The sequence below is a fragment of the Streptomyces sp. NBC_01450 genome (assembly GCF_036227505.1).
Classification (GTDB): domain Bacteria; phylum Actinomycetota; class Actinomycetes; order Streptomycetales; family Streptomycetaceae; genus Streptomyces.
In genome coordinates this window covers 568,559-624,168 of sequence record NZ_CP109481.1, presented here as the reverse complement: position 1 = coordinate 624,168, position 55,610 = coordinate 568,559, and the positions used below count along the sequence as shown (strand labels likewise).

53 protein-coding genes and 12 pseudogenes (2 of these 65 running past the window's edge) are annotated in these 55,610 nt (G+C 67.5%); 33 read left to right on the top strand and 32 right to left on the bottom strand.

Annotated features, from left to right (window positions below; genetic code table 11):
• Window positions 1-140, bottom strand: a pseudogene (locus tag OG568_RS51235) (phosphotransferase) (its annotated part extends 441 nt beyond the left edge of the window); the annotation flags it as partial.
• A gap of 411 nt (window positions 141-551) precedes the next feature.
• On the opposite strand from OG568_RS51235, the gene OG568_RS51230 reads away from it, so the two are divergent.
• The 7 genes and pseudogenes from OG568_RS51230 to OG568_RS51200 all read left to right on the top strand — a co-directional run bounded on the left by OG568_RS51230 (window position 552) and on the right by OG568_RS51200 (window position 4,581).
• Window positions 552-1,007 (top strand): hypothetical protein, encoded by a 456-nt coding sequence (locus tag OG568_RS51230; RefSeq protein ID WP_329536982.1) that lies wholly within the window; start codon window positions 552-554, stop codon window positions 1,005-1,007.
• 162 nt (window positions 1,008-1,169) lie between these two features.
• A pseudogene (locus OG568_RS51225) lies at window positions 1,170-1,610 on the top strand (IS6 family transposase); the annotation flags it as partial.
• Window positions 1,611-1,815: 205 nt separating this feature from the next.
• Window positions 1,816-2,091, top strand: a complete 276-nt coding sequence (locus OG568_RS51220) for a hypothetical protein (protein WP_329536981.1) — start codon at window positions 1,816-1,818, stop codon at window positions 2,089-2,091.
• A complete protein-coding gene (locus tag OG568_RS51215) occupies window positions 2,091-2,489 on the top strand; it encodes a hypothetical protein (protein WP_329536980.1) in 399 nt (132 codons plus the stop codon). The genes OG568_RS51220 and OG568_RS51215 overlap by 1 nt, the downstream gene beginning before the upstream one ends.
• A 414-nt stretch (window positions 2,490-2,903) precedes the next feature.
• Window positions 2,904-3,224 (top strand): annotated as a pseudogene (locus OG568_RS51210) (transposase); the annotation flags it as partial.
• Window positions 3,225-3,550: 326 nt separating this feature from the next.
• The gene (locus tag OG568_RS51205) at window positions 3,551-4,390 is read left to right on the top strand and encodes an IS5 family transposase (RefSeq protein WP_329536979.1); all 840 of its coding nucleotides are present in this window, start codon (window positions 3,551-3,553) and stop codon (window positions 4,388-4,390) included.
• 62 nt (window positions 4,391-4,452) lie between these two features.
• The gene (locus OG568_RS51200; protein ID WP_329536978.1) at window positions 4,453-4,581 is read left to right on the top strand and encodes a hypothetical protein; all 129 of its coding nucleotides are present in this window, start codon (window positions 4,453-4,455) and stop codon (window positions 4,579-4,581) included.
• 162 nt (window positions 4,582-4,743) lie between these two features.
• Here the strand turns inward: OG568_RS51200 and OG568_RS51195 are convergent, their stop codons facing one another.
• From OG568_RS51195 to OG568_RS51170, 6 genes are read right to left on the bottom strand one after another with little or no spacing between them, the layout of a single operon-like run.
• On the bottom strand, window positions 4,744-5,688 hold the full coding sequence (locus OG568_RS51195; protein WP_329536977.1) for an aldo/keto reductase: 945 nt from the start codon (window positions 5,686-5,688) through the stop codon (window positions 4,744-4,746).
• Window positions 5,664-6,473 carry a ribonuclease activity regulator RraA gene (locus tag OG568_RS51190; RefSeq protein ID WP_329536976.1) on the bottom strand — a complete coding sequence of 270 codons (810 nt, stop codon included), beginning with the start codon at window positions 6,471-6,473 and terminating at the stop codon, window positions 5,664-5,666. The genes OG568_RS51195 and OG568_RS51190 overlap by 25 nt, the downstream gene beginning before the upstream one ends.
• Window positions 6,473-8,479, bottom strand: a complete 2,007-nt coding sequence (locus OG568_RS51185) for a hypothetical protein (protein WP_443077927.1) — start codon at window positions 8,477-8,479, stop codon at window positions 6,473-6,475. Before OG568_RS51185 ends, OG568_RS51190 begins: the two co-directional genes overlap by 1 nt.
• A 1-nt stretch (window position 8,480) precedes the next feature.
• Window positions 8,481-9,431: a carbohydrate ABC transporter permease gene (locus tag OG568_RS51180; protein WP_329536974.1), complete on the bottom strand. Its 951-nt coding sequence runs from the start codon at window positions 9,429-9,431 to the stop codon at window positions 8,481-8,483.
• Between the two features lie 2 nt (window positions 9,432-9,433).
• The gene (locus tag OG568_RS51175; protein ID WP_329536973.1) at window positions 9,434-10,366 is read right to left on the bottom strand and encodes a carbohydrate ABC transporter permease; all 933 of its coding nucleotides are present in this window, start codon (window positions 10,364-10,366) and stop codon (window positions 9,434-9,436) included.
• On the bottom strand, window positions 10,363-11,637 hold the full coding sequence (locus OG568_RS51170; RefSeq protein ID WP_329536972.1) for an ABC transporter substrate-binding protein: 1,275 nt from the start codon (window positions 11,635-11,637) through the stop codon (window positions 10,363-10,365). Before OG568_RS51170 ends, OG568_RS51175 begins: the two co-directional genes overlap by 4 nt.
• Window positions 11,638-11,778: 141 nt before the next feature.
• Between OG568_RS51170 and OG568_RS51165 the strand changes: the two genes are divergently transcribed.
• From OG568_RS51165 to OG568_RS51150, 4 genes are all read left to right on the top strand, one after another.
• Window positions 11,779-12,435 (top strand): GntR family transcriptional regulator, encoded by a 657-nt coding sequence (locus OG568_RS51165; protein ID WP_329536971.1) that lies wholly within the window; start codon window positions 11,779-11,781, stop codon window positions 12,433-12,435.
• 529 nt (window positions 12,436-12,964) lie between these two features.
• Complete coding sequence (locus tag OG568_RS51160) at window positions 12,965-15,319, top strand: carbohydrate-binding protein (protein ID WP_329536970.1); 2,355 nt, start codon at window positions 12,965-12,967, stop codon at window positions 15,317-15,319.
• Between the two features lie 686 nt (window positions 15,320-16,005).
• Complete coding sequence (locus OG568_RS51155) at window positions 16,006-20,601, top strand: DNRLRE domain-containing protein (protein ID WP_329536969.1); 4,596 nt, start codon at window positions 16,006-16,008, stop codon at window positions 20,599-20,601.
• A 5-nt stretch (window positions 20,602-20,606) separates the two neighbouring features.
• Window positions 20,607-21,107 carry a hypothetical protein gene (locus OG568_RS51150; RefSeq protein WP_329536968.1) on the top strand — a complete coding sequence of 167 codons (501 nt, stop codon included), beginning with the start codon at window positions 20,607-20,609 and terminating at the stop codon, window positions 21,105-21,107.
• Window positions 21,108-21,180: 73 nt separating this feature from the next.
• Here OG568_RS51150 and OG568_RS51145 read toward each other — a convergent pair whose 3' ends face one another.
• The 4 genes from OG568_RS51145 to OG568_RS51130 all read right to left on the bottom strand — a co-directional run bounded on the left by OG568_RS51145 (window position 21,181) and on the right by OG568_RS51130 (window position 25,148).
• The gene (locus OG568_RS51145) at window positions 21,181-22,833 is read right to left on the bottom strand and encodes an IS1182 family transposase (protein ID WP_329534780.1); all 1,653 of its coding nucleotides are present in this window, start codon (window positions 22,831-22,833) and stop codon (window positions 21,181-21,183) included.
• A gap of 666 nt (window positions 22,834-23,499) precedes the next feature.
• Window positions 23,500-23,811: a hypothetical protein gene (locus tag OG568_RS51140; RefSeq protein WP_329536967.1), complete on the bottom strand. Its 312-nt coding sequence runs from the start codon at window positions 23,809-23,811 to the stop codon at window positions 23,500-23,502.
• Between the two features lie 240 nt (window positions 23,812-24,051).
• Window positions 24,052-24,450, bottom strand: a complete 399-nt coding sequence (locus OG568_RS51135; protein ID WP_329536966.1) for a YunG family protein — start codon at window positions 24,448-24,450, stop codon at window positions 24,052-24,054.
• A 257-nt stretch (window positions 24,451-24,707) separates the two neighbouring features.
• Window positions 24,708-25,148, bottom strand: coding sequence for an Lrp/AsnC family transcriptional regulator (locus OG568_RS51130; protein WP_329536965.1), 441 nt, complete (start codon window positions 25,146-25,148; stop codon window positions 24,708-24,710).
• 123 nt (window positions 25,149-25,271) lie between these two features.
• Between OG568_RS51130 and OG568_RS51125 the strand changes: the two genes are divergently transcribed.
• Together OG568_RS51125 and OG568_RS51120 are read left to right on the top strand one after the other, a co-directional pair.
• Window positions 25,272-26,195 (top strand): SMP-30/gluconolactonase/LRE family protein, encoded by a 924-nt coding sequence (locus OG568_RS51125; RefSeq protein ID WP_329536964.1) that lies wholly within the window; start codon window positions 25,272-25,274, stop codon window positions 26,193-26,195.
• 35 nt (window positions 26,196-26,230) lie between these two features.
• On the top strand, window positions 26,231-27,214 hold the full coding sequence (locus OG568_RS51120; RefSeq protein ID WP_329536963.1) for an aldo/keto reductase: 984 nt from the start codon (window positions 26,231-26,233) through the stop codon (window positions 27,212-27,214).
• 81 nt (window positions 27,215-27,295) lie between these two features.
• Here OG568_RS51120 and OG568_RS51115 read toward each other — a convergent pair.
• A pseudogene (locus tag OG568_RS51115) lies at window positions 27,296-27,697 on the bottom strand (transposase domain-containing protein); the annotation flags it as partial.
• A gap of 210 nt (window positions 27,698-27,907) precedes the next feature.
• On the opposite strand from OG568_RS51115, the pseudogene OG568_RS51110 reads away from it, so the two are divergent.
• A pseudogene (locus tag OG568_RS51110) lies at window positions 27,908-29,140 on the top strand (IS3 family transposase).
• A 37-nt stretch (window positions 29,141-29,177) separates the two neighbouring features.
• On the opposite strand, the pseudogene OG568_RS51105 reads toward OG568_RS51110, so the two are convergent.
• The 5 genes and pseudogenes from OG568_RS51105 to OG568_RS51085 all read right to left on the bottom strand — a co-directional run.
• Window positions 29,178-29,282, bottom strand: a pseudogene (locus tag OG568_RS51105) (helix-turn-helix domain-containing protein); the annotation flags it as partial.
• 142 nt (window positions 29,283-29,424) lie between these two features.
• The gene (locus OG568_RS51100) at window positions 29,425-30,150 is read right to left on the bottom strand and encodes a CDGSH iron-sulfur domain-containing protein (protein WP_329536962.1); all 726 of its coding nucleotides are present in this window, start codon (window positions 30,148-30,150) and stop codon (window positions 29,425-29,427) included.
• Window positions 30,147-31,217, bottom strand: a complete 1,071-nt coding sequence (locus OG568_RS51095; RefSeq protein ID WP_329536961.1) for a ferritin-like domain-containing protein — start codon at window positions 31,215-31,217, stop codon at window positions 30,147-30,149. Before OG568_RS51095 ends, OG568_RS51100 begins: the two co-directional genes overlap by 4 nt.
• 393 nt (window positions 31,218-31,610) lie before the next feature.
• A complete protein-coding gene (locus OG568_RS51090; protein ID WP_329536960.1) occupies window positions 31,611-31,985 on the bottom strand; it encodes a hypothetical protein in 375 nt (124 codons plus the stop codon).
• Window positions 31,986-32,334: 349 nt separating this feature from the next.
• Window positions 32,335-32,730 carry a hypothetical protein gene (locus tag OG568_RS51085; RefSeq protein WP_329536959.1) on the bottom strand — a complete coding sequence of 132 codons (396 nt, stop codon included), beginning with the start codon at window positions 32,728-32,730 and terminating at the stop codon, window positions 32,335-32,337.
• Window positions 32,731-33,056: 326 nt separating this feature from the next.
• On the opposite strand from OG568_RS51085, the gene OG568_RS51080 reads away from it, so the two are divergent.
• From OG568_RS51080 to OG568_RS51060, 5 genes are all read left to right on the top strand, one after another.
• A complete protein-coding gene (locus tag OG568_RS51080) occupies window positions 33,057-33,536 on the top strand; it encodes a hypothetical protein (protein ID WP_329536958.1) in 480 nt (159 codons plus the stop codon).
• Window positions 33,537-33,757: 221 nt separating this feature from the next.
• On the top strand, window positions 33,758-34,420 hold the full coding sequence (locus tag OG568_RS51075) for a hypothetical protein (RefSeq protein WP_329536957.1): 663 nt from the start codon (window positions 33,758-33,760) through the stop codon (window positions 34,418-34,420).
• Entirely contained in the window at window positions 34,404-34,565 is a 162-nt protein-coding gene (locus OG568_RS51070; protein WP_329536956.1) for a hypothetical protein, read from the top strand. Before OG568_RS51075 ends, OG568_RS51070 begins: the two co-directional genes overlap by 17 nt.
• Window positions 34,562-34,774 carry a hypothetical protein gene (locus OG568_RS51065; protein ID WP_329536955.1) on the top strand — a complete coding sequence of 71 codons (213 nt, stop codon included), beginning with the start codon at window positions 34,562-34,564 and terminating at the stop codon, window positions 34,772-34,774. The genes OG568_RS51070 and OG568_RS51065 overlap by 4 nt, the downstream gene beginning before the upstream one ends.
• 63 nt (window positions 34,775-34,837) lie before the next feature.
• Window positions 34,838-35,137 (top strand): hypothetical protein, encoded by a 300-nt coding sequence (locus OG568_RS51060; protein WP_329536954.1) that lies wholly within the window; start codon window positions 34,838-34,840, stop codon window positions 35,135-35,137.
• Between the two features lie 162 nt (window positions 35,138-35,299).
• Here the strand turns inward: OG568_RS51060 and OG568_RS51055 are convergent, their stop codons facing one another.
• Window positions 35,300-35,740: a hypothetical protein gene (locus OG568_RS51055; protein WP_329536953.1), complete on the bottom strand. Its 441-nt coding sequence runs from the start codon at window positions 35,738-35,740 to the stop codon at window positions 35,300-35,302.
• Window positions 35,741-35,766: 26 nt separating this feature from the next.
• On the opposite strand from OG568_RS51055, the gene OG568_RS51050 reads away from it, so the two are divergent.
• Window positions 35,767-35,988 (top strand): hypothetical protein, encoded by a 222-nt coding sequence (locus OG568_RS51050; protein WP_329536952.1) that lies wholly within the window; start codon window positions 35,767-35,769, stop codon window positions 35,986-35,988.
• On the opposite strand, the gene OG568_RS51045 is transcribed toward OG568_RS51050, so the two are convergent.
• From OG568_RS51045 to OG568_RS51015, 7 genes and pseudogenes are all read right to left on the bottom strand, one after another.
• Entirely contained in the window at window positions 35,953-36,810 is an 858-nt protein-coding gene (locus OG568_RS51045; RefSeq protein ID WP_329536951.1) for a class I SAM-dependent methyltransferase, read from the bottom strand. The two genes, OG568_RS51050 and OG568_RS51045, sit on opposite strands and share 36 nt — an antisense overlap.
• A 21-nt stretch (window positions 36,811-36,831) precedes the next feature.
• The gene (locus OG568_RS51040; RefSeq protein ID WP_329536950.1) at window positions 36,832-37,176 is read right to left on the bottom strand and encodes a VOC family protein; all 345 of its coding nucleotides are present in this window, start codon (window positions 37,174-37,176) and stop codon (window positions 36,832-36,834) included.
• Window position 37,177: 1 nt separating this feature from the next.
• A complete protein-coding gene (locus tag OG568_RS51035; RefSeq protein ID WP_329536949.1) occupies window positions 37,178-37,357 on the bottom strand; it encodes a CopG family transcriptional regulator in 180 nt (59 codons plus the stop codon).
• A 64-nt stretch (window positions 37,358-37,421) separates the two neighbouring features.
• Window positions 37,422-37,676 (bottom strand): annotated as a pseudogene (locus tag OG568_RS51030) (transposase); the annotation flags it as partial.
• Between the two features lie 475 nt (window positions 37,677-38,151).
• Window positions 38,152-38,277, bottom strand: a pseudogene (locus tag OG568_RS51025) (IS481 family transposase); the annotation flags it as partial.
• Window positions 38,274-38,498 carry a hypothetical protein gene (locus tag OG568_RS51020; protein WP_329536948.1) on the bottom strand — a complete coding sequence of 75 codons (225 nt, stop codon included), beginning with the start codon at window positions 38,496-38,498 and terminating at the stop codon, window positions 38,274-38,276. The pseudogene OG568_RS51025 and the gene OG568_RS51020, both read right to left, overlap by 4 nt.
• Before the next feature lie 7 nt (window positions 38,499-38,505).
• Window positions 38,506-38,643 (bottom strand): hypothetical protein, encoded by a 138-nt coding sequence (locus OG568_RS51015; protein WP_329536947.1) that lies wholly within the window; start codon window positions 38,641-38,643, stop codon window positions 38,506-38,508.
• Between the two features lie 92 nt (window positions 38,644-38,735).
• Between OG568_RS51015 and OG568_RS51010 the strand changes: the two genes are divergently transcribed.
• Window positions 38,736-38,972: a hypothetical protein gene (locus OG568_RS51010; protein ID WP_443077926.1), complete on the top strand. Its 237-nt coding sequence runs from the start codon at window positions 38,736-38,738 to the stop codon at window positions 38,970-38,972.
• 105 nt (window positions 38,973-39,077) lie between these two features.
• Here OG568_RS51010 and OG568_RS51005 read toward each other — a convergent pair whose 3' ends face one another.
• On the bottom strand, window positions 39,078-39,518 hold the full coding sequence (locus tag OG568_RS51005; protein WP_329536946.1) for a VOC family protein: 441 nt from the start codon (window positions 39,516-39,518) through the stop codon (window positions 39,078-39,080).
• Window positions 39,519-40,077: 559 nt separating this feature from the next.
• Here OG568_RS51005 and OG568_RS51000 point away from each other — a divergent pair.
• From OG568_RS51000 to OG568_RS50980, 5 genes are all read left to right on the top strand, one after another.
• Window positions 40,078-40,449: an ArsR/SmtB family transcription factor gene (locus OG568_RS51000; RefSeq protein WP_443077925.1), complete on the top strand. Its 372-nt coding sequence runs from the start codon at window positions 40,078-40,080 to the stop codon at window positions 40,447-40,449.
• Between the two features lie 120 nt (window positions 40,450-40,569).
• Window positions 40,570-41,580, top strand: a complete 1,011-nt coding sequence (locus OG568_RS50995) for a zinc-dependent alcohol dehydrogenase family protein (protein ID WP_329536944.1) — start codon at window positions 40,570-40,572, stop codon at window positions 41,578-41,580.
• 49 nt (window positions 41,581-41,629) lie between these two features.
• Window positions 41,630-42,268 (top strand): MBL fold metallo-hydrolase, encoded by a 639-nt coding sequence (locus tag OG568_RS50990; protein WP_329536943.1) that lies wholly within the window; start codon window positions 41,630-41,632, stop codon window positions 42,266-42,268.
• Between the two features lie 390 nt (window positions 42,269-42,658).
• Window positions 42,659-43,672, top strand: a complete 1,014-nt coding sequence (locus OG568_RS50985) for a zinc-dependent alcohol dehydrogenase family protein (RefSeq protein ID WP_329536942.1) — start codon at window positions 42,659-42,661, stop codon at window positions 43,670-43,672.
• Between the two features lie 313 nt (window positions 43,673-43,985).
• Window positions 43,986-44,249 carry a hypothetical protein gene (locus OG568_RS50980; RefSeq protein ID WP_329536941.1) on the top strand — a complete coding sequence of 88 codons (264 nt, stop codon included), beginning with the start codon at window positions 43,986-43,988 and terminating at the stop codon, window positions 44,247-44,249.
• Window positions 44,250-44,489: 240 nt separating this feature from the next.
• On the opposite strand, the gene OG568_RS50975 is transcribed toward OG568_RS50980, so the two are convergent.
• Window positions 44,490-45,098: a YdeI/OmpD-associated family protein gene (locus tag OG568_RS50975; RefSeq protein ID WP_329536940.1), complete on the bottom strand. Its 609-nt coding sequence runs from the start codon at window positions 45,096-45,098 to the stop codon at window positions 44,490-44,492.
• Between the two features lie 89 nt (window positions 45,099-45,187).
• Between OG568_RS50975 and OG568_RS61800 the strand changes: the two are divergent.
• The 3 genes and pseudogenes from OG568_RS61800 to OG568_RS50965 all read left to right on the top strand — a co-directional run.
• Window positions 45,188-45,619 (top strand): annotated as a pseudogene (locus OG568_RS61800) (transposase family protein); the annotation flags it as partial.
• Between the two features lie 16 nt (window positions 45,620-45,635).
• The gene (locus tag OG568_RS50970) at window positions 45,636-45,878 is read left to right on the top strand and encodes a DoxX family protein (RefSeq protein WP_329538252.1); all 243 of its coding nucleotides are present in this window, start codon (window positions 45,636-45,638) and stop codon (window positions 45,876-45,878) included.
• A 143-nt stretch (window positions 45,879-46,021) separates the two neighbouring features.
• Window positions 46,022-46,660 carry an FMN-dependent NADH-azoreductase gene (locus OG568_RS50965; protein WP_329536939.1) on the top strand — a complete coding sequence of 213 codons (639 nt, stop codon included), beginning with the start codon at window positions 46,022-46,024 and terminating at the stop codon, window positions 46,658-46,660.
• A 143-nt stretch (window positions 46,661-46,803) separates the two neighbouring features.
• Here OG568_RS50965 and OG568_RS50960 read toward each other — a convergent pair.
• Window positions 46,804-47,024, bottom strand: a pseudogene (locus OG568_RS50960) (transposase); the annotation flags it as partial.
• On the opposite strand from OG568_RS50960, the pseudogene OG568_RS50955 reads away from it, so the two are divergent.
• Window positions 47,023-47,604, top strand: a pseudogene (locus OG568_RS50955) (transposase); the annotation flags it as partial. The pseudogenes OG568_RS50960 and OG568_RS50955 overlap by 2 nt on opposite strands.
• A gap of 282 nt (window positions 47,605-47,886) precedes the next feature.
• Window positions 47,887-48,486 (top strand): ferredoxin, encoded by a 600-nt coding sequence (locus OG568_RS50950; RefSeq protein WP_329536938.1) that lies wholly within the window; start codon window positions 47,887-47,889, stop codon window positions 48,484-48,486.
• 215 nt (window positions 48,487-48,701) lie between these two features.
• On the opposite strand, the gene OG568_RS50945 is transcribed toward OG568_RS50950, so the two are convergent.
• Window positions 48,702-48,959, bottom strand: coding sequence for an IS3 family transposase (locus OG568_RS50945; protein WP_443077971.1), 258 nt, complete (start codon window positions 48,957-48,959; stop codon window positions 48,702-48,704).
• A gap of 534 nt (window positions 48,960-49,493) precedes the next feature.
• Here OG568_RS50945 and ltrA point away from each other — a divergent pair.
• Window positions 49,494-50,771: a group II intron reverse transcriptase/maturase gene (gene ltrA, locus OG568_RS50940; protein ID WP_329536937.1), complete on the top strand. Its 1,278-nt coding sequence runs from the start codon at window positions 49,494-49,496 to the stop codon at window positions 50,769-50,771.
• Here ltrA and OG568_RS50935 read toward each other — a convergent pair.
• Window positions 50,720-51,319, bottom strand: a pseudogene (locus tag OG568_RS50935) (IS3 family transposase); the annotation flags it as partial. The gene ltrA and the pseudogene OG568_RS50935 sit on opposite strands and share 52 nt — an antisense overlap.
• Window positions 51,320-51,426: 107 nt before the next feature.
• Between OG568_RS50935 and OG568_RS50930 the strand changes: the two are divergent.
• Entirely contained in the window at window positions 51,427-51,795 is a 369-nt protein-coding gene (locus OG568_RS50930; protein ID WP_329536936.1) for a hypothetical protein, read from the top strand.
• On the opposite strand, the gene OG568_RS50925 is transcribed toward OG568_RS50930, so the two are convergent.
• Together OG568_RS50925 and OG568_RS50920 are read right to left on the bottom strand one after the other, a co-directional pair.
• On the bottom strand, window positions 51,755-53,953 hold the full coding sequence (locus OG568_RS50925) for an FUSC family protein (RefSeq protein ID WP_329536935.1): 2,199 nt from the start codon (window positions 53,951-53,953) through the stop codon (window positions 51,755-51,757). The two genes, OG568_RS50930 and OG568_RS50925, sit on opposite strands and share 41 nt — an antisense overlap.
• 314 nt (window positions 53,954-54,267) lie before the next feature.
• On the bottom strand, window positions 54,268-55,610 hold the 3' portion of the coding sequence (locus tag OG568_RS50920) for a glutamate decarboxylase (protein WP_329536934.1). It continues 22 nt past the right edge of the window; 1,343 of the gene's 1,365 nt are visible here — the last part of the coding sequence; its start codon lies off the right edge, out of view; its stop codon occupies window positions 54,268-54,270.

Genomic DNA, 55,610 nt, shown 5'->3' with positions numbered 1-55,610 from the left:
AACTCGTCCCCGAGGCGCCACATTTGGTTGCCCCAGACGCCCGCCACCTCCCGGATGGCCAGCCCTGCAAGGTCTGGATGTTGCTCCTGCAGCAGGTCGCGGACCAGGTCTGCGGTGATCTCGATCTCGGCGTCGGTCATGCGAAGTCACGGTACTGAGGCGGCAGGCCGAGCGGCTCTCGCTCTCCGGGACGCTCGCTGTGATCCCTCTGTCAGCATCACCAATTCGGTTTCAGAGAGCTACAGATCAGAGGCTTTGGGACGGAACGGCCCCAAAGTTCAGAGAAGGCCTCAACGTCAGCCTCGCCGGCGCCGAAGCCAAGCTCGCCCAGATCGACGAACGCACCGTCCACCTCGGCATGCCCGACCTCAGCCGGATCGCCGGCCGAACGACTACCACGATCGGGACACCGGCATCGACCAAGCGGCGGGGTAATCGATGGGAGGCCCGACTGGCCTGACCGGTCGCCGTCGGGCGGCATAGGGGAAAGCCAGTGGCAGACAGCGTTACCACCAGGCGATAGTCGCTGCATGGATCGAGCGGACGAGCCCATGGACAGCCTCGCGCCAAGCGCAGAGGAGTACGACGCAGTGCAGGCCGCCGTCACCGCGGTCGCACCCACTTGGGCAGGCGGACAACGGGTCACCCTCAATGCGCTGTTCGATCGTTGGAAGGACATGACCGACGAGGTGGAGGAGGGCTACTCGTGGTGCGCTCCCGAGCTCAGCAACGACATCTGGTGCCGCGGCGTCCTGGCGAAGATCTGGCCGATGCTCCCAGCACGCGTCCAGGAGATCAGACGGCTGGAGCTTGACGGCATCGACGAGCGGTATCGCCGCGCCACGATTCCGTGGCCCGGGCATGCTGAGGACGACGCCGAATGGTGGATCTGGCGGGTTCCCCGGCGTCTGGAGGTCGAGGCGTCGGAGCAACGTGGAGAAGGCTGGCCGCTGGGTTGGGAAATGATGCCGTTCCCCAGGCCGGATTCCGTGGAGGTCATCTCTTGAGATTGATCCAGCCTGTCCAGAACCCCACCAACTTGAGTAGTTCAGAGAAGCTTGTATCCGTTGCCCGGTCCTCCATCTGGACCCCCGACAGCGACCCCGTCTCATCGAGATCATCCAGAACCTCCGCGAACGCATCCGCGAAGCCCGCGGCAACGGCTGGCTCGGTACCCGTGGCGCGCGGTCGACCAGGACGGCAACGTGCTGGACGTCCTTGTCCAGAGCAGGCGCGACGCCAAGGCCGCCAGGCGGTTCATGGCCAAGCTGATGAAGAAGCAGCGCAGGGTGCCGCGGGCGCTGGTCACCGACAAGCTCCGCGGCTACGGCGTCGCCCACCGCGAGCTGATGCGCTCCGTCGAGCACCGGCAGTCCACGTACCTGAACAACCGCGCGGAGAACTCCCACCAGCCGACCCGCCGGCGCGAACGCGCCATGAAGGGCTTCCGCTCACCCGCCGGCGCCCAGAAATTCCTCTCGGTGTCCAGCGCCGTCTCGCCACACTTCCGGCCCCGCCGCCCCCTTCTGACCGCCCCCGACCACCGCGCCGAGATGACCCTCCGCTTCACGATCTGGAACAAGATCACAGGCGTACCCGCGGCACCCTGACCACAGCACCGGCCGACGGCTCCCTTCGCCCCGTCAAGCCCCAACACACTTCGAACCCCACCAAGTTGACAAGACCACCAGAAGATCATCCCACCCGGTCGGCCAACGTGACAGCGCCCCTCATCGGCCCCTGGCGAGATACCCGCCTTGCGGGCAATGACCGCAGTCCTCTACCGATAGTAGAGGACTGCGGTAGAGTAGGGATATGGCAACGGATGAGACGAGCATCAAGGTGAGCGCGGCTGCGCGTGACCGGCTGGCGGTGCTGGCGGCCGAGCACGGAAAGACCATCCGCAGCCTGGTCGAAGAGCTCGCGCAGGGCACCCCGACTCAGGCCGAGTATGCCGAGCGGGCCGAGCTGGCCCGAGCGGAGCTTGCCTCTGCTCTCGGCAGCGTGCCCAGCCCGGAGGCCGAGGCGAAGGCCCGGGTCCTGTTGGAAAGCCTGGGCGCGGCGCAGCATGGCTCGCAGGCGGCCGCGTAGTGGGGGCAATTGCGGTTGTCCTGGACCACACGGCCGCTACGGCGTTGTACGACCCGAAGGATCCGTTCAACGAGGCGGTCGCGGCGTTCTATGTGCAGGCGTCCGGGGGGCTGGGGACGTTGTATGCGCCGGTGCTGTCGCTGACGGCCGGCGACGGCGAACGGCCCGGGCTGCTGAGCTACATCAAGGGGCTGCGGTTCATCCGGATCGAGGCGTTCGACACCGACGCCGCGGTCACTGCCACCGAGCTGCTGCGCTTCGGGCACTCCTGGGCCGCCGTGCACTCCATCCACGCCGCCAGGCCATCAGCCGCCTTCCCTTTGGGGCGTTTTCTGCTCACCCTGACGCCGAAGGCGTACGCGGGGACCGGTATCCAGGCCGTCCACCCTGGACAGTAGCCGCCTTCCCGACAGTTCCCGGCCGAACGCCGCGGTGTCCGGGACTTCCCGGCAAGACCCCGCTTGTGGCTATGTTCGCGAGACATTCTCGTGAACATAGCCACGCTTGGGATTGCCAGGGCGCAGCCTCAAGGATGATCAGGCTCATCACCGCCCCTCGGTCATCATCACGATGGTCACGGTCGCCGCCTCGGCTACGTGCGGAGCTTCTCGGCGCCCTCGGTGCCGCACCTGTGATCGCTGGGCTGACGTGGCTCGTCCGCTGGGTCGCGGGTGCCATTCCCGAAAATCTCATCCTGTGCCGTTCGGAAACTCATCGCTGCTGCTCATAGTGGTTCTGGCGCGCCGCGACAGCTTGCTCAAGGAGTCCGCCGGGAAGAAGAAGGGCCGGGGCAACACCGGACATGGGCCTTAATCGAGCCGATGCTCACGGTCTGGAGAAAAGCCCGGCTCGACCGCAGGCCCACCGGGCAGTCGGCCAAGGTCGACCTGCGGGACGTATTCAACGCACTCCTCTACATCAACCGCACCGGAATCCCCTGGAAGTACCTCCCGCACGACTTCCCAAACCACGGCACTGTCTACGCCTACTACGCAGCCCGGCGCGACGAGGGAATCCTCGCCCAGCTCAACCACGACCTGACCGGCCTGGCCCGCGTGAAAGAGGGTCGCAAGCCCGAACCGACCGCTTCCGTGATCGACACCCAGAGCGTGAAGACCTCCATCAACGTGCCCCAGCTCGATGAACGCGAGGGTGTGCGTATGAGGCGAATACCTCAAGCATGACGGTCGCGAAAGTTACTTACTGGCACAGAGCTTCTCTAAATGCCCACTGAGTGGGGATTTAGGTATGACTTGCGGTGCTACGTCGCTCTTGCGGCTTGGTCTTTTTTGAAGTGATTTGCTTCCTATGTGCAGCTTCACGGCCTTCCAGGCTCCGGCTTCGGCGCCCATTTGCTCCGTGTCTCGCACCCAGATTCCGTCTGTTCTATGGACGTCATAGAAACGCCCAGCTGGTCAAGTAACGCCGTCAGTGGCGCTGTTGGTGTGGGAGCCATTTCGTGAGCCAGCGGAAGCCGTACCCCAGCGACCTGTCCGACGCCCGATGGGCATTGATCGAACCGACCTTATCCGCCTGGAGGAAAGCCCGACTCGATCGCAGACCCACCGGCCAGCCGGCCCAGGTCGAACTGCGCGATGTCTTTAACGCAATCCTGTACATCAGCCGCACGGGAATCCCGTGGAAATACCTCCCGCACGACTTCCCGAACCATGGCACCGTCTACGCCTACTACGCCGCTTGGCGCGATGAAGGAATCCTCGCCCAACTCAACTACGACCTGACCGGCCTGGCCCGCGTCAAGGAAGGGCGCAAGCCCGAACCGACAGCCTCCGTGATCGACACACAGAGCGTGAAGACCTCCACCAATGTGCCCCTGACCAGCCAGGGGACGGATGCCGGAAAGAAGATCGTCGGCCGGAAAAGGGGCATCATCACAGACACGCTCGGCCTGCTCCTCGCCGTGACCGTCACCGCCGCAAGCCTGTCGGAAAACGCCGTCGGAATACGACTACTCGACCAGGCAAAAAAGACCTACCCCACCATTTCCAAGAGCTGGGTCGACACCGGATTCAAGAACGCCGTGGTCGAGCACGGCGCCAACCTCGGAATCGACGTCGAAGTCGTCAACAGAAACCCCGACATCCGCGGCTTCCACGTCGTCAAAAGGCGCTGGGTCGTCGAGCGAAGTCTGGGATGGATCATGCTCCGCCGACGCCTGGCCCGCGACTACGAGACCCTCCCCGCCAGCTCCGAAGCCATGATCCACATCGCCTCGATCGACAACCTCGCCAAGCGCATAACGGACGAGGCCACACCTACCTGGCGAGGCACCTACTAGGGCATACGGGGCGATCTGCCTAAATCAAATGCCCTCTGAGAACTACCGGCAGGAGGAGCCGCGTGATCGTCACCAGCCTGCCCCAGCCGACGCTGCCTGCGCAGCCAGAAGAACCGCTGGCAGAGGACGTGATGGTGGAGGTGGAAACCCATAAGGACGTGCATGTCGCGGGCTGCCCCGCGCAGTGGTGAGCCGGGCAACTGCCCGCAATGATGGGGAGGTTGCTCGTGGGTGATGTCACCGATCAGCTCGCGACATGGGTGACCTGGCAGCGCAGGTCCTTTCCGACGCCAACCCGCTCCTGCTGCAAAGGCGCCGACCCGTATGCGCCCGGCCCGTACCTCTACTTCCGCTCAGGGCACAGGTGCCAGGGGATCGAGTAGCCCGGCTGTCCGGAGATCCGCCCACATCTCGGTGGGAACCGGGTGCCGGGCCAGGTCGAGGTTGTCCGCGATTTCCTCCGGAGTGGCGGCGCCCACCAGGACGGAGACGACAGCCGGGTGGCCGAGCGGGAACCGCAGAGCCGCCGCACGTAGCGGCACGCCGTACCGGACGCAGACGTCCCGGATCGCCAGCGCCCGCTCCAGAACGGCATCGGGCACGGGATGGTAGTTGTACGGCGCGTCCGGTCGAGGGTTGGCCAGCAGGCCGGAGTTGAAGACGCCGGCGGCGATGACACCGACACCCCGCTCTGCACACAACGGCAGCAGATCGGCCAGGGCCGGCTGTTCCAGCAGGGTGTAGCGGCCGGCCACGAGGACCACGTCGAGGTCGGTGCGCCGGACCAGTTCGGCGAGCGGCACGTGGTTGTTCATCCCGGCGCCGATGGCGCCCACCACGCCCTCTTCCCGCAGGCGGATCAGTGCTGGAAGGGTGTGCCGTGCGGTCTCGTCGAGATGGTCGTCCGGGTCATGCACGTGGACCAAGTCGAAGTGGTCGACGCCCAGGCGCCGCATACTGGACTCGAGGCTGCGCAGCACGTCGTCCCGGCCGAAGGCGGGCGACGGCCCGTTCCCCTCACCGACGAGCCAGCCCACCTTCGTCGAGATCTGCACGCGCTCCCGGTCGACCGAGGCCAGGGCGTCCCCGACGCGTCGCTCGGACAGCCCGTCGCCGTACTTGGGAGCGGTGTCCAGCAGGGTCGCCCCCTTTGCGATGGCGGCGTGGACGGTGGCCACGGCGGTCCCCGGGTCCACGGACCCGTACAGATCGCCGATCGGCGCGCAGCCGAGTCCGAAGCGGGGAAGGGGCCACGGCGCGGGGGTGGTGGTCCTCAGCTCTTCCGGGCGGCTCGCCACTGCTCGAACTCCCCCCTGCTGTCCGGGGTGAGCGGGTAGTAGTCCGACAGCCGCGCGCCCTGGTCTATCCGCATGCGGCTGAACTCCTCCCACTGCTCGTGGTCCGAGGCGCTCTCGACGACTTGCTCGGCCTTCGAGACGGGAACGACCACGGCGCCGTCGTCGTCCGCCACGACCAGGTCGCCGGGGAGGGTGAGCACACCGCCGGCCGCTACGGGCACGTCGTAGGCCCAGGGGAAGAGCTCGGACTGGGACGCGTAGTGCGGGGTCGTGCCGGTGCACCAGATGGGCACGCCGAGCTGCCGTACGCGGGGCGCGTCCCGGATCCGGCCGTCGACCACGATGCCGGCGCCGCCCTTGCGCTTGAAGTAGCGCACCAGCATGTCGCCGAGGCACCCCGTGAACACGCTGCCGTACGCCTGCACGACCAGGACGTCACCGGGCTGGACTGCTTCGAGCACCGCCCACAGCGCTGTGCTGCGCTCGACGTACTCCTGGGCCAGGCCGCTTGCCACGTCCTCCCGTTGGGGCATGAACTGCAGGGTGCGGGCCGGCCCGGTGATCTTGGTGCCGGCCTCCAGCGCGGCGGGTCCGTCCATGTAGGTGCGGCGGATGCCCAGTTCGTGGAGTTTGGCGCACGCGGTCGCGGAACTCACCCGGTTCAGCTTCTTGACCAGTGCGTCGTCGGGACGGTTCCAGGGGCCGCCGTGAACCGGCAGGTCCCAAACGGGCGGGGCGTCCTGGCCGTCATCGTTGTCGGAGGAGGCGTGGTGAAGGGCGGCCATCAGGGTCTCCGGGAGGTTGTGGGGGAGGTGTGGTGAGCGAACTGCCGGGCGTTGAGACGCATGTCCAGACGGATCCGGATCCGGCGCCCCGGAGGAAGGGTGAGGTGGATGGTGTTGTCCTGCACGGGGGCGGACCGGGCGACTTCGTCGCCTGCGGGCAGATGGTGGTCGCGGGAGTCGCCCGGGTACGCGCCCCCTGCTGCGTTCCAGTGCACGGTGGTGATCAGGTGTTCGCCGAAGCCGCCGGCGAGCAGTCGGAGCCGCCGGGTGCGCGAGGAGCCGAGGTTGACCAGCTCCACCGTCGTACCGTTCGCGTCCAGGTGTTCGACGAGGGCGGCGACGTCCGGGGGCAGACCCGGCCGGGCGGCGTCGAGGTCGTCGTAGCGCACGCGGGCCAGGGGCAGGCCGCCGTTGTAGAGGGTCTGCGGTGCGCCCGTGGTGAGCTGGGTGAGCACCTCGGTCACCACCGGGTTGAGCCGCTGCCACTTGTGCAGGTCGAGGCCGTCGTCGGCCCCCGTTTCGTGGGTCCTCTTTCCATCGGCCCCCTTTTCGTCCGCCGCCATGAGGGCCGTCCGGTGGGCTACCTGCGCCAAGGCCATGCGCAGGGCCTGCTCGGGATAGTCGGGATTGACGCCGTCGAGGTAGGCGAGCCACGGAGGTTCGTGTCCCGCCTCCTCCTTGTCCCGGAAGGCGTGCACCACGGTCCAGTCGTAGCCGGAGTGGTCGCGCAGCGCCTCCAGGCGTGCGCGGTCCTCCTGCCGCATCCCGAACCACCACAGCCACGTCCAGTAGGCCACCTGGGCAGGCTGGTGGTCGAACCAGCCGTCGAGTCCCAGGCGCGTGGGCAGCGTGTTGACCGGCGGCCCGTCACCCGGACCGAGCGTGTGCGCCCAGCCGGGCCGGCGGGTGGCCTCGGGGTCGGACGGCAGTCCCGTCCGCCGCTGCTCCCACACCTGGTCCAACGGACGCCGGGCGAGGTCGAGCCGGTCGGCGTCGCCTTCGACGATGCCGGCGCTGATCGCACCGACCAGCGCGGCCGCGCCGACCGAGTGCACCCCGTGCGGCCAGGTCCATCCGTAGTGGCCGCCGAACCACCTGCCGTCGTGGTACTCGCCCACCGTGCCGGAGAGTCCGACGTTGTCGGGCATGGCGCCCGCGGCGTGGGACCTTTCGCGCCATGCATCGACATATTCCCGTACCCAGGACGCCAGACGCGGGTCGTGGTCGTACAACCAGGCGTTCACGACCAGGGCGGTGACCGCGAGGTTGACCGCGGTGTCGCCCCGGCCCAGGCGGTCCCGCATGTGATGTCCCATGCGGACGGCGAGTTCCTCGTCGGCCAGGTCATTCCACTCTGCCACGCCGGGGACGTCGTGCAGGGGCAGACCGTAGGGGCGCATGGTCGACTGTTCGCCGCCGAACCGGTCGTCCCACTGCGGGCCGAGGCCCGGCCGAGGGCCGTCCGAGCCGTTGTGCGGCGCGCGGATGGCCTTGATCCGGGGGGCGTAGTTGCCGGTCGGGCTTTGCGGAAGGTACTGCTCGGCGAAGCGGATCGCTCGCTCCCGGAAGCGCTGGTCCGCGGGATCGGCGGCGCAGATCCCGTAGAACATGAGCAGCGCCTCGCCCTGGTGGAACCAGTCGTATCCGCGCTCGAACTCGTGGTGGAACAGGCCCAGTTCCGTCAGCTGCCGGGTGACTGCCTCCCAGTGGAGCTTGACCGCGGGAAGGAGGTCGTCGGCGCCGCCCAGCCGGTACAGGGCCGGCCAGTTGAAGAAGGCCTCGTAGAAGTCGTCCGCTCCGTCGCGGTCGTCGATGGTGCCGCGGAAGCGGAGCCGGCCGTCGGGCTCGGTGTAGCGGTCACGGAAGGTCCGCCAGGCGCCGTCGAGTTCGTCGAACAGGCGGCGTTGCAGCACGGCCCAGGCGGGCGGTGGTCCGGTGGGTACGGAGGCGGTGATCTCGGGAACGGTCACCGCGGGATCTGTGGGGCCCAAGTCGTGCGCAGGCATGTCATCCCTTCAGGGCGCCGGTGGTCAGGCCGCTGATGATGTGCCGCTGCATGATCGCGAAGAAGGCGAGTGCTGGCGCCACGGCCAGGAGCAGGTTGGGGAAGACCACCGCATAGTTGGTCGAGTACTTGCCGACCGCCGCGTACACCCCGGTGGTCACGGTGTATAGACCGCTCCCGGGACCGAGGATGATCTGGGGGTTGGCGAAGTCGTTCCAGACGCTGAGGCTGTGCAGGATGACCGCCGTGGCCACGATCGGCCGCATCAGCGGCAGGATGATCAGCCGAAAGGTACGCAGGCGCCCGATGCCGTCCACGGCGGCGGCCTGGTCGAGCTCCTTCGGGATGGTCCGGATGTAGGCGCTGTACAGGAACACTGACACCGGGAGGGTCAGGGCGGTCTCGAAGAGGACGAAGCCGGTGATCGTGCCCATCAGACCGAGGTACTTCAGGACGTAGACCACGGGGATCAGCAGCACCTGGCTCGGCACGAAGGTGCCGGCCACGAACAGCAGCAGCAGCGCGGTGTGCCAGCGGGTGGTGCCCCGCGCGATCACGAAGGACACGGGCGCCGACACCGCCAGCGACAAGGCGTTGACGAGCACCACGAACAGCAGGGTGATGCCGTAGGCCCGCAGGACGTCGAAGTCGGGATCGGCGAGAGCGTTCCGCAGGGGCTCCAGGGTCAGGCGGGTCAGCGGCAGGTTGAACGGCGAGGCGCGGATGTCCTGTTCGGTCTTGAAGGCGTTGACCACCAGCAGCCACAGCGGGATCACCATGACGGACGCGCACACCAGGAGCACCGGCACCCGCCACGCTGCCGCGTGCCGCAGGACGCCCGGCGTACGCGGACGCCGTGGCGCCGGAGCGGGGACCTGCGGCGGTGGAGCGGGCGGTGCGGACGCGAAGCCGCGGGGCGCCTGGGGCAGGCTGGTGGTGGGTTCGGCTGCCATGGCTATGCCTCCGCTCTCTCGTCGGCGCGGCGCCGTAGGAACGTGATCGCCAGCGCCGCGATGCCGGTCACCACGGTCAGGATCATGGACTGGGCGGAGCCGTACCCCAGGGCGTTGTTCTGGAACGACTGGGCGAGGATGAGGTAGGCCGCGGTCTGCGTGGTGCCCGCGGGGCCGCCGCCGGTCAGCGAGAGCACCAGGTCGTAGGAGCGCAACAGCGTCACCAGCGTCAGGACGACGTTGACGGTGACCACGGGCGCGATCATCGGCAGGGTGACACTGCGCAGCGTCCTGAAGCGGCCGGCGCCGTCGATGCGGGCAGCCTCCAGCAGGGACTCGGGCACCGTGTGCAGTCCCGCGATGTACAGCACCAGGGTGAAGCCGAATCCCGACCAGACGACGACCGCGATCAGGCTGGCCAGCGCCCATCCCGGCTGGGACAGGAACGGCAGGCCCGCGTGTCCGGCGGAGCGCAGCAGTGTGTTGACGGCGCCGTTGGTCGACAGCAGAGCCGACCAGAGGAAGCCGATGATCAGCGCGCTGATGACGTACGGGTAGAAGAAGAGGGTCCGCAGTACGGTGTTCAGACGGCTCGGCGCCGAGATGGCCAGGGCGAGAGCGAGTCCGATGGCGTTGATCGCGAGGGTGCCGACCACCGCCAGGACGGCGGTGATCCAGGCGGCCTGGCGCACCTCCGGGTCCGTGAGAAGGGTCCGGTAGTGTGCCAGGCCCACCAGGCCCGGATGGGCGGTGTAGCCGTCCCAGTCGGTCAGGCTCAGATAGCCCGACAGCATCAGGGGCACGAGCATCATGAGGGCGAAGAGCACGACCGCGGGTGCGGTCATGAGCACTCCGGTCAGGCGGTCCCGTCCGCGAGCGGTGCCGAACAGCTCCCGCAGGGCCGTCACCGGCCGGCGCGTCGAGGCAGCGGTCATTTCGTCTGCGCCTTCAGCCAGCTGTCCAGGTTCTTCAGTCCGGAGACCGGCTTACCGCCCGTGTACAGGCTCTGCACTTCTTTGTCCTGCTCGTTCTCGAACCCGGCCGGCATCTGGTACTCACCGCCGCCGACGATGGCCTGGTGGCCGGCGGAGGAGTCGAGCAGCTTCTGCACGTCGTCGGCGAGCGGCGAGAGGTCGTAGGGGTAGCCGGTCCGGAAGGAGGAGTCCTGCTTGAGCTGGCCGGCCACGGCGGTGTGGTCGGTGGTCAGGAACCGGACCAGCTTCTCCGACGCCGTCTGGTGCTTGCCCGACTTGAAGATGCGGTAGTTCGCCCCGGGGGTGACCGACAGCCGGGGCGTGCCGGCCTCGTTCAGCAGGGGCGAGGGGAAGACCCCCACCTCGAAGTCCTTCTTCGCCTGCGCCTCCGCGGCCACGAACCAGCACCCCATGGGGTACATCGCCGCCTTGCCGGCCAGGAAGTCCGTCTCCCCCTCGGCGTACTTCGTGCCGAGGGCCTGCTTGTCGAGATATCCCTTGTCCAGCCACGACTTGTAGAGGTTCATCGACGGGCCGAGGTCGGCGCTCAGGGAACGCTTGCCGTCGGCCGCCTGCTTGAACCAGTCCGGCTGCGCGGTGGTCAGCGTGGGCGCGAACATCATCATGACCTGTGCCTGGGTGACCCACTCGCCGGCCGTCTGCATCGGCAGGTACCCGGCCGCCTTGAGCTTCTTCATGTCCGCCGTGAGCTCCTGCATCGTGGCAGGGGGCTTGCTGATGCCCGCCTTCGCGAACGCCTTCTTGTTGTAGAAGACCAGCGACTGCACCTGCTGCCCGATCGCCACGTCGTACAGCCGGCCGTCCAGGCGCTGCGCGTCGGACATGGGTGCTTCGGCGGCCCAGGAGAGATCCGAGAGGTCTCTGAGGTACGGGATGACCTTGTCGTTGTGGGAGCCCTCGACGACGTCGGGCGGATTCCCGGCGGCCAGCAGCTGCTGGAGCGTGCTGTCCACGGAACCGTCCGCGGCCGAGGGCGAGTCGATCTGGACCTTGATACCGGGGTTCTTCTTCTCGAAGGGAGCGACCAGATCCCTCCAGTAGGCCTTGGTCAGGTTGGGCGTGATGTTCACGAGCATGCGCACGGTGCCCTTGTCGCCCGAGTCCTGGCCGCCGCCGGAGTTGTCCTGGAAGCCGCCTCCCCCGCAGCCGACCGTCAGGCTCAGGCCCAGAAGGATGCCTACCGCTGCGCCGATGGATCTTGTCCGGGCCACGTGAGCCCTCCTATCGATTGTCTACTATCGATAGCCGGTATGATCGTCGACGTAACGCGGTTGTCAAGAGCTGCTCACCAAACACACGCGATCATCGATAGAATGCGACAACGTCCAAGGTCTGAAACAGAGGGGGCTGTCATGGCGGGCATCGGTGAACCGCTGACGCGGGTACTGCTCTCCGACCAGGTGTACGCGCGGGTCCGCGGCTTGATCGTCAGCGGGGACCTCAAGGCCGGCGATCGTCTGGTGGAGGCGGAGATCGCCCGGGACCTCGGCGTCAGTCAGGCGCCCGTGCGGGAGGCGGTGAAACGTCTGGTGCACGAGGGCCTCGCCGACTACGTCCCACGGCGCGGCAGCTTCGTCGCCGATGTCTCCTCGCAGGACGCCGACGCGGCGCGGGCCGTGCGCGTCATCATCGAGGAGTTCGCCGCACGGGCGGTCGCCGAGCACCCGTCGGCCAAGTCGCTGCAAGCACTCGGTGCGCAGGTGCGGGCCATGCGGGAAGCCGCCGCCGCCGGGGACGTCGGCGCGTTCAGGGACGCGGACATCGGGTTCCATCGCGTCCTGTGCGAAGCGAGCGGCAATCCCTTCCTCTCACGGATCTGGAGTCTCATGGAGCCCAGTCTGCGAGCATTGCGCGTCGTCTCGGACCCCCTGTTCACCGGTGACTGGCGCGAGATGGCCGATCACCACGGCACGCTGCTGGCCGTCCTGGAGTCTGCGGACCCGGACCGCGCCGCGGCCGAGTTCGCCGCGCACGCCCGCGGAGACGACGGCATCCTCGACCGCCGCTGAGGCACCGCTGCCCGTAGGGGGCAACGACGCGTTCCCGGCGCCCGATCGGCGGGCTCGGCGGCTCGGTCTCGGAGCGCACCACGGTCCGGCTGGACACGGTCCGACGCGGCGGCGCGGCCCGTGACGCGGATGTCCGGCCCGGGCCCAAGGGCCGGCGTCAGGGAGGTTCGGGCAGGCTTCTTCGTCGCACTGCCGAGCCACCTGTGACGCGGACAGCGTGCCCGCCCGCAGACTGCCCGGGTCGACCAACGACTTCGTGACCTGGGCCATCCCGGTGGCGCCCTTCTCCGGGGCGCGCAGCCACCACACCACGCCTTCTGCGGGACGCAGAGGAACTTCAGGACCGCGGATCCAGGCCGCCCCTTGCGCCTGTCGGCACCGCGGACCCGGACGGCCGGGCGGAGCCGCCCGCTCCGGCGGCAGTCGGCACCCACCCGTGTTGGTTGCCTCCAGCTCCTTACGTGATCCCCCTCGGCAGCGGCCTATAGTGACCGCCGATTCGCGATAATCGATAGGCGATGGGAGCAGGATGGACTGGAAACGTCGTGTGCTCACCCTCGGCACCGCAGCGACGGCCATGGCCGCGCTGCTGATCTCCACCCCGGCATCGGCCCACACGGCAGGCACCACTCGCTACGTGAGCACGGCCGGTTCCGACACGAACCCCGGCACCGCCAGGTCCCCGTTCCGCACGGTGCAGAAGTGTGCGACGACCGCGGTCGCCGGCGATACCTGTTTGATCGCGTCCGGCACCTACCGGGAGACCGTCACTCCCGCCCGCAGTGGAACTGCCTCTGCCCGGATCACCTATCGGGCCGCGCCGGGAGCGCACGTCGTCATCGACGGGAGCGATCCGGTCACCGGATGGTCGGCGGTGACCGCGTCGGACCTGTCCGAGCTCCAGGCCGCGGACCCGACGCTGGCCGGCTCGGACTTCTCCGCGGCCGCCTCCGCGGGCAAGATCTACCGGACCGGCATCGCGCTGAACCCGGAGCTTCCGGGCAACCAGCTGTTCGTCGACGGCGACATGCTAGGTGAGGCCCAGTGGCCCTACCCCGGCACCGACCCCACGCGCCCGATCTACAACTCCGCCGACTCGGGCACGACCGACACGCTGTACGACTCCGCCCTGACCCAGCCCGCCGGGTACTGGACAGGGGCAAGGCTGACCTCGCACAACTGGTTCGTCAGCGAGACCGGCACCGTCACCGGCTCCGGCGTCGGCTCCGTGACGGCGTCGGGACTGCCCGCCTGCGTCGGCCTCAGCCCCAACCAGCAGAACCTCTACTCCCTCACCGGAAAGCTGCAGGCCTTCAGCCACCCCGGCCAGTGGTTCTACGACGACGCCACGCACCGGCTGTACATCTGGACGGCCGACAGCGGCAGCCCGACCACGCACGTGATCGCGGCCAAGCAGCGCAACGTCGCCATCGACCTGTCGGGACGCTCCTACATCTCGGTCGTCGGCATCGGCATCCGCGCGGCCACGGCCCAGACCTCCGCGTCGTCGACCCACGACGTGCTGGACGACATCGACGCCCGGTACGTCTCCCACTACCTGGACCTGAAGGTCGATCCGGGCAAGGTCACGGCGAGCGACCCGTGCGACGTGCTGACGGCTGGTGAGACCACCAGCGGCATCCTGCTGCGGGGTACCGCGAACACCCTGCGCAACAGCAGGATCGACTACAGCGCCGGCAACGGGGTCCTGGTGTCCGGTTCCGGCAACGTGGTGACCAACAACCTCATCACGCGTGTCGACTACCGCGGCAGCTACGCCGCCGGGATCAACGTGCTCGGCAGCGACCAGACCATCACGCACAACACCGTCACCAACAGTGGCCGCAGCGACATCAACATCGACAACAAGGTCGCCGGCACCACGTCCTCGGGCAACGAGATCGCCTACAACGACCTGTCGGACTACGGGAACCTCGTCGTCGACGTCGGCGCGATCTACATCTGCTGCCATGTCGACCTCGCGGGGACGGAGATCCACCACAACCACCTGCACGACGCGGCACTCTTCGCGGCCAGCGCACCGGCACCGGGCGTGTACCTGGACCTGTCCACCTACAACGCGACCGTGTACGACAACGTGGCGTGGAACCGCACCACCTACGGCGTCGTGCTGATCAATCCCAACGGAGGCACCACCTCGGGCAACCGCGTCTACAACAACACCAGCGGCACCGACCGCAAGTCCGTCAGCCTTTTCGGAGGCACGTACTCGGACACGGAGGTGGCCAACAACATCGGTGACGCCGACACCATGGACGGAGTGTCCTCGACCGACAACCTCCCCCAGGCATCCGGCCCGCAGTTCACGAACCCGGCAGAGTACGACTTCACCCTCGAGCCGACATCACCCGCCCGCAACTACGCACTGGTACGTCCGCCGGCCACCGACGGGTACACCGACCCGGCGCCCAGCGCAGGCGCCTACCAGTACGGAGCGACCACGTGGAAGGCCGGAGTGGCGACCAAGAGGACGAAGGTGCAGGCGGAGTCGTACGCCGACAGCAGTGGCGTCGCCACCCACAGCGCCGGCACCGGCACCGTCCTGGGCAGTTTCGACGGCGGTGACTGGGCCAGGTACGACGACGTGGACTTCGGCAGCGGGCGCGACCAGTTCACCGCCGACATAGGCAGTGAACTTCCCTACTCGGGCGGCCGGTTCGAGATCCGCATCGACTCCTCCACCGGTCCCGTGATCGGGGCCGTGACCGTGGAGAACACCGGCGCATGGGACACGTACCTGAGCCAGACAGTGCCCATCACCACGACCAGAGGCGTGCATGACGTGTACCTCAAGGCCGTGGGAACCAGCCCAGGAATCGCCAACATCGACTCCTTCTCCGTGTTCAGGATGATTCCCCAGTAGGAACCGGCAAGGGCCCACAGCCCTTCGAACGCGGCGATCTCCGCGTGCGGATCGAGCGCGGAGGTCGGCTCGTCGACGAGGAGGAACGGCGCGCCCCGATGCAGGCTGCGGGCGGCGCCGAGCGTCTGCCACTGCCCGTCCGAGAGCTGGTCGCCGCGCTCATCCGGCGTGGGTGTCCGCTTCCTGTCCAGACGTACAACAGGGGAATCTCAGATGCGCACCGGTGCGCCGCCGGGCTCGGTGCGGTGGTGCGCGGGCCGTCCCCCTGCAGCGGCTCTACATTCCGCCCGTCCGTGGGACAGACCCCAGCACAGACGGCCGCCCAGGCGGCACACGATCATCGCATGGCCTTGAACCACCGTTCGAAACATGTCCCAGGAGGCCAACGGGTGATCATCACAAATTCATCACATTCGGCGCCCGAATCTGCGCATCCGGTTGGGCCAGCCGCAAGCCTTCCGGAATTCGGGCAGACGTTATTCCAAGGGTGATTCTCCGAGTACATTCCGGATGGACTGGGCATGTCGTCCAGCCCTGTTGAAGTGAGCCATGTTGGCGTGGAATCGCCGCTCGCCACATGCGTCGCATATGCGTGATTCGTCAACTGCCCCCGCTGACCAGGGCTTTTGCGACACTTCCCCGAACGGCTGGTCCAACTCCGGTCGGCCACAGGGGAGGAGTCGCCGATGCGACACAGATACAGAGACGAGCACGGGCAGCGGCGCCGGTACAGACCGGCGGCCATCGCGGCCCTTCTGGTACTGGCGCTGACCGCCACCACCTTCGGCGCTCTCGGGCAGGCCTCGGCCGACGACACCGCGTACTCGGCCGACAGCGCCACGGAGGCCACCGGGCAGCGCGACCTCGGCCCTGCCGAGGCCGATGACGAGGCCACGGCCCGAATGCTGGCTCAGTCGCAGAGCCGCCGTATCGAGATACTCTCGGACCGCACCGAGGACAGCTCCACCTACGCCAACCCCGACGGCACCCTTACGGCGGAGGCTTTCGCCGCGCAGGTCCGGGTGAAGAAGGGCGGAGTGTGGGAGGACATCGACACCACACTGTCCGACACCGGTGCCGACCTCACGCCTGAGACCGCCGCCGCGCGGATCGCGGTTTCCGACGGCGGGGACACCGACCTCGCCTCGGTATCGGAGGACGGCAAGACCTTCGGCCTGGGCTGGGAGGACCGGCTGCCCGCCCCTACGGTGGACGGCGACACGGCCTCGTACGCCCTCGGCGATGGCGAGACGCTCGCCGTCACCGCGCTTCCCCAGGGCTTCTCGCAGAACGTCCTGCTGGACAAGGCACCGGACGGCCCGGTGTCGTATCGGATCCCGCTTCAGCTGCACGGGCTGACCCTGTCGCAGGCGGACTCCGGGCACCTGTTGCTGAAGGACTCCTCCGGCGACCTGGTGGCCGAGGCGCCCGCGCCGATGATGTGGGACTCCACCAAGAACGAGCGGTCCGGTGAGCCGGAGCACCAGGCCCGTGTGGACGCGGACATCGAGACCGCCGACGACGGCTCGCAGACCCTGGTCCTCACCCCGGACGAGGATTTCCTCGCCACGGCGACCTACCCGGTGACGGTGGACCCGACCTCCACCTTGGCCGTGACCACGGACACGTGGGTGGCTACCAACTACACCGACTCACAGATCTCCTCTGCGGAGCTGAAGTCGGGCACCTACAACGCGGGCTCGACCACGGCCCGTTCGTACCTGAAGTTCGACGTCTCGGACTTCGTGGGCAAGCACATCACCGACACCAATCTGGCGCTCTACTCGTACTGGTCCTCATCTTGCTCGACCTCGGGCGCCGGTACGCAGGTGCGGCGGATCACGTCCTCCTGGTCGTCGTCGACGGTGACCTGGGGCGAGCAGCCGTCGACCACCACTACGGGTGCGATCACGAACACGGCGGCCAAGGGCTACTCCGACGATTGCCCGGCCGGCACGATGAACTTCGACATCGACGACATCGTGCAGGCTTGGGCCGACGGGTCCACGAATTACGGCATCCAGGTGCGTGGCGCGAGCGAGACCGACTCGCTGACCTGGCGTCGCTTCCGTTCGGCGAACTACGTCTCCGGTGACTCGGCCACCGAGCCGCATCTGACCGTCACCTACAACTCGTACCCGAGCACGGCCGCGCAGGTCCTTCCGCTCAGCGGAATCGTTACTGCTGACGCCACCCCCACCCTGTGGGCCAGGGCCACGGACCCCGACGCCGACCAGCTCCGCTACACCTTCGAAGTCTGGGACAGCGGCCTGACGACCCGGAAGACCACGGGCACCTCCAAGTACGTGCTGTCCGGACGGATGGCCACCTGGACCTCAGGAACGCTGCCTGCGGGGACATACAAGTGGCGGGCCAAGGCGTACGACACCACCGACCTGTCGAAATCCTGGTCGGCCTGGCGGACCCTGACCGTCGACCCCACGGCGCCCGCCGCACCCGGCATCACCAGCAGCAGCCACTCCTCGTCCACCGGCTGGTACGCCGCGGACGACTTCGCCGGCACCCTCAGTGCTGAGGACACCAGTGGCATCGACGGGTACGCCGTGAAGATCGACCACAGCCCAGCCACCAGCGCCGGCACCACTGTGACCCAGACCTCTACGGCGGTCTCGGCCACCGACCGGGCCGACGGCACCTGGTACGTCCACGCGGCGGCCAGAAACGCGGCGGGCCTGTGGTCGGCCACCCAGCACTTCCCGTTCAACGTTGACACCACGGCGCCGAGCGTCCCGGTGGTGGCCTCCTCCACGCACCCGCTCAGCGCGTCCACGTACGCGAGCCGGACGGCCTCCTTCACCTGGTCCGCCCCGAGCGACACCTCCGGCGTTGCCGCCTACGCGGTGGTCGTCGACCAGAACAACTCGACGCTGCCCGCCAGCAGCGGCACCACCCAGAGCGCCGCCTCCTACGCCACCACGGTGAGTACCGACGGCACCTGGTACCTGCACGTACGGGCCAAGGACAAGGCCGGCAACTGGTCCGCATCCGCCGCCCACTACGCCTTCACCGTGGACTCGACTCTGGCCTTGCTGCCGACGGTCGCGTCCTCCACCCACCCCAACCAGGCCGCCGCCTACAAGGCGACCGGCTTCAAGGCCACATGGACGACCTCCGCCACCGCGGCCGGTTACAGCTACATCGTGGACGACGACGCCACCACCGTCCCGGACTCCACGTCCGACGGCACCACCGCCAGCTACAGCGGCACCCTCGCCGAGGGCACCTGGTACCTGCACGTGCGCGCGGTGAACGCCGCCGGCACCTGGGGGCCTACGGCCCACTACCGCTTCACCGTCGACACCACCGCGCCCGCCGCACCCACCGTGTGCTCGCCGGACTTCCCCGACGACTCCTGGGCCGGTGACGTGGGCGACACCGGGATGTTCACACTGACCTCCGTCGACAAGGGCCTCGCCTCGTTCGCCTACTCCCTCGACGGCGCCACGGCCACCACCGTCGACGCCTCCGCAGCGGCCAAGACGATCGAACTGACCCCGGCGAGCGACGGCAGCCACAAGCTGACCGTCACCGCCACCGACAAGGCGGGCAATACCTCCACCACCACCGTCTACACCTTCCACGTCGGCACCGCGGGCCTCACTGCCCCGCTCAATGGCGAGGAGATCGGCCACTCGGTCACCCTGACCGCGGCCGGCCCCGCCGACCTGACGGGTGCCACCTTCCAGTACCGGCGCACCAACACCGACGGCTGGTCCGACATCCCCGCATCCGCCATCACCCCGAGCTCGGACGGCTCCGCCGTCACCTGGCCGGTCGCGGTCACCGGTGGCGTCACGCCGCAACTCACCTGGGACACCGGCGCCCTCGCCGACGACGGCGACCTCCAGTTGCGCGTGACCTTCACGGGCACCAACTTGCCGGCGCCCTCGGATTCCGTCGCCGTCCTGCTGAACCGGGTCGACGTCACCAAGGAGGGAACCGACCTCGACAGCCTGGCCGAACCGACGACCGTGGAGTCGTACGCCCTGGAGGCAGCCGAGGACCGGGCTGAGGTGTCTCCCGATGCCCTCGCCCCGCCTTACCTCGACCAGGGCACCGGCAAGATTGTCGCCCCCGTCACCGACACCGCGGCGAAGGCCGACGCCACGGCGACCATCTCCCTGACGGATGTGCCAGTCGACCAGGGCGGCGCCAACGGCAGCACGGAGGACACGGCGGAGGCCGCCGACGGCACCACCACGACCGAGGACGACGTGGCCGACACGGTCACCACGACCGACGCCACGGTGGTTCCGACCACCAAGGTGGTCGTCCACAGCCAGGCTGAACTCGACTCCGTCGCCGACGAGATCCTGCTCCTCGACGAGGACGACGTCCCTGGTGCCTCCGCCCTCGCCACGGCCGAGGTGGATGCCGAGACCAACAAGGTCGTAGTGGAGGTAGCCGCCGAGGACGCGGCGCTCGCGGACCGCCTCGGACAGCGGTACGGCACCGACACGGTTACGGTCCGGGTGAATCCCGGGGTCACAGAACTCCAGGAGACCGCGGACCGGTGGAGCGACAAGAACCCCTACAAGGGGGGAGCCGCCTACGAGGCCCACTGGCCAGCCGGTGACGCGTCGAACAAGTTCAGCCAGTGCACTACCGGCTTCGCCTGGACCTACAAGAGCAACCCGTACATCGTCAGTGCCGGGCACTGTACATACGCCGACGGGTACATGGACAGCTGGGACAACAGCGGCACCGACAACTCGGTCACCGTGGGGTTCGTCGATGTCGACAACTGGGCGAACAACAAGGGTTCCACCAAGCTCTCGGGGCAGAACTACTATTCGGGTGACCTGTCACTGATCAAGGTCATCGAGAACAAGTACAACGTGTCCGCACGCATCTACAAGGTCGACAGCAAGCTGCGGCGGGTCCAGAACCGATGGACCACACGATCTAAGAAGGGCGAGCAGTTCTGCACCGGAGGCGCCCGGACCGGAGAAGTGTGCGGCTGGAAGGTCACCCAGACCAAGAAACGGGTCAAATACTCGGGCGGAACGGTCGGGGAGAACATGACGGTGGCTGAGAAGAACTCCGGGAAGTGCCTGCTTCACGGGGACTCCGGTGGTCCCGTCTACACCGTGAAGTCCAACGGCTACGTATACGCGAAGGGGATCATCTCGGGCTCGGGATGCGCGTCCGTGACCGACGACGGCGAGTGCAGCGACGCCTGGGACGGAAAGTGCAAGGTGATCTTCACGGACATCGCGCTGGCGGAGAAGGCGCTTCCCGGAGGAGTCAAGAAATGGTGAGACGGATGATTCGACTGTTCGTGCTCGTCGGCGTGGCCGCCCTGCTCACGACCGTGTCCGCCTGCACGTCGCCGTCGCAGCCGTGCGCTGGGGTCGGCGTCACGTCCGGCGTGAGCGTGATGTTCCTGCGGGACGGATACAGCGACCTCGCCGGCGCCTCCTACGAGTTGTGTGCGCGGGGCAAGTGCGCGAAGGGCGAGCTGCAGCAGGAGGACATCACGCGCGTGAACCTGGGGCTCCCGGACGACGTGGACCCGGACCACGGCACGGTGCGCTTGCGGGTCACCCCGAAGGGGAGCACCAGCCCTGAGATCGACGCGTCCACCGACGTGAAGCTCACCCGCCAGTCCGACGGATGCGACGGCGGTGCCTACAGCCGGGGGCTCGCGTTCACCAAGAAGGGAGGCCTGACCACGAAGATCCCGCCGAGCGTGACGGCGGCGTGGCGCCAGCACTTGAAGGAGCTCGCCGCGCCGTCCACCGGAGCGGCGACCGCGTCGCCCTGAGCCACCTGCGGCAGTCCCCGCCCCCGTACGGGATGCTGTTGGTTAATTCGGGCCTGGTTGCTTCGCCCCGTCGTTATGCGGCGGGGCGGAGTGCTGTCAGGGGGCTGGTGCGGGTGCGGGCTCTTGGTGTGCCGGTGAGCCAGGCATTGATGCGGATGAGGTTGACGGCGGCGCCGGTGAGCTGGTGCTGGAGACTGGTCTTCGCCAGGCCGCGGTAGCGGGTTCTGCGCAGGCCGCAGGCGTTCACTGCTTGGGAGATGGTGCCTTCAACGCCGGCACGGATCTTATAGCGGTCCTTCCACCCGTCGGTCGCCTGGAGCTTTCGCGCCTGCTGGAGTGCTTCATATTCGTCGCGGGGTCGGAGGTTGATCTCCCGCCGCCGAGGCTTGGCGGAGTTGACGCATTCCCGCAGCTGGGGACAGGTGCCGCAGTCGGCCGGAGAGAACCGGACCCGGATGGTCGGCAGTCCCTCCTCGGAGTTGCGCTGGGCCCATTGCGTACTGACAACGCCGTTCGGGCAGGTCACGTGCTGGTTGTCCCAGTCGATGGTGAACGCGTCCTGGCCGAAGGCGGCATCGCCGCGGGCGTGCGGCACGGTCACCGCTTTCAGCGGTCCGTGCAGGTCGACCCGATGGTCACGGCCGGCCGTCACCAAGGCGCCACCGTTGGCATAGCCGGTATCCACCCAGTGCTCGCCCGGCAGCAGATCCCGCCGGGCGAGTTCTGCGTGGACCGGGGCGGCCATCCGGTCGTCAGAGACACTGCCCAGGGTGGTCACCACGCCCGTGACCAGATGCGGGGTGTCGTCCTCACACGTCTCGGTGAGGTGGACCTTGTAACCGTCCCAGTTGATGTCGCGCTTTCCGCCGGTGCGAACTTCCAGGTCATAGGGGGTCACCAGGCGCATCAGGCCCGGTGGCCGGTCTTTTGGGTCCCGGCGGGCCACCTCCCCGTCAACCAGGTGGAAGTACTGCACCCACACCTGCCGCAGCACCTCGACTTCCGGCAGTTCCCGCAGGCCCGGTGGCGCGTCCTGGGCCCAGACGTTCCGCAGCAGGTGCATGCCGTCGTCGCCGACCCGCCGATACGTCTGGTCCCGGCGAGACCGGTCCTTGGGGAAACGGGAGTCCTCGGCCCGGGTGGCGTAGTGCTTGAACCATTCCGGCCGGGCGCACGCGCTCAGCCGGCCCGGCTCGGCCAGAGCTACGGCATTCAGCGCGGAGCGCAGGGTTTCCGCGACCAGTTCCAGCTGGTTCAGCTCGCGCACCGCGGACAGCACGTGGGTGGAGTCGGTCCGTGCCCGGCCCCGGGCGGTGATCAGTCCCTGTCGCCGGGCGGCCGCCAGGACCGTGTCCAGGATCTCCCGGCCGCCGTCGGCTCCGACGAGCCGGTCCCGGAACTCCGAGAGCACCGAGTAGTCGAATCCGGCATCGGCCAACTCCAGCCCGAGCGCGTACTTCCAGTCGATACGAGCCCTCACCGCCTCCGCGGCCTGCCGGTCGGTCAGCGCCTCCACGAACTGCAACACCAGCACCATCGCCAGTCGCCCCGGTGACCAAGCCGGTTTCCCCCGCGCAGGAAACAGGCCGGCGAACTGCTCGTCGCTGAACAACGACCCCAGTTCGTCCCGCACCCGGATCGCCAGGCTCCCTTTTGGGAACGCGGCCCGCGCCACCCGCACCGTCTCCGCCGGGATCTCCCCAGACCCCTTCGGCTGCATCGACATCCGCACCCACCCCATACGACAACGTCGGCCTTCAAGACCACAACCGGGTCTTGAAGGCCGACGTCACGCACAGGCCCGAATTAACCAACAGCATCCCGTACGGGGGCGGGGCTCCGCTCTCGCAGAGAGCACGTCCGCCAGACGAAGTTCCCCGGCGGGCGGTCGCTGTACGACCCGCATCCCGGTGAGCCGCGCGCCCGGCCCCGGCGTGAGCTGCTGCTTCTACTGCTCCGGCGACAGTCCCTGACTGCCGCGGCGTGCTCGCCGAGCGGGCCTGCCCGGGCCAGGCTGGGGCTGGGCCGAGTCCGGCTTCGAAGAAATCTGGAGCGGGATCGGGTGACCCGAGAGGGGGTTGCTCAGCCCGGTGGAGTGCGAACTCCACACCCCGTCAGTAGCCTGAAACCAAACAACTCGACTCCGTCCAACTCAGGACAGTCCGGAGCCTCCACCGATCCCGGAGCGCTTCACCGCACATGTCTGGTTCACCCCCGATTGAGTGGGGGGTGCTGTGGCGGCGGCCACAGCAAGGGACGCGGATTCGGTTCCGGCCTGTTGACTCGTTCATTAAGACTCCACCGACCACGCGCTTGGCAATTGGCCGCCCGCTGGGTAGACGCCACAGATTGAGGGGGCGCCTCTACGGGATCTGTCGAGTGGCGCCAACTCTCAGGCGCCCCATTTCTTCGCGTGCTCCCGTAGGTAACTGGCGAGTTCGGGCGGTTGGAGTTCGAGCGCTGTCAGGGTTGACGCGTTCAACTCGACTCGGACTGACGAGAAGTCGCCTATGCTGGGGTCGTCGACCTCGGGGCCGCTGCGGCGGCTTTGATCCATGTCCAGCACGTCGGCGCGGAAGAAGTGCTGTACGACGGTGACCTTTTCGCCCGGTTCGGTCAAGGTCAGGAATTCGGTGGCAGGGCCGATCGTGGCGCCGATCTCTTCCTCGAGCAGAACCGCACGAACATTGTGGCGGACCTTCATATGCCTGACGATAGTGCGCCCGCCCCGGAGACGAGGCCCGAACCGAGCAGGTGGGCGAAGGCCACGCCGCAGCTCGGCTTGCGGAACAGGTGCCCGTACGGCGTTTCGGAGTTTCCGGGCTCGCGGAGTTCGATGACGCTTAGCCTCGCGCCTGACCGAGGGTTCGTCGCTGCGGCTGACCCAGGCCACCAGCGGTCAAGGCGTCGTCCCACTGAACCAGCCGGGCTGATCCCGGCCTCCTCAGACGGGCTCCGGAAGCGGACCAAGGTGCTTGATCACACGCTCACGCAGAAGGAGGTACTCCTCCCAGCGGCGGGCCAGCGGGCCCGGCGGCCGCGCGACGACACGAGCAGCTGTGACGGTCTGCCCGCGCTGGAACTGTTCGCGGGTGAGGTCGAGTTCCGCCCCGCTGGGCAGCCGATTCCACCAGTGGAAACCGTCCTGGGTCCCGTCAAGGTGCACCTCGCCGACCACGAGATCGCCGCCGAAGACGTCGTTGACGATCAAGGCCGTGATGTCACAGTGCCCCCTGGCCGGATTGCCCGGCTGCCAGTCGGCCTGGTTGTCGGGCGAACAGGTGTCGGCGGCCCAGCCGGCACGCAGGGCCTTGTCGAGATCAAGCAGGCTCCAGGGGATCATGCCGCCAGCATCGCAGCCACCACTGACATCACAGACGGCGCAGGCACCACGGCTCGGCCGTCTCGAACTGCACAAATGCAGCCGGACAGAGGACGAATAGTCATACCGGGCAGGGAGATCACCTGTCCGTCAGCAAGGACTTGAGTGGCTCTGCCAAGATTTCCGTGAACGGGCAGATGCCTCTGTGCGCCGGTGACGCTCCGTCACCCGGGTCGCGATACTCGCTCTTGCTGGCCTGATAGCGGTACATGGGTGCTTCAGACTCCCGTCGACACCGGCCTTTCGAAGAACGTCTCCAGGGCCACCGTCGCCTGGGTGCCGCTGACGCCTTCGACCTCGTACAACCGCCGCAGCACGTCCTGGAGTTGTTCGGTCGTCCCGGTCCTGACCTTGACCAGGACCGATGCGCTGCCCGCGATGATGTGGGCCTCCTGCAGCTCGGGGATTGCTGCGAAGGACTCGCCGGCGTCGCCCATCCATGCGGATGAGTCGACCATGACGAAGGCCAGCACGCCGCCGCCGACCGCGGCGGGGTCCACTTCGACCGCCGTACGGCGGATCACCCCCGACTCGCGCAGCTTGCGCACTCGTTCGTGGGCCGCGCCCGCGGAGAGTCCGACGGCCTTACCCAGGGCGGCGTACGCCTGGGTGGCGTCCTCTTGCAGCAGGTTCAGCAGCTTCCGGTCCACATCGTCCATGAGACTCTCCTCTAAACCAATTCCATCTAATGCCCTGCATTGACCATATGGCATCCTCAATACTCAGCTCCAGCAGGATGCTGTTCAGCGCTTGGAACGCAGAACGACTGAAGGAGAACAGACATGGCCACCGGCCGCCCCGCGCCTTACGAAGTACTCGACGACAGGTTCCGTACGGAGAAGTGCGCCGCGGGTGATCTGCAACTGGAGACGCTCCACGTGGGCTCCCGCTGGGCGGAGGGGCCGCTGTACATACCGGCCTGGCGCCAGCTGATCTGGAGCGACATCCCCAACGACCGGATGCTGCGCTGGGATGAGGCGACCGGAGCGGTCAGCCTCTTCCGCTCGCCCGCGGGGCACTCCAACGGCAACACCCTGGACCGCGAGGGCCGTCTGATCACCTGCGAGCAGGGCAATCGCCGGGTCACCCGCACCGAGCACGACGGCTCGCTCACCGTGCTCGCCGACCGCTACCGGGGCAAGCGGCTCAACAGCCCGAACGACGCGGCCGTGAAGTCCGACGGCTCGATCTGGTTCTCGGACCCGGACTTCGGGATCACCAGCGACTACGAGGGCGTGCGCGGCGAGAGCGAGATCGGCGCCAACAACGTCTACCGCATCGATCCGGCCACGGGCGAAGTGCAGCTGGTCGCCGACTGCTTCGGTGCGCCCAATGGCCTGGTCTTCTCGGCCGACGAGAGCGAGCTGTACGTCTCCGACACCCGGGCAGGCTTCATCCGGGTCTTCGACGTACGCGGTGACAGCACGCTGTCCGAAGGCAAGATCTTCACCGAAGCGGGGGCCCGTAAGGAGGCTCGCTTCGACAACCTCCGCTTCGACGACCGGGGCCACCTCTGGGCCGCAGCTATGGACGACGGAGTGCACTGCTACGCCCCGGACGGAACCCTGCTCGGCCGCATCCTGGTGCCCAACAAGGTCTCCAACATCCGCTTCGGCGGCCAGAGGCGGAACCGCCTCTTCATCACGGCGAACGACACGCTCTACTCGCTGGTCATGGGGGTTGCGGCGGCACCGATGGTGGTTTGATCCCCAACCCCACCCCTTCCCTAAAGGATCACCGTATGGAGCAGCGCGTATTGGGCAGGACGGGCCGCAAGGTGTCCGTTGTCGGACTCGGGACTTGGCAGCTGGGAGAGGGGTGGGGTGATGTGCGCGCGGAGGATGCCTTCGCCGTGCTGGACGCGGCGGTCGCGGCGGGCGTGACATTCTTCGACACGGCGGATGAGTACGGCGACGGTCGCAGCGAGCAGCTGATCGGCGGCTACCTGCAAGAACGCCCGGATGCTGGGGTGTTCGTGGCGACGAAGATGGGGCGTCGATTGGAACAGCTGCCGGCCAACTACACGCTGGAGAACTTCCGCGCCTGGACGGACCGTTCCCGGGCTAACCTCGGCGTGGACACGCTGGACCTGGTGCAGCTGCACTGCCCGCCGACGCCCGTGTACTCCCGCAACGAGGTGTTCGACGGGCTGGACACGCTGGTCGCGGAGGAGCGGATCGCGGCGTACGCGGTGAGCGTGAGGACATGCGAGGAGGCGCTGACGGCGATCGCCCGGCCAGGTACGGCGAGCGTGCAGATCGTCCTCAACCCCTTCCGGCTGAAGCCTCTGGATCAGGTGCTTCCGGCGGCCGCCGAGGCGGGGGTGGGGATCATCGCGCGGGTGCCGCTGGCGTCGGGGCTGCTGTCCGGCAAGTACACCAAGGACACGGTGTTCCAGCAGGACGACCACCGTGCCTACAACCGGCACGGCGAGGTCTTCGACCGGGGCGAGACGTTCTCGGGCGTCGACTTTGAGTCCGGCGTCGAGGCGGCGGCGGAGTTCGTGGAACTGGCACCCCAGGGCGCCACCTCGGCGCAGACCGCGCTGCGGTGGATCATCCAGCAGCCGGGCGTGACCACCGTGATCCCCGGCGCCCGCTCCCCGGAACAGGCCCGCGCGAATGCGGCGGCCGCGGAGCTGCCACTGCTGCCGGGCGCGACGCTGGGGGCCGTGCGCGACCTGTACGACCGGCGCATCCGGGGGCAGGTCCACTACCGCTGGTAGCCGGGGCGAAGCCGATTATGAGGCCGTCGCTGCAGTGACACTTTGTGGTCGACGGCTGGCGGCCACGAGCAGAACACGCTTCCGATAGGGCCCGAACCGCACTCCCGGCGTCGTCGGCCTGGCCAACGGCCCGGCCAGTACGTCGAACAACGCCCGAACCGGCGCGCTGCCGAGTCGCCGGCGCAGGTCACGTAACGCCTTCGCGGTCGGGCAGACCACCGGAATCCCGGACAGGCCGGCCGTCAGCTTGTCCCACACGAGCCGGTAGCCGACCTCGGGGAACAAGCACATCACGAGCAGAAAGTAGACGCCCACCCGCGAGGGCAGATCACGCAGCCGCCGCTGCACCGTCCTCGTCTCCGACAGGACCGCGTCGACGAGCTCGAACGGCACGATCGCCGTCAGTTCCCCCAGATGACCGGGCGCGAACCGGCCCGCAGCCACCGTGACCTTTCGGGTGATAGTCGCCAACGGCGGCGGCAGGACACAATGATTGAGCAACGGAGCTCCTTCGGGACAAGCTGTCTTGGACGACTGCCTGTACCAACGAGCTCCGTTGCTCTACGTCGGAATCTCGCCAACTCCCCTTGCGTGACCTGCGAAAATCCTAACTACCCGGCCTTGGGACCTGTCCCTGAGTGGTGGAAACCTCTGAGCCCGGCCCCGGCAGGGGCCGGGGAGGAGGCATCTCTTATGGTGATGAAGGTCTACTCGCCCGAGTTCAAGGCGGACGCGGTCGCGCTGTACCTGTCGGACCCGAGCCACACCTTCGAGGGCATCGGCAAGGACCTGGGGATCAGCCGGGAGACGCTGCGCAACTGGGTGCGGGCCGAGCGGGTCCGCCGCGGCCAGAGCGGCGCCATGATCAAGAGCACGAAGGACGTCCCAGTGAGCGAGGTCACGAAGGAAGAGCTGGAGGCCGAGATGGCGGCCCTGCGCGCGGAGAACAAGGACCTGCGCAAGCAGAACGCGACGCTGGCCACCGAACGGGACATTCTCCGCAAGGCGACAAAGTTTTTCGCCGCCGAGATGAACTGGTGAACCGCTTCAAGTTCATTGAGGACCACCACCGCGCCTGGGGCGTGAAGCGGTTGTGTCACGTACTGGAGGTCACCCGCTCCAGCTTCTACAAATGGCGGTCCGGCCGGGAGGCCCGCGCCGCGCGTGAGCGGGCGGACGCCGCGCTCGCCGAGCGGATCAGGGCCGTGCACGCCGAGTGGGACGGCTCCTACGGCCGGCCCCGGATCACCGCCGAGCTGTGCGACCAGGGCGAGCGCGTGAACCACAAGCGTGTCGGACGAGTCATGCGGAAGTTTGGCATCGCCGGGCTGCGGCTGCGCAAGCGCCAGGTCACCACGGTGCCCGAACCGTCCGCCACGCCGGTGCCGGACCTGCTGGGGCGCGACTTCACCGCAAGCGCGCCGAACACCAAGTACGTCGGCGATATCACGCACTTGCCGGTGGGCGACGGCGAGTTCCTGTATCTGGCGACGGTGATCGACTGCTTCTCACGCCGCCTGGTGGGCTGGTCGATCGCCGACCACATGCGCACCTCGCTGGTAGCCGACGCGCTCCAGGCAGCCGCCGCGACCCGCGGCAGCCTGGCCGGAGCCGTCTTCCACAGCGATCACGGAGCGCAATACACCTCCCCCCCAATTCGCCGAAATATGCGCCGAGTTGGGGGTACGACAGTCCATGGGTGCGGTCGGCACAAGCGCGGACAATGCGCTCGCCGAGAGCTTCAACGCGGCCCTCAAACGCGAGACGCTCCGCGGCGCCCGCCGCTTCGACGGGGCCCGCGCCTGCCGCCTGGCTGTTTTTCGCTGGACCACCCGCTACAACACCCGCCGACGGCACTCGGCGAACGGACAGCAGGCACCGATCGCCTACAAGCAACAGTCAGCTACCCTGACACTCGCCGCATAACGATACGAACAGGTGTCCACCCCTCGGGGACAAGGCCCGCCCGGTGGTCCAGTCGGCCGCCACGGGTCGCGGCGTTGCGCCGCAGCTCCCGGGATACCGTCGATGGATCACGGCCGAGACGTCGCGCGGTCTCCCGGACCCCCGGGGCGGGCCTGATTCCAGGCCGTAGTGGATTGGGCCGCGTTCCGGGGCCCGAAGGTGCCAGAAACGGGTGTGCAGGCCCAGGCACGTTGTTGGGTGTGTGAGTACCCGGCGTTGGGTCAAGGCCCCAGGGGCCAAAGCCCCTATGTGTCGGACTCGGGCGTGCCTCCGGACACGGTGTTCTCATCGCGGAACCCGATCTTGCGGTGGGTCCCGTCGCAGAGTGGCTTGTTGTCTGAGTGGCCGCAGCGGCACAGCGTCATCCTGATGCGGGTCTCCAGTGGCTGGCCGTCCGCCCTGAACACAGGCACTCCGCCAGTGACCCACAACGCGCTGGCCTGATCGTTCTCCTCCTCGAGGACCGAGATCGCCTGCGGAAGGTCGGGCTCGATCGGGTTGCCGTCGCGCTGAAGGGCGTAGCTGTACGACCCGGACGGGCAGTCGCCGATCCGTCCCATGACGTTGGAGCGTACGTCGCTGTCGTCGGTGTCGGCGAGCATCTCGGCGATCGGCCTGGTGCGGCCGATGCAGAAGGCGGCGTGGATGCACAGCTCGCCGACTCGCTGGGCTGAGATGCCCACTCCGTCGTGAACGTGCTGCACTTCCTCGTAGGGACGGACATCCGCCGACTCCGTGCCGTCGAAGCCGATCACGGCGTGAGTCCCGTCGCAGAACGGCTTCGAACCCGAGCGTCCGCAGCGGCACAGCACGTAGATTTCCTCGGTCTGGAGGGTCTCACGTGTTTCCCAGCCCAGTGAATCGTCCTGCTCGGACACGATCTTGCGTTTGCGTCTCAGCGGGATCCGCCCGTAGACCACGTACGGGCCATTGTCGAGTACGACGATCCGGCGCCGCTCGTCGCCGTTCACCGGCGGGACTCGGGGGCGACGTACTCGAAAGTCGGGCCGGCTGTGGTGCCGTCCGCGTCGGGCATCTCCATCAGGCCCTGCGCCTGCGCCTTGAGCGCATACATCATGCCGGTCGCGGCCCCGAGTGATTTCGGACTGCCGTTGAAGGCCTGATCCAGGAGATGGAGCAGTCCGCAGTACGTCCGGTTGAACTCCTCCTGGGCGGTACGGATCGGACTGCCCACAGGGTGATCCGCCATGCGCTGATTGGGGCGCATCGGGCGGACGTGGGCGAGGTCGACCGCGACCGCTGCACCCGTGGGGCCGGACTGCGGCGTGTCACCGCGCCGGTATCGCCGGCCCAACTTGAGCTCCTGGAAGCGGTAGTAGTGCGAGACCTCGTCGCGCTCGGGGTGGAAGATGTCCTGGTCGCCGTCCCAGACTTCGCCGCGTGCCGTACCTTCGCCCTGCTCGACGATTTCCTCCAGCGCCGTCAGGGCCGAGGCGAGATCGGTGATCGCAGCCAGTTGTCCGCCGGTGTGGAGGAAAGGGCCGGCGGTGACCTGGCGAGCCGGGTCACCGCAGAAGACCTCCCGCTCGCCGATTTCGGCGCACAGGTGACGCAGTCCTTCCTCTATCGCGTCGTAGAACTGACCGATCGTCTCGTAGTTGTCGCCCTCGGCCGGAGCACCAGGCAGCGCCGGCTGTTCGAGGCGGAGAAACATCTCCAGTGCCTCCGCGCCGTACGGGACGAGTGACAACTCCAGGGAGCGGTCGCCGTGCGGCAGGGGCCGGGGGTGGCGAGGCAGCATCTGCGGCGTGTCCAGGCGAGGCTGCCCGCCGACCGCGTTGAGGAGGTTCGCCGCCAGCGACAGGTGGATCATCTCCTCGACGAAGACGCCGGCTATCACCTGAACGGCATCCGGGTTCCGCGACGGTTCGAGCGAGTAGAGCGCGCAGAGATAGGGCGGCAAAGTGGCGTGTTCCAGTTCGATCGCCCACTGCAGATGCTCCCGAAGGCTTTCGAGTGTGGCGATCCGTGCGGTCGAAGGCACCTCGGCGATCTCGAGCTGTTCCGGGTGATTCATGGATGGTCTCACTTCAGCTGTCGAGGGGGACGGGCAAGCACGTCGGCGTGCAAGAAGCGTTGCCGCGCGGTGATGACGGCAGGGACACCGTTCCGCCTGCCGCGGCATACGTTGCTGTCAGATCATCAACCAAGACCGCGCAGCCATACGATCTGTGACAGCTCCGCGCGTCTGGGGGTCTCCACAGCGATGCTTCGGCGTGACGGCGTGATGGTCACACGACGGTCAGTGGTGCACGAGCAGCATGAGACCGTGCCCAGGGCCTTCGTTGCGTGCCAGAAGTGAGTGAAAGGACACCACACCCGTTATAGGAGCTGCAGAGTCAAGCTCAGCGTGCCACTCACCCGCACGCTGTTCTTCTGTACGCCCAAAGCGACCGCATCTGCTGTTCCACTATGTATGGACCGTGAAGGCCGCGTCCATCTTCGGTAGTTCGGGGAAGTCGGGCGTACTGTCCTCTGCCCCTATCCATGCAGCCAGCGCGACAAGGTCCGGCGCGGCGCCGGTCAGCTCGGCGACCAGGGCATGGACGGCCCGGATCAGTTCCGGTCGATGCGTCAGTGTAAAGGCCGCCGCGTTGGTACCGAGGTTCTCCGCGGAGGGGGTGGCACGCTGCCTCCGCAGGGCGAGCGCCAGCCGGACCCAGCTCTCGTGCGGATCAGATCCTCCGGTGACCTGTTCGACGGCCAGGCGACGCGCTTCGTCCGGCGAGCCAAAAAGACGGGCGAAGTCGGAAGGGTGCGGCTCTGTTTGAGGGACGGTGATCACGCCGCGATCCGAGAACGGGGGCACCGGCCGGTGGTGCAGGTGCAGGGACAGCCAGTCCGCTCCACCGGGGAAGAGTCTTGCCGCGGCGTCGAAGACCTGCGGATCTCGTCAGCACCACCGCGAAGTAGCCGTTGTTGTCGGAGGGGAACCCCCCGCAGGTGGCGAACCGGACCGCTCCTCCGCGAGCGGGCGGCTCCAGCTCCCGGGCATTTCCTGCTCGCGGTGCCCGTGATTTCCCATCATTCCCCGCGGTTTCCCGCTAAGCGGTCTCGGGGAAGTGGGGTGCGTTTCCGCGCCCGGCGCGAGGAAGGTAGAGGGGGGTACTCGAGTGGCGAGGCTTCTGTTCTGCCTACGCTGGCGCGACAGCAATCCGCTGCGCCACCGGGTCCAGATCCTTGCGGCTGGTCAGCCACGGGAAGATGACGCGCAGCGCCTGCTCCCTGGACTCGTCGACCAGGATGAACGAACTCTTCAGGACCCCCGGCTTGATCTCGGTCCGCTTCACGTCCTTGAGCTGGAACGTGGCCACGTGCCGGCCCGGCTTCGCGAGGAACTCGTTCGCCTGGAATATGAACAGCCGCTCCCCTGTCACCGCAAGGTACATCTGCTGCGGAGCGGCAGCAACGGTCATCGCACCGCCGCTCAAGATCGCCGAAGCGAACCCCATTGCCAGGTTCTTCTTGAACGAGACCTCGCCCAGATTTACCATCGCGGTCGCCTCGACCTGCTCAGCGGACTCCAGCATCTCCCCAACGGCAGCCAGCAGTGCCCGGCGTCGTCTTGTGTTCAAAGTTCACTGCTCCACATAGGTCGAACAAGAAGGTGCGGTGTAGCGCAGCAGGCAGCAGAGGACTGCGCCGAGAGCAACAACTACGCCAAGACGACGCGGCTTCTGCTGCTATGTGCAGCGCGGCACGCGTGCCCGGGATACCTTGCCACACAAAGACCCACTACCGGCACGCTCCCCGTTCCTGAGGTTCGGTAAGTCCATGGGTGGTGTGGGGGTTGGGCCCGGCGCGGTTGCGTCGGCGGCATCGCCGGGAGGGACGCGTCGAGCAGGAGCTGCTGGCGTTGCTGAAGCAGCGTGAGGAGGCGGCCCGGCGTCGGGTGGAGGGGCTGCGGGCTGAGCTGACCGCGCTGAACGAGCGGATCGCTGCCGGAGAGGAGGAGCTGTCCGATCTGGTGGTCACCCAGGCGACCCTGGCCCGCGTGTTCGCTGAACGTGACGCGGACGAACCGGAGTTTGAGCAGGTGCCTTCACGGGATGTGGATCCGGACGATCTGCCTGGCTGTCTGCCGCCGGTCGTGCGTGTCGCGACCGGTGAGGTGCCCGTTGAGGGCGACCGGCCGGTGCCGGCCCTGCTGGCCAGCGCGGGTACGCCGCTGCGGGCGAAGGAGATCTGCGAAGTGACCCAGGAGGCCGCCGACCACCGGCACGCCGAGACGCCGCGGATGCGGCTGAAGCGCATGGTGCGAGGTGAGTGGCTGGCCGAGCCGTCCAGGGGTCTGTTCGCGCTGGCCGATGGCGTTCGCGCATCCGATCGGCCCTGATCAGGCGGGCTCTTCCCCGCGTCGTGCCTGGTGACAAGCCTGATACGACGCAAGGGAAGAGCCCGATGCCAGAGTACGGCCCGCCCGGGACCGGCGGGGTGTTTCCCGCCGGCCGCGCCGCCTTCGAGTAACTGCTCACCGATCTGTTCGACCACCAGGGCGTCTCCCACGCCGAGGCGGAGGAGTCCATCGCCGCGCGCGGCCGCGAGGTGCACCGCCTGATGCTGCAGGAGTGGTTTGCCCAGCATGCGCAGCGTGAGGAGCGCCTGCCGGAGGTTGCCGGATTCGACCAGGTGGTGCGGCGCGCCGCCGAGGCGGGCCACAAGCGGATGCTGTCCACGAGGTTCGGCACCGTGGAGGTGGAGCGGATCGCCTACCGCGCGAAGGGGGCTTCGACTCTGCACCCGGCCGATGCCGAACTTGACCTGCCGGTCGGGCGGCACTCGCACGAGCTCAAAAAGCTCGCCGCGAGGAAGGCGGCGCGCGGTTCGTTCGAGTCAGCGGCCACCGCGATCGAGCGCGTCACCGGCACACACATGGGCAAGCGGCAGGTCGAGCATTTGGTGCAGCGCGCCGCAGCGGACGTCGACGACTTCTACGCACACGTGCGCAGCACCCACGCCCACGGCTCCGGCTCCGGCTCCGGCTCCGAGGAGATGCTGCTGGTGCTTTCGGCCGATGGCAAGGGGATCGTCATGCTCCCCGAGGGTCTGCGCGAGGAGACCAGGCGGGCCTGTGAAGAAGGCCGCATCCGGGGGCGGGCCGTTCGCCACCCGTCTCGCCGGCGGGGAGAAGAACGGGCGCAAACGGATGGCGACCGTCGGCGCGGTCTACGACCTCGCGCCGGCGCGGCGCCGGCCCGGCGATGTGATCAGGCACGGTGATCCCGACGGCACCGAACGCACCAAACGTCCCAGGGCACAGGCGAAGTGGCTGACCGCCTCCGTCGAACGCGACGCCGCGCAGGTCATCGGCACGGTGTTCGACGAGGCCGAGCGCCGCGGCCCGACCGGGAGCGGGAATGGGTGATGCTGGTCGACGGCGCCCGCCACCAGCTGGATGTGATCCATGATCAGTGCGACGCGCGCGGGCTGGAGGTACGCCTGCTGATCGACTTCGTTCACGTGCTGGAGTACGCGTGGGGCGCGGCCTGGTGCTTCTTCGCCAAGACCGACCCCGCCGCCGAGAGCTGGGTCGGCAAGAACGCTCTGGAGATCCTCCAGGGCCGGGCCGAGTAGGTCGCCGACGCCCTCGAAGCGCACGCGGACGCGGCGAAACTGGACAGCCAACGGCGCTTGGGGGTGGACAAGGCAGTCGGCTACCTGCGGGCCAAACTCCCCTACCTCGGCTACGACATCGCGCTGGCGGAGGGCTGGCCGATCGCAACAGGCCTGATCGAGGGGGCCTGTCGGTACCTGGTGAAGGACCGGATGGACATCACCGGCGCCTGCTGGGGCCTGGCCGGGGCCGAGGCCGTCCTCAAGCTCCGCACGGTGATCAGCAACGGCGACTTCGAGGAGCACTGGAAATATCACGCGCAGCGCGAGCACCTGCGGGTTCACGCCATCCGCTACCGCGACAGCCTTGCACTCGCGGCGTAATCACCGTCCCTCAAACAGAGCCGCACCCATCTGACATGGATGTTCCTCAGCCCCCAAGTTCGGTCGGGTTGTTGGGTCTGGCCGGGACGACGGCGAGAGTGTCCCAGTCTCTCCGGCCGATCACCGTGAAAGGAGGAGCTGCCATGTTGGGTACGGGCCGGGTCATACAAGAGCGGGGTTCATAAGGTCGAGCAGCAACCGATTCCCCCAATTGTTGGTGAAGACGGCGCTCGTGTCCTGGAAGTGCACTCCGACGAAGGGATTGGAGTGGAACATCACGGCGACCCACTGCAACGAGCGGTTGGCGTTTAGACGGGCGAGGTAGCCGATGTTCCCCATCCCGCCGCCCCCACCGGACATCCATCCTGCTCCGTCCGGTAGCGGGCTCTCGAAATATGTGTCCACATCGTCGATGCCGTGCTCCTCGATGGCCTGGGCCACTTCGAACGGTCCTCCGATACGGAAGGGAATCGGCTGCCCAGCATCCGGGTGGTACGCCCCCGGACCGTGTACATGTAACTCCAAGCCAGTGTCGTCCGGCCGGTACAGCCCGTCACGGAGCGGCATCTCCCTGGCCTTCCAGAGCCCCTCGACCGTTCCCATCGCCCACCCCACCGTCAACTACCAAGATGACCGAAGTCTGGCTTCGCGCGAAGACAGAGGGTGTCCAAGATCCGGTTGTGACGACCGCCCTGAACACCCTCTTGACCGCACTGTACGTGAAGATCGACGACGAGCTTGGAGGAAGCCGGTGCATCGGCTTTGGAGGTGTTTTTGAACCGCAGGGCTCGGAGCCAGACGGCGTTGACGAGAAATCAGGTGGTGGCCAGCAGGAGGTTCTCTCCGCTTGACGGGCGAAGGCCGTCGGTCCGGTCGGCGAAGTAGCGCTCGGCGAGCGAAGTCCCCGGCACGTGCCGGGCGTCTTTGAAGCCGGCTTCGCGAGCCAGTGTCAGCATCTCCTGCGGGGTGTAGAAGCTGATGAACGGCGTTCCAGATGCTCGGGCGCCTTCCTGGCTGGCCTGGAGGCCGGGGCGGTCGGCTTCGTCGACAAGTTCGGTCGGCAGCAGGAAGGTCATGGCGAGCGTTGAGCCGGGTGCAAGCCCGGCAATCTGGCGCAGGGTGGCAGCGGTGGCGTCTTTGGTGAGGTACATGGTGACGCCGGTGGAGACGATGACAGTTTGCCGGGTGGGATCGAAGCCGGCAGTGGACAGCTGCTCGGGCCAGGACGCGCCGGCCTCTAAGTCGACCGGTACCAGGTGCAGCCAGTCGGGGATGCCGTAGCCGAGTTCGACCAGCCGGTGGCGTTTCCAGGCCTGGGTGCCGGGCTGGTCAACCTCGAAGATCCGTAGGCGGGAGGCGAGTTCCGGCTTGCGCTGGGCGAAGGTGTCCAGACCGGCTCCCAGGATGACGTACTGGGTCACGCCCTGGTCGGCCTGCTCGGCGATCAGGTCCTCGATGAAACGAGCGCGGGCAACGATGGCTGCCCGGAACCCGCTGGTGGCCTGCGGGTCCATGTCCGGGCGGTCGCGCCAGTGATGGCCGGGGGCCGCCAGTTGAAGGCCGATCTCGTCCTCGACCACATGCGGGGGCGGGTCGACCTGGAGGTGCATCATCCGCCAGAGGGCGGTCCGCACCGCAGTGTTGTCCGGTGCCTCCATCTGCTCGTGCGCCATGGTGTTCCCCCTTCGTCGCAGTCAGTTCTTGGCGGGAGCCTGGAGGCTCCACAGGCGCCCGTCGGGGTCGCGGACGGTCATCTCCTTAGTCCCGTAGTGGGTGTCTTCGAACGGCGTGACCGCCTCGACGACAGGATCCGGACGGAACGCGTCTGCGTCCGGCACCTTCAGCACGATCCGCGTCTGGGGCTCTTGATCCTCGGGAACCTCGGCGATGAACACGTAGGGACCGTCGCCGTTGCGGAGCTGGCCGGAGTTGTGGTCTGTCGCGAACTCCAGCTCGTAACCGAGTGCCTGGAAGAACTTCGCCGCCTTGCCCCAGTTGTGCGTCGTCAGGAACACGGCCTCGATTCCTTCGGTCGTCATGTCAGGTCTCCTTCTCAGGCGATTGCTGTTTGTTCCCATGGGCGTCGTCGAGGTACGCGCGCAACGCGTCAGCGACGAGCGCCGACAACGACATGCCCGACTCGATGGCGCGGTACTTGACCTGCTTGATCAGCCCGATCGGCAGGTACACGTTGAACTGCTTGACTTCCTCATCACCCACAACGCGAATGCTAGCATCCTAGCAAGCTAGGGTGTACCGATATGGCGTACCAACCCGAGCCAGTTCAGGAGGTCGGTGTCGACTTCTTCGTCCAGCTGTCCGCGCGGGGGCTCTTGCGGGTCAGGCGCCGGGTCATCATGGTGATGAGTGCCCAGTTCAGGTGGGCTTCGGAGTACTGGGGCAGGCGTTCGTAGTCGCGCGCGTTGCGGCGGGCGTTCATGCACCAGCCGATCGTGCGCTCGACCTTCCAGCGGCGGGGCAGGACGACGAAGCCCTTGGTGCCCTTCGGCCTGGAGACGATGCGCAGGGTGATCCGGAGGGCGCCCAGCCCCGGCAGCCTGCTGGCAGCAGACGACAAGGCGAGGTTCGAGACGGTTCCCGTGTTCACTGTGGTTCGCTCGATGAAGGAGGAGCCCGACTGTGTCATTCCTCGTGGCCTCCCGGCCAGCTTTTGAATACCGATCCAGGAGTTGGCACACCACCCGAAAGAATGACCTGCATACGCGCCGCTTCCGGCCCAGATCCGCCAGGTTCGAGCCAGTGTCACTTTAAGAGACGTAAAACGCCGGTTCCTCGCGTACTCCTCTCCATCACGCTTGCCGGACCCGCCCCCTCTGGCAGTTCTGGGTACGTCCCGGCTTTGTCAGGGCCGCTCTCGCCCTCCCCGGCATCACCCGGATCAGGCTGCCCTCAGCTTCAACCCCACTGCTGCGACAGTGGGGTTGGTGCAGGTCTTCCACCTCCACTCGAACCAACAGCGCCTCACGGCGCAACCAAGATCTGTGCCAGAACCCCCACTTCGACGCCGTTGCTCGGGAAATTCCCATCTCTGCGGCTGCATGCGCAATCTGGCGAGTCTTGCAACGCTCGATCAATCGGCGGCGACCATCCACGGACAGCGGTGCGTTCGCGTGGGTCATGGTGTGGTCGGGGCTGTACGGGACGCGTGGTGCCGTGCGCCGGTGACGATGAGTGAGACGTTCTGCCCACCGAAGCCGATGGAGTTGCTGAGCACGGCCTCATGGGGAACGTCTCGTCGCTCTGCGACGACATCGAGATCGATGTCGGGACCGACGCCGGCTGCGGTGAGGTTGCGGGTACGGAGTTGGGTGAGGCCACCGGTGGTGGGTAGCAGGTCCAACCATTGGTCACGCGTGTAGGACTGCTTTGCTCCAGTCGTCCCTGCCGGTGAGCTGAGTGCGCCGGCCGTCGCCGTTGACGTCGTAGCTGACCGGCCTCTGCACCGGGCTGGTCACCGCCCAGCGCGAGGTGGGCGGCAAGACCAACGAAACCACCGTCTTCCGGCGGACGCTCGCCCCACTCGACCTGGCCGGCATGGTGGTACCTGAAGCAACTGCCCCGGAGGGAGGTGCCGCTGATGGACAAGACCCGCGCCACCGCGCACGGCCGCGACGAGATCCACCACGTCCGCGACACCACCTTTGCCGAGGACGCCTCGCACGTTCGCACCGGGACCGCGCCCCGGGCCATGGCCGCACTGCGTAACCTGGCCACCGGCGCCCTCCGCCCGACCGGCTGCGGCAACAGCGCCGCCGGCCCGCGCAAGCACTCCCGAGACGCCACCCGATCACTGACCACCCTCCACAACACGTGATCAAACCCGACAGATTCCCCGAACGACTCCGCCCTGTCCGATAGATGCCCAGATCAGGCAGGTGACGTCACGAGATCCCCGACAGAGCCGACACTCAGATGTGTCTCAGCGCAGTTGCTCGGCCAGTCCGACGATGATGCCCTCCGGGCCGCGGACGTAGCAGAGCAGATGGCTGTCCTCGAACCGGGCGATCTCGCCGACGAGTTCGGCGCCGTGAGGGCGCAGGCGGGCAACGGTGTCCTTGATGTCGTCGACGGCGAACATGACGCGGTGCGTGCCCAGAATGTTGTGCGGCCGGTTGCGCGGCCCGGCGCTGATCACCGCGGGGCTGCGGTACTTCGCCAGCTCGAGCCGGCTGTGGCCGTCCGGGGTCCGGACCATCGCGATGTCACAGCGGACGCCTTCGAGTCCGGTGCACTGGTCGGCGAAGAGCCCCTCGACCTCCGCCCTGCCCTCCAGCTCCATACCGAGTTCCACGAAGAACGCGATGGCGGCATCCATGTCCTCGACGACGATGCCGACGTTGTCCATCCGCTGAATCGCCATGCTGGTCTCTCCTTCTTCCTCGTGCGGCCGGTGGTGGCCGCTGATGTCCCTGGGACGGAGCCGGCGGCACGTTCTCGACATCCTCAGACCGCCGAACTCCGAAAAATCTGGATCGCGCCTCAGCACGGCCACAGCGGACCCGCGAGCCAGGCGCCACCACCGAGGGGTGAGTGCGGCGCAGGTGGCCGCTCCCATGAAGACGGTCAGCCGCAGCGTGCCGTCCCCGCCTTTCAATGCTTCCTCGATGATTCGCAGCGTGCGCGCTTGAGCATTGCGCCTCCCCAGTCAATTCACGGTGCCGGGTCACCCTTGGCGGGTGGAGTTCCCCGTGCCGCTCGCCCTCGCCGCACCCGTCCGGGCCCCGCCGCGCGGCGCCGGCGCGAGCTGGGGGCCGCGCTGCCCCCCCGGCGGGCCCGAGCATCCGTGGACGGGAATGCGGCGAGGTAGCTAGAAATTACCGACTCCTGTGGCGTATCCCGATGCGGCCAACACTGGCGAGAGGGATCTTGGAGGCCGGACCCGATTTCGATGACGGTCGTACTATGGCCTGACCGCACTGATGTCGTCCCGAGGAGTCACCGTGGCCCGCCCCCGCACCGCCGCCCGGACAGTGGAGCACCCCGACCCGTCGGAGGTTTCGCTTCAGCAGGTCCTGGAGGCCCTGGTGGATCCGGTGCGGCGCATGGTGGTGTCGCAGCTGGCCCGGGCGGGCGAGGACAAGAGCTGCGGCACCTTCGACACGCCGGTGTCGGTCTCGACCCTCACACACCACTTCAACGTGCTGCGCGAGGCGGGTGTGATCCGGCAGTACTACGTCGGCACGACGAAGATGAACACGCTGCGCACCGATGTGATGGAACAGCGGTTTCCCGGTCTGCTGTCGGCCGTGCTGGCCGCCTCCCTCGCGGAGGAGGCGGGCTCGACAGCCTGAGGCAACCAAGTTCGACCGCTATCGAAATTTGACGCCCATCGAACCTTGGGGCAAGGTGAGCAGTGCGACCGAGCTGACTCGGTGCACTTCACCCACCCCTGTCCCAAGGACGGATGCGCCATGGCAAGACTCGTACAGTTCGACCGGCTCGGCGGCCCCGAGGTCCTCACCCTCCGCGACGTGGAGGTGGGAGCTCCGGGAGCGGGCGAGGTGCGGATCCGCGTCGACGCGATCGGCCTGAACCGGGCCGAGATCATGTACCGCGAGGGCGGCTACTTCTACCAGCCGGTCTTCCCCTCCACCCTCGGTTACGAAGCCGCGGGCGCGGTCGAGGCCGTCGGCGAGGACGTGACTCACCTCGCCGAGGGAGACCTGGTCGCAGTCGTGCCGGCGTTCCTGCAGAGCGAGTACGGCACATACGGCGACCACGTCATCGTTCCCGCCTCGGCCGTCGTGCCCCGCCCCGCGAAGGTCGACCCCGTCCAGGCCGCCGCCGTGTGGATGGCCTACATCACCGCCTACGGGCCGCTCGCCGAGTCCGGCCAGGTGCGCCCGGGCGACCATGTGCTGATCACCGCGGCCTCCAGCAGCGTGGGCCTGGCCGCGATCCAGGTCGCCCGGCATGTCGGTGCGATCCCGATCGCCACCACGCGGGGCGCGGGCAAGAAGCAACGCCTCCTGGAGGCCGGTGCGGCGCACGTCATCGTCACCGACGAGGAGGACCTCCCCGCCCGCGTCAAGGAGATCACCGGCGGCGAAGGCGTCCGCCTGGCCTTCGATCCCGTAGCCGGCCCCGGCGTCGAGACCCTCGCTCAGGGCATCGCATCCGGTGGCAGCCTGGTCGTCTACGGCGCTCTCGACCCGCGCCCCACACCGCTGCCCAACGCGCAGTCCTTCCCCGCGCTGACCAGCAGCACGTACACCCTCTTCGAGATCACCACGAACCCCGAGCGGCTGCGCCGCGCGGTCGCGTTCGTGGGCGCGGGGCTGGCCTCGGGATCCTTCACCCCGGTCGTCGACCGCACCTTCGACCTCGCGGACATCGCCGACGCGCACCGCTACATGGAGGCCAACGGCCAGGTCGGCAAGATCGTCGTCACCGTCACCCACGACGACGACACGTCCTCCTGAACCCTCTGCCCGCCCTGTCGCGAGCACCAAGCCCAAGAGAAGGAGCGTCATGCGACTCACCAAGTTCGGCCATGCCGCCGTCCGTCTGGAGAAGGACGGCCAGACTCTGGTCGTCGACCCCGGGGCGCTCACCGAGCCCGAAGCCCTTGACGGCGCCGACGCCGTCCTGGTGACCCACGAGCACTACGACCACTTCGTCGAGGAGAATCTGCGCGCCGCCGCCGAGGCCAACCCCGGGCTGCGCATCTGGACCAATCCGGATGTCGCCAAGCAGCTCGATGGACTCGGCGCGGGCCGGGTCAATGCCGTCACGCACGGCGACACCTTCACCGCGGCCGGATTCGACGTCGAGGTCCACGGTGAATGGCACGCCCCGATCCATCCGGAGCTGCCCAACTCCCGCAACATCGGCTTCGTCCTCGACGACGGCAAGCTCTTCTACCCCGGCGACGCGTTCACCCTCCCGGAACGGAAGATCGACACCCTCCTGCTGCTCTCCCACGCGCCGTGGGCGAACTCCACGCAGATCTTCGACTACGCCCGTGCGGTGGGCGCGTCCCGCGCGTTCAACACACACGACGCCCTGCTGAGCGACGCCGGCCGCGCCATCGTCGGCGGCTTCTTCGACACGCTCGTACCCGGCCTCGCCTACGCCAAGCTGGCCATCGGCGAGCCTGTCGAAATCTGAGACCGCGCGGGCAGTGCAGTCCGGTGGTGACCAACAACCAGCCCAGACACCCCTCCGCCGTTCATCGGGTGCGGACACCTGTACTTCGATCGGTCGAAGTGACGCAGGAGGCTCACACACCGCACACGGCCGCCATCCGCACCGACATCTGCATCGACATCCGCAACGTCACCGACCTGGAGCCGGTGATGATGATCAGCGAAGTCCCGATCGGCTGATCCCAGCCGCTGTCACGCCCTGGGCACCCGGCCACCGCCCCCTGCGGACACCCGAGGGCCGCGCCCGCCATCGTGCGTAGGCCGACTCGGCGTACCCGTCTTCGCCGCCGACAGGGCCGCATCGCCCGACAGACGGTCGGAGCCCCTTATCAGAGCACCAAGGAGTCACATCATGAGCCGAGCCGTCCGTTTCCATGAGACTGGCGGACCTGAGGTCCTGCGCCTGGAGGAGATACCGGACCCGGCGCCGGGTCCGGGCGAAGTCCTCATTCGCACCCGAGCGTTGGGGCTGAACCGGGCGGAGTCGATGTTCCGGCTCGGCGAGTACGGCATCGCCCCGGTCTTCCCCTCCGGCCTCGGCTACGAGGCGGCCGGAGTGATCGAGGCCGTCGGGACCGGTGTCACCGGCTTCCACCTGGGTGATGCCGTGAGCGTGGTTCCGTCCTTCGCCATGACGGACTACCCGGTGCACGGCGAAGCGGTCCTCGCCCCCGCCCATGCCGTCGTCGCCCACCCTGAGCACCTGTCCTTCGAGGAGGCTGCCTCGGTGTGGATGCAGTTCGTCACCGCATACGGCGGCTTGGTCGACCTTGCGGGCGTGCGCGCCGGTGACACCGTCCTGATCCCCGCCGCCTCCAGCAGCGTAGGGCTCGCGGCGATCCAGGTCGCCCACAAGGCCCGGGCCCGAGCCATTGCCCTGACCCGCACCAGCGGCAAGCGGCAGCAGCTCCTGGACGCCGGCGCCGACGCGGTCATCGCCACCGCCGAGGAGGACGTCGTCGCCCGGGTGCACGAGCTGACCGGGGGCGAGGGCGCCCGGGTGATCTTCGATCCGGTCGGCGGCCCGGCTCTGGCCGACCTGGTCGCGGCCGCCGCCCACGACGCCGTCATCGTCGTCTACGGCCTCCTGGACCGCACCCCCGCGCCGCTCGACGTCGGCGCGGTCCTCTTCAAGCACCTCACCATCCGCGGCTTCGAACTCTTCGAGATCACCACCGACGACCAACGCCGTGCAGCCGCCGTCGAGTTCGTCCGCGACGGCCTGGCCAAGGGAGAGCTGACCCCCGTCATCGACAGGACGTTTCCGCTGGACGCCATCGCGGACGCGCACCGCTATCTGGAGGCCGGCGGCCAGGTCGGCAAGATCGTCGTCACCGTCGCGCACACGGACGGGGCGTCGTCGTGAAATACGGCATCATCATGTTCCCCACCCAGGACGCCATCCCCCTGAGAGCAGGTGGCCAGGACCACTGCAGTCAGTTGCGGCCGGGGTCCCCGCTCGGCAGAACCAGTGGGACGGGACGCAGAGCGCGTGTACGCGACACCGGAGTCGGTTGCCGCCGCGGTCGACTCCCTCATGTACTCCCGGCGGCCGCTTGCCGAAGCTCACGAAGAGGAGTGGCCGCAGGCGGCCGCAGTACGCGCCGCGATCGACGCCTACCGTCTGCGCGTCCTCGGCCAGGACTTGTCCGGCCGATCATGTTGGTTAGGGTGCGAGAGTGTCCAAGACGAGCGTGAGCAACGAGACCAGCAGCATGCTCTGCTTGTGGGTTGAGCCGTGGGGAACCGATCACTGGATGCGTCCGGGTGAGGAGTTCACTGTGGTGACCGAGATGGAGCCGGAGGAGTCGCCGTTCAACGTGGTCGTGCACAAGCAAGGCATCACGGTATGGGTGAACTCGAGCAACGATGCCGAGGTCTTCGATGAGAACGGCATCTCGGTGCCGTGCGGGCACCAGAGGCCGGCCGAGGATGTTCTCTGAACTGCTTGAGATCTTCAGGTCCGGAGCCAGACGGCCAGAGCTTTGCTGCCGTTGCGGCGCCGAGGAAGACGCAGCCGCGTTTGTGCCCGCTGCAATGGCGGGTCTTCGATCTTGAGCGGTGCGCCTGCTCAGGGCCTCTGACGTTTCGTTAGGCTCAGTGAGGGCACCTGGTGGCTGCTGCCGGGGCCGCAGGCGCGCCGGGGCCCCAGGGCACCACACGGCCACGGTACCTCTTCGTGACTACGGGTACAGCTTCTCGCCCTTCGCCAGCATCGCTACGTACTTCTCTATCCGGCGCGCCCGGGTCTCGGGCTTCTTGGCGTCTTGGACCCTGTACAGGATCGCGTAGCGGTTCTGCCGGTCCAGTGTCTCGAAGAACTCCGCCGCGGCCGGGTCGGCGGTCAGGGCCGCCGTGAGGTCGTCCGGCACCGTGGCGGTCTTCGCCCCGTCGTAGGCCGCCTCCCAGCGGCCGTCTGCCTTGGCGCGGTCGACCTCGGCCTGCCCCGGGGGATGCATCCGGCCCTGCTCGATCAGGGCGGCCACCTTGTCCCGGTTGATCTTGGACCACTTGCTGCGCGGCTTGCGCGGGGTGAACCGCTGGAGCCACCACTGGTCGTCGAACTTGGCCTTCTGACCGTCGATCCAGCCGTAGCAGAGTGCCACGTCGAGCGCCTGGGCGTAGTCCAGCGCGACGATTCCGGGGCCCTTCTTGCGAAGCTTGAGCCAGATGCCGGGCGAGACGGCGTGGTTCTCGCCGAGCCATGCCTGGAATGCCTCGGCGGATTCGAATGCGACGATCTCCAAGTTCTGAGTCACCCCAGCAGCGAACCACACCCGGCCGATTGTCATGACGCATTCGGGCACAGCCTTGGATGCAGGATGCCCGTGGACCCGCGTGATCATCTCTGTTCCCGACGCAGAACGATCATGCAGGAGCCGTGGGCTTGCTCAACGATACGACGTTGCTGCTCGACCTCGACGGGGTGTCCGTGGCGCGGGTTGAGCGGCTGGCCGACGGAAGGCGCCGAGTCCACCTGGTCACGGCCGACGAGGCAGCCAGGGCCTGCCCGGCCTGCGGGGTTCTCGCCACCCGAGTGAAGGGCTCGGCGGTGACCCGGCCGCGCGATCTTCCTTACGGCGAGAGCGGATTGGAGTTCCGCTGGCGCAAGCGCCGCTGGTGGTGCCGCGAGCCCGGCTGCCCTCGCCGGTCCTTCACCGAGCAGATCCCGCAGATCCCGCAGATCCCGCAGATCCCGGCTGGTGCCAGGCTGACCGCCCGGCTGCGGGGTGCGGCCGGGCGCCGCATACGGGATGCCGGCCCCACGGTCATCCAGGCCGCGCGGGATCTGCATCTGTCCTGGCCGAGCGTGATGGAAGCATTCCGCCCTGGTCCGGTTCATCGGGCTGGCCGAGCTGGCCGCAGCCGCAGGACTCCTCGCCGGTCTCTTCTGGCAGCCCATCGGCGTTGCAGCCGCCCTGGGATTCGCAGTCGTGCTGGTCGGAGCCATCGGCTTCCACGCCAAGTCCGGCGACTACGCCAAGCCCGAGACCCGCGGCAACGCGATGGCACCCGCCATCCTCACCATCGTCGCGATCGCTGCCGCCGCCACCCTGGTTCTCGCATCCTGACCAGGGCCGGAATCCGCGGCACCACGGACTCGCCCTCCGCCCGACAAGCCCGGCCGGGCGATCCCAGGATCACCTCTCTACGCGGACTGCGGCCGTTCATCCGTATCTGTTTCCCAAGCACTGCAACAACTGAGGAACATCCCATGGCCACTCTTCTGCACCTTGATTCCTCGCTGTTCCCAAGCGACGCCTCCTCCTCCCGCGCAGTGACCGCCGCCTTCCGCCGGACCTGGCAGGAGCACCACCCCGAGGGCACAGTCATCTACCGTGACCTCGCCACGAACCCCGTACCGCACCTCACCGCCGGCCAGACCGACCCGGCCGCGCACACCCCCGCTCAGGCCGCCGCCTTCGCCCACCGGCTGACACTGATCGACGAACTGGAGAACGCCGACGCCGTACTGATCGGCGCCCCGATGTACAACTACTCGATCCCCTCCACCCTCAAGGCGTGGCTCGACAACATCGTTCTCGTCGGCCGCACCGCCGGCCTGGAAAACTCCAAGCTCAAGGGCACCCCCGTCACCGTCGCCGCCAGCCGCGGTGGCTCATACGCAGCGGGCACGCCCCGCGAGGGCTACGAATACGTGCAGAACTACCTCACGGCCGTTCTGGCAGACACGCTCGCCCTGGTCGTGAACTTCATCGTCCCGGAGCTCACGATGGCCGTACACAACCCGGCGATGTCCGAGCTGATCCCCCTCTTCGAAGCCTCCCGCCAGCGGGCACTGGATGACGCGACCTCCACGGCCAAGGCGATAGCCCACCGCATCGCCGCCTAGAAACGGCGCCCGTCCGGGTGGTGGCCGTGAAGCACGCTTCACGGCCACCACCCGGACGCCTGTACAACTGCTGCCCCGCGAACGACGCATACGCTGAACTTTGAGGGTGTGTCAATTTAACGGCTGATCTTGGTTGTTGATGGTCAGTTGTTGCTCGGGGTCAGGCGGCCCTCGAAGGCGATCCGGAACGCGTTGAGGGGTGCTTTCCAGCGCATGGTCCACCTCTTGCGGCCCTTCGCAGTCGGGTCCAGGCTCATCAGTGCCATGTAGATGCACTTGAGGGCGGCGGCCTCATGGGGGAAGTGCGCGCGGGCACGGCCCTGCGGATGCGGGCGTTGACACTCTCGATCGCGTTCGTGCTGCAGAACGCCGCCGCGCTCGCTGAAACAGCTGTCGAGGCGGCCAGGTCCCAGCACACCGCACTGCCGGGAGAGACCCTCGCGGCCGCCATGGTCGCCCGCATCGCCAAGGGCGTGCAGGCACTCGATCAGGAGATCGCCGAACTCGACGCGCTCATCGAAGCTCGGTTCAACGATCACCGACACGCGACGGTGATCCGCAGCCTGCCCGGCATGGGCACCCTCCTGGGCGCCGAATTCATCGCCGCCACCGGTGGCGACCTTGAGACCTTCGGCACGGCAGATCGCCTGGCGTCCTTCGCCGGCCTGTCACACGTGCCACGGGATTCCGGTCGTGTCAGCGCCAACATGCGCCGCCCGCGCCGTTACCACCGCGGCCTGCTCCGGGCCTTCTACCTTTCCGCAATGGCCAGTCTCAGAACGTGCGCCGCCTCCCAGGCCTACTACGGGCGCAAGCGGAACGAGGGCAAGGGACACAAGCAGGCTCTGCTCGCTCTGGCCCGTCGACGAGTCAACGTCTTGTGGGCCATGCTTCGCGACGGAGAGTGCTACGAGGTCCTACCAACCGTCACGGCAGCGACTTGACATCGTCATTGGGAAGTTCTTTAACCTCAAGATGGCCAGTGCGCCCGGTCTGGACAGATGTCTCCCGGTGGGGCCGCCTCGTGCCCTGGTGACAGCTGAGTCGATCAGTAGGCTTACGGTGTGGCGGTATGAGAGTGCTGTCGGCAGAGGTGGACGCGTGGTCCGGGTGGAAGGAGCGGCGACGGCAAGTGTCGCGGGCCCGGTTGTCGGGCGGTTTCTGGACTCCGCTAGAGGGAGTCCCGTAGGTTCCGAGGTGATCTCGCCCGGTGGGAGGCGAACGCGATGGAACAGGCTTGGGATCGAGAACTCGCGCACTCGGCGGCACGGATGCGGCGGCGACTGATGGCCCATCCGACCGAAGGGCGCTGGCAGGAACTGCGGTACTGGGATCCCTTGCCCAGCGCCCGCGAGCTCACCAACTCGATGGGCAACGGGCGCTGGGAGTACCACAGCTGGCTCAACGTGCCCGGTCCATTCTACGCGGGCGTGACCGACGACGGCCTGAACGGCCCGTACTACCTCCCCGACCACGTGCTCTCCAGCGACGAGCACTACGAGTTCGTCTACCGCCAGCCAGCCAATCCCCGCGAGGTGGCGGGACTGGTGGAAATCGCCGCCGACGAACCGCAGGGCGGCTACGCCTGGGACGGCGACCAACAGTGGACTCCCGAAGCGGTGAGACAGTGGTGGGCCGGGCGCGAGTCGGTCCGCGCCTGGATAGCCGAGGAACTCGACGACCGCCAGAACGAGAAGGAAGCCCTCCACCAGTACGCCGCCTACTTGGACGACGGCCTGGAAGACTACCTGCGCGGCTACCTGTTCTGGCTGATCGAGAACCGAGAGCCCCGCACCGACGAGGAACTCCCCACGCTGAGCCTGTGACGGACCACTGATTCTGGTGTTCTCCGGACAGCCGAGCGGCCTTGGGGTGATCATGTGCGCTGTCGAGTCCATGATGATCGAAGCCAAGGCCGTAATGGTGAGTCTGCTGGACGATGCTGCCCACATCGAGCCCCTGGCCGTGTTGTCCGGGTTCAGGGGGCCTTCTACGACTGAGGGGCCCTGCGCTTCTCGGACAGCGGTGTTGAGGGCTCTGCCTATGCTGCTGCCTGCAACTCCTCGTGCTCGGCGTGGACTTCTGCGGGAGTGTTGTAGCCGAGGCCGGAGTGGAGGCGTTTTCGATTGTAGAACATCTCGATGTAGCGGACGATCGCCCGGTGGGCGTGTGCGCGTGTTGGGAACGTAGTTCGGTGCACGAGTTCGTTTTTGACGGCGCCGAAAAATGATTCAGCCATCGCATTGGTGTGTCCAGAAGGTGATTGGGAGGTTCTGACGTAGAAGACGGGAGCGAACAGTCGCCATGCTGTTGTGAAGATGAAGGTAGGTCCTTCGGCATCGGTATGTAGGTGCAGGTGTCAAACCACCATGAGCTGCTGCGGTGAATGAGTCGTGGTGGTGAGCGTCATGGAAAAGCCGTACTGAATGCGGCAGGTGGGGGCTGAGAAGGCGAACGCAAGTGAACCGCTGACGACGTGTCGTAAAGCTGAGACGACACCAAAACCAGGGCCTCAATGCTGTCCTGGGATAAGCCAGACGGGTGCCTGCTTACTGGTCTGGTGGTGTCCGGCATGAAGGTGGCGCGAGCTCAGTCCGGGCTTCACAACGGAACTGGAGAACTCCTTGACACGAAACAGCGATCCACGGGTTTGACGTGGCTCGCAAGAGGGAGCGGCACAAGTGGCGAAGAGCCATGAGATCCGGAGTACCGGTCGCGCGTCGGGAGGGCGGAACGTCCCGTAGTAGTGATGAACCCTCCGTAATAGAGGCGGAGCGAAGGGGACGTGTTGTTGGGTGTCGATCGGCGATCAACCAGAGATGGGAGGAATCGGATGGTCGAGACAAGATCAGCAGGCAAGCCGTTTGATATTCCGAAACGGCTGATCTGGAACGCATACCTGAAGGTCAAGGCCAACAGGGGAGCGGCTGGGGTGGACGGGCAGTCGTTAGCGGAGTTTGAGCAGGATGAGAAGAGCAACCTGTACAAACTGTGGAACCGGCTGTCCTCGGGAAGCTACTTCCCCCCACCCGTGAGAGCGGTTGACATTCCCAAAGCCGGCGGTGGGGCTCGGAGCCTTGGGGTTCCGACCGTGGCCGACAGGATCGCCCAGACGGTAGTGGCCATGACATTGGAGCCAGATGTGGAGCAGATCTTCCATCAGGACTCGTATGGCTATCGCCCGAGGCGCTCCGCGCTGGATGCGATGGAGACGTGCAAGCAGCGGTGCTGGAGGCACCCTTGGGTGATCGACCTTGACATCCAGGGATTCTTCGACAACGTGCCGCACGCCCCCATCATCGCGGCAGTGGAAAGGCATACCAATCTCCCGTGGGTTCTGCTGTATGTGAAGCGATGGCTTGTCGCCCCTGTGCAGCAGCCCGACGGAACGCTTGTCAGGCGGGAAAAGGGGACTCCTCAAGGATCTTCTATTTCACCGTTGTTGTCGAATCTGTTCATGCACTACGCGTTCGACGCGTGGTTGGCTCGGGAGTACCCGGCGATCAGGTTCGAGCGGTACGGCGACGACGCTGTGGTGCACTGCGCCAGTGAGAAGCAGGCGAACTTCGTCCGCACCATCATCGAGCGCAGGCTGCTGCAGTTCGGATTACGTCTCCATCCGGAGAAAACCAGGGTGGTGTACTGCAAACAGGAAGGTCGTGAACGGGATTTCCCGGTCACGGAGTTCACGTTCCTGGGGTATACCTTCCGTCCTCGGGCGGCCCGCTTGCGGGATGGGAGGCTGAAGACCGGCTTCCTTCCCGCAGTGAGCAAAACAGCCATGAAGTCCATGACGAGGACTATCCGGAGTTGGCGACTGGGGCGCTGTACCGAGCTGAGCTTTCAGGAGATCGCCGCGGTGATCAACCCCATCGTGGCGGGATGGGTCAACTACTATGGGCGCTTCTACAAGTCCAGATTGATCAGGTTTCTGGAACAGCAGATCAACCCGTTCCTTGTGAAATGGGCCCAGAGGAAGTACAAACGGTATCGCCGTGCCTCAAGGAAGGCCCGGAGGAGGTTGGCTGAGATCGCCTCAGCATTCCCGGGCATGTTTGCTCACTGGAAGCACGGCGCGTTGCCTACTGGTTCAACAATGGGAGCCGTGTGAGTCGCGAGGTTCACGCACGGTTCTGAGAGCGGCGGTGGGTGAGATTCCCGCCGCCGACTCACCTCCCAACAGACACCGGTGCGGCTGACCGACGCTCGCAGGCCCAACAAGCGGAGCTTGCAACGAAGTTCCCGAGACGTGTATTGGCTGCCGCGATCGGAATGAAATGTGCAGCCTTCGGCGAGGTCGATGTTCCGGGCCGCCATATCGAGTGCATCCGATATGAGAGAGGCCTTCAAATGGTCGGCCATCGCCCAGCCGACCACAGCTTTGGTGTGGCAGTCGATGACGGTCGCGAGATACAGGAACCCGGCCCAGGTGTGAACGTAGGTGATATCGCTTACCAGTTTGCGCCCGGGAGCGTCAGCGGTGAAGTCACGGGCCAGCAGGTCGGACGTGGCCGGCGCCGCATCATCGGCGATCGTGGTCGCCCGCCAGGGCCGCGGCTGGCATGGCACCAGGCCGAGCTCGCGCATCAGCGCGCGGACCAGTTCCGCTCCGGCCTGCACGTTCATCCGCTGGAGCGCGGCGTGGACACGCCGGTAGCCGGGTCTCCCGTGAGTCGGAGAAGACCTGGAGGATGACGGTCCTCAGTTCCGCACGGCGCTTCGCGGTGGCCGACAACGGCCTCGATCTCCAGTGGTAGAAGCCCGACGTGGACACTCCCGCCCAGGTGCACACCTGCTGCACGGGAAAGTTGTCGGCCTCGCCGTCGATGTCGTTCACACCGTGGCGGGTCGCCGCCGAGCACGTACTGGCGTACGCCGGGATTCGGAAGAACTTCGAACGCGCCTGGTACACCCCGCCGCCGACACCACCTCGGTACTGGCCTGTCGCAGACAACGCTCACTACAGCCACCCGGACCGGGATGCCCGGCTCGCCGGGGAGCAGCAGCTGCGGCTGCCCGCCAAGTACCGCGGCGCCCACACGATCCCATGGCCCGATATGCCCCGTGGGGACGTCGCCACGAACCTCGCGGTGGTCAACCCTGCGCTGCTGTCCGACCTTCCTTGGACGGACTGATCGCCGTGACCAACCGCTGTAGGCTCGCCAGCCAGATGACGGCGTCGACGGCGTAGTACGACATCGGGTCGGGCGCCCGGCCGTCCGAGGCGGCGCATATGTCGGCGATGACAGCGTGCTCCGGCGGCACGTCCGGGGCCGGGGGCTCGGCGGGCGCTCGGCATGGCTTCCTGGAACGCAGGTCGTACATCAGTGGCAGCGCAGTCAGCCGGAGACGGTGGGTGGCGTCGCGCAGGTGCGCGGCGCTGGGCGGCCAGGCCGCCAGTACGCCTGGAGGGCAGTGGTCGAGCAGGCTCTGCCCCATGGTGATCACACGGTTCCCGGCCAGCAGGATGGCCATCCAGTCCTTGTCGGCAGGGTGCGCCGGGTCCGGGTCGCCGCGCTCGGTGGCGTACTGCGCGTAGCTCGCCTCCGCGATCACCTGGGCGAGGCGGGCCCGGGCCAGCGCGTCGCCGGCCGTCCCGTCCCCGGCGATGGTGTCGATGATCTCGGTGACGGCCCGGGTGCTCTGGTCCAGCAGCCGTGAGCAGGCCCGCCGAAGTTCCCCGGCACCGCCTTGCGGCCAGGCCAGCAGCCCGACCACGGCTCCGGTGACGCCGCCGATGACGACATCCGTGAACCGGACGGCGGCCAGCCCCGGCTGGGCGGGACCGAGCTGGGCAAAGGCGGCGGCTGCGGCGATCGTGGAGAACGCCTGGTTCCAGCCCATGCCGAGCACGGGCCCCGCGGAGAACGCCAGAAAGTACAGAGGCGGCAACACGACCGCGTACACCGCCAAGTGGTCGGCGACGAAGTACAGCATCGCAGCTACCACGGCGGCGCCCGCGAGCGTGCCGCCGAGCGCCGGCCAGAGCGCCGTACGGGTGCCCGTGGCGCTGGTCCCCATCACGGTGATGGTGGCCAGCAGCGCCCAGATGCCGTGGCCCAGGTCGAGCCCGCCCACGATCAGCCGGGCGGCGGACAGGGCCAGCGCGATCCGGACGGCATTCTGGAAGTACACCGACCGTGGCGTGAGATGGGTCTGCAGGCGGCGCGCGTAGAGCGAGAGCGCGGGCCGGCCTGCGTACCAGAACGGGCCCGGCCGCTCCGCAGGCGGCGTCGTGTCCGCGGGCACGGGCGCACCGAGCGCGATCCGCACCGCCGTGACCAGGAAGGTCCCGGTGTACGCGATGTCCAGGGCGATCGCGCCGCCGCGCACCACGGCCGCGCTGTTCGGGTGCCACATCGGCAGGCGGACGCGCTGGGCCTCGAAGTCCGACGCGGCGGCGGTGTACGGGGCGTCGGAAGGCGCCGGGCCCCGGCCGGACAGCCCGAGTGCGACGCCGTGGCATGCGGTGGCCGACGCTTGCAGCAGCCGGGCCGCCGCGGGGTCGCGGGTGCTGGGGGTATCGCGAGCGTCCTGTTCCAACTGCCAGGTCTGGGCCAGCAGATGACGCATGTAGGCGGCGCCCTGGCACAGCGCCCGGTGCCGCGCCGACGCCGATGTCGGGCGCTCGTCGTCCGGCACCCGGCTCAGCCGCAGCTCCTGCGCCGCCGTCATCAGCCGCTCCGGGCTGTCGAACGGTGGTGACCGCGACTCCGCCGCGAGCGCCCGCAGCGTCCGGGATGCCACCGCCGCGGCGCGCGCCAGCCGGTCCGCGTAACGCCCCGGCGGGGGAGCCGGCATCAGCCACATCTCCGCCGCAGCCATCAGCACGATCCCGGTAGCCAGCCCGGCCAGGCGCGCCCCCAGCGTCGCGGGGGCGTACGGCGGAAAGCACGCCAGGATGTAGAGCGCCTGGAGGCCGCCTGCCAGCCCGCCCAGTCGGGGCGCGCCCACCCCCGCGTACGAAACCAGGAAGCCCACCCCGAGCATCCCGAGGGCCGCCGTCCACGAGTGCACCCCGAGCACGGTCCCCAGGGTGACCAGCGCGGCCGCGACCGGTAGCACCGCCAGCAGCGTGCGGGCGCGCTCGCGCGGCGTACCCGGGACGAAGGACATTCCGCCGGTGGCGATGGCGCCGAACAGCGCGTAGATCGCCGCGACATGGTTTCCCAGGCCGTAGCGCGCCGCGTAGAACCCCGTGCACGCCACGACCGTCACCCGCGCCGAATGCCGCACCGCCCGCAGGCCCGGATCACGGGCCCGCAGCCATTCCAGCCCACCGCGAAGGGGCACCCGTGGCCTCCTCGTCGATTCGGTACAGAGACACGCCCGCTCCCCCTGTTCACGGTAGGGCGGGCGGGTATGCCCGGCCACCGCGCCCGGAGCCGGTCAGGCGAGAGGGACCAGGACCAGATACTTCTCGCTCCGCAGGTCCTTGTGCGCGTCCGGCAGCCGGAGGACGAGGCCCGGGCGTGGCGCCCTTGGTTCGGGCAGACCGTTCGATCTGGTAGATATCTGGCACGCGCAGCAGATCTACCCGAGGCAGGGTTCGCGGTGGAGACGCCCTCAGAGCGAGCAGGTGCGTGCAACCGGGGGGCGGATGTGCGTCAGTAGCCGGTGCCGCGCTTGACCTGGGCCCGCTCGGTCTCATGGGTCGCACCCTTGTCGTCCAACGTGCGACACGCGTCCTCGATGTCCTGGCTCAGGCGATCGATCTGCTCGCGGCTCAGGGTCTCCTTGACCAGGGCACGCATGATCTTCACCCGCTCCGCGTTGGGCGGGAGCGTGTACGCCGGCACCATCCAGCCGCGCTCGGCCGAGAGCTGCCAGGCGACGTCGGACTCGTCGTAGGCGTGCTTGCCGGCGAGACGGAAAGCGACCAGCGGCAGCTGTTCGAGGTCGCTGCCGATCACTTCGAAGCGGTCGCCGCTACGCAGGTTGTCCGCCAACGCGTGGGCGTTCTCCTGCAACATCTTCATGACGTAGGTGTAGCCCTGGCGACCGAGCCGGACGAAGTTGTAGTACTGCGCGAGCACCATCGACGCGCCGGTAGAGAAGTTCAGCGTGAACGTCGCGTCGGTCTTGCCCAAGTAGTTCTCGTAGAACACGAGGTCCTTGGGCAGGTCGGACTCCTCGCGGAAGACCAGCCAGCCGATGCCGGGGTAGACCAGGCCGTACTTGTGCCCCGAGACGTTGATCGAACGGACCTGCTCGAGCCGGAAATCCCATTTCGAGTCCGGATAGAGGAAGGGCCACACGAAGCCGCCGCTGGCTCCGTCAACGTGGATCGGGATGTCGAGGTCCCGCTCCTTGCGGACGTCCCGCAGGAGCTTGTCGATCCCGACGACGTCGTCCTTGTGGCCGGTGAACGTGGTGCCGAGGACGGCGACGACGCCGATCGTGTTCCCGTCGAGGTGAGGCTCCACGTCCTCCGGGCCGATCGTGTACTTGCCCTCGGCAAGCGGCACGATCCGCGGCTCGACGTCGAAGTAGCGGCAAAACTTCTCCCACACGACGTGGACGTCCCCGCCGAAGACCAAGTTGGGTCGGTCGACCGACAGATTGGCCGCCCGGCGGCGCTCCCGCCACTTCCACTTCAGCGACAGCGCCCCGAGCATGATCGCCTCGGACGAGCCCTGGGTCCGACATCCGGTTGTCTTGCCCGGCGCGTTGAAGAGGCCGGCGAGCATGCGCACGCAACGCTGCTCGATCTCGGCGGAAATCGGGTACTCCGCATGGTCGATGAAATTGCGGTGGAGATTCTCGGCGATGATCCGTTGCGCCTCCGGCTCCATCCAAGTGGTGACAAACGTGGCGAGGTTACGCTGCGGGTCACCCTCCATGGCGAGGTCCACATCCAGCAGCCTCATTGCGTCCGTCGCAGCCATGCCTTCCTCGGGGAAGGTGTCCGAGGGAGCGGGCACGGTCAAGAATCGGTTGCCAAAAAGAG

What these genes read in the sequence shown, in the direction of transcription:
- OG568_RS51230 (WP_329536982.1), top strand. Translation starts at nt 552, where the DNA reads ATGGACAGCCTCGCGCCAAGCGCAGAGGAGTACGACGCAGTGCAGGCC.
- OG568_RS51220 (WP_329536981.1), top strand. Translation starts at nt 1,816, where the DNA reads ATGGCAACGGATGAGACGAGCATCAAGGTGAGCGCGGCTGCGCGTGAC.
- OG568_RS51190 (WP_329536976.1), bottom strand. Translation starts at nt 6,473, where the DNA reads ATGGCCGCCCTTCACCACGCCTCCTCCGACAACGATGACGGCCAGGAC.
- OG568_RS51185 (WP_443077927.1), bottom strand. Translation starts at nt 8,479, where the DNA reads ATGCCTGCGCACGACTTGGGCCCCACAGATCCCGCGGTGACCGTTCCC.
- OG568_RS51180 (WP_329536974.1), bottom strand. Translation starts at nt 9,431, where the DNA reads ATGGCAGCCGAACCCACCACCAGCCTGCCCCAGGCGCCCCGCGGCTTC.
- OG568_RS51175 (WP_329536973.1), bottom strand. Translation starts at nt 10,366, where the DNA reads ATGACCGCTGCCTCGACGCGCCGGCCGGTGACGGCCCTGCGGGAGCTG.
- OG568_RS51165 (WP_329536971.1), top strand. Translation starts at nt 11,779, where the DNA reads ATGGCGGGCATCGGTGAACCGCTGACGCGGGTACTGCTCTCCGACCAG.
- OG568_RS51160 (WP_329536970.1), top strand. Translation starts at nt 12,965, where the DNA reads ATGGACTGGAAACGTCGTGTGCTCACCCTCGGCACCGCAGCGACGGCC.
- OG568_RS51155 (WP_329536969.1), top strand. Translation starts at nt 16,006, where the DNA reads ATGCGACACAGATACAGAGACGAGCACGGGCAGCGGCGCCGGTACAGA.
- OG568_RS51150 (WP_329536968.1), top strand. Translation starts at nt 20,607, where the DNA reads ATGATTCGACTGTTCGTGCTCGTCGGCGTGGCCGCCCTGCTCACGACC.
- OG568_RS51145 (WP_329534780.1), bottom strand. Translation starts at nt 22,833, where the DNA reads ATGTCGATGCAGCCGAAGGGGTCTGGGGAGATCCCGGCGGAGACGGTG.
- OG568_RS51140 (WP_329536967.1), bottom strand. Translation starts at nt 23,811, where the DNA reads ATGAAGGTCCGCCACAATGTTCGTGCGGTTCTGCTCGAGGAAGAGATC.
- OG568_RS51135 (WP_329536966.1), bottom strand. Translation starts at nt 24,450, where the DNA reads ATGATCCCCTGGAGCCTGCTTGATCTCGACAAGGCCCTGCGTGCCGGC.
- OG568_RS51130 (WP_329536965.1), bottom strand. Translation starts at nt 25,148, where the DNA reads ATGGACGATGTGGACCGGAAGCTGCTGAACCTGCTGCAAGAGGACGCC.
- OG568_RS51125 (WP_329536964.1), top strand. Translation starts at nt 25,272, where the DNA reads ATGGCCACCGGCCGCCCCGCGCCTTACGAAGTACTCGACGACAGGTTC.
- OG568_RS51120 (WP_329536963.1), top strand. Translation starts at nt 26,231, where the DNA reads ATGGAGCAGCGCGTATTGGGCAGGACGGGCCGCAAGGTGTCCGTTGTC.
- OG568_RS51095 (WP_329536961.1), bottom strand. Translation starts at nt 31,217, where the DNA reads ATGAATCACCCGGAACAGCTCGAGATCGCCGAGGTGCCTTCGACCGCA.
- OG568_RS51085 (WP_329536959.1), bottom strand. Translation starts at nt 32,730, where the DNA reads ATGCTGGAGTCCGCTGAGCAGGTCGAGGCGACCGCGATGGTAAATCTG.
- OG568_RS51075 (WP_329536957.1), top strand. Translation starts at nt 33,758, where the DNA reads ATGCTGCAGGAGTGGTTTGCCCAGCATGCGCAGCGTGAGGAGCGCCTG.
- OG568_RS51055 (WP_329536953.1), bottom strand. Translation starts at nt 35,740, where the DNA reads ATGGGAACGGTCGAGGGGCTCTGGAAGGCCAGGGAGATGCCGCTCCGT.
- OG568_RS51050 (WP_329536952.1), top strand. Translation starts at nt 35,767, where the DNA reads ATGACCGAAGTCTGGCTTCGCGCGAAGACAGAGGGTGTCCAAGATCCG.
- OG568_RS51045 (WP_329536951.1), bottom strand. Translation starts at nt 36,810, where the DNA reads ATGGCGCACGAGCAGATGGAGGCACCGGACAACACTGCGGTGCGGACC.
- OG568_RS51040 (WP_329536950.1), bottom strand. Translation starts at nt 37,176, where the DNA reads ATGACGACCGAAGGAATCGAGGCCGTGTTCCTGACGACGCACAACTGG.
- OG568_RS51010 (WP_443077926.1), top strand. Translation starts at nt 38,736, where the DNA reads ATGGACAAGACCCGCGCCACCGCGCACGGCCGCGACGAGATCCACCAC.
- OG568_RS51005 (WP_329536946.1), bottom strand. Translation starts at nt 39,518, where the DNA reads ATGGCGATTCAGCGGATGGACAACGTCGGCATCGTCGTCGAGGACATG.
- OG568_RS51000 (WP_443077925.1), top strand. Translation starts at nt 40,078, where the DNA reads ATGTCGTCCCGAGGAGTCACCGTGGCCCGCCCCCGCACCGCCGCCCGG.
- OG568_RS50995 (WP_329536944.1), top strand. Translation starts at nt 40,570, where the DNA reads ATGGCAAGACTCGTACAGTTCGACCGGCTCGGCGGCCCCGAGGTCCTC.
- OG568_RS50990 (WP_329536943.1), top strand. Translation starts at nt 41,630, where the DNA reads ATGCGACTCACCAAGTTCGGCCATGCCGCCGTCCGTCTGGAGAAGGAC.
- OG568_RS50985 (WP_329536942.1), top strand. Translation starts at nt 42,659, where the DNA reads ATGAGCCGAGCCGTCCGTTTCCATGAGACTGGCGGACCTGAGGTCCTG.
- OG568_RS50975 (WP_329536940.1), bottom strand. Translation starts at nt 45,098, where the DNA reads ATGACAATCGGCCGGGTGTGGTTCGCTGCTGGGGTGACTCAGAACTTG.
- OG568_RS50965 (WP_329536939.1), top strand. Translation starts at nt 46,022, where the DNA reads ATGGCCACTCTTCTGCACCTTGATTCCTCGCTGTTCCCAAGCGACGCC.
- OG568_RS50950 (WP_329536938.1), top strand. Translation starts at nt 47,887, where the DNA reads ATGGAACAGGCTTGGGATCGAGAACTCGCGCACTCGGCGGCACGGATG.
- ltrA (WP_329536937.1), top strand. Translation starts at nt 49,494, where the DNA reads ATGGTCGAGACAAGATCAGCAGGCAAGCCGTTTGATATTCCGAAACGG.